This is a genomic window from Paraburkholderia sp. J94, from assembly GCF_905220285.1.
GTDB classification, from domain to species: Bacteria; Pseudomonadota; Gammaproteobacteria; order Burkholderiales; family Burkholderiaceae; genus Paraburkholderia; species Paraburkholderia tropica_A.
This window is the reverse complement of record NZ_CAJMZH010000003.1, coordinates 57,409-115,079: the sequence shown is the minus strand read 5'-3', so window position 1 is coordinate 115,079 and position 57,671 is coordinate 57,409. Positions and strand designations below refer to the sequence as shown.

47 protein-coding genes and 3 pseudogenes (2 of these 50 only partly in view) are annotated in these 57,671 nt (G+C 66.4%); 37 read left to right on the top strand and 13 right to left on the bottom strand.

Going from position 1 to position 57,671, the window contains the following annotated elements; translation table 11 throughout:
* The 4 genes in view from U4Y88_RS06750 to U4Y88_RS06735 are tightly spaced (at most 11 nt apart) and all read left to right on the top strand, a layout consistent with a single transcriptional unit that may run on beyond the window.
* On the top strand, positions 1-452 hold the 3' portion of the coding sequence (locus tag U4Y88_RS06750; protein ID WP_321783080.1) for a cellulose synthase. Its footprint begins 1,870 nt before the window's first position; 452 of the gene's 2,322 nt are visible here — the last part of the coding sequence; its start codon lies off the left edge, out of view; the stop codon is at positions 450-452.
* Between the two features lie 2 nt (positions 453-454).
* Positions 455-2,632, top strand: a complete 2,178-nt coding sequence (locus tag U4Y88_RS06745; protein ID WP_415774406.1) for a glycosyl transferase family protein — start codon at positions 455-457, stop codon at positions 2,630-2,632.
* Complete coding sequence (locus U4Y88_RS06740) at positions 2,629-5,208, top strand: NfrA family protein (protein WP_321783078.1); 2,580 nt, start codon at positions 2,629-2,631, stop codon at positions 5,206-5,208. Before U4Y88_RS06745 ends, U4Y88_RS06740 begins: the two co-directional genes overlap by 4 nt.
* Positions 5,209-5,219: 11 nt before the next feature.
* Positions 5,220-6,131 carry a hypothetical protein gene (locus U4Y88_RS06735; RefSeq protein WP_321783076.1) on the top strand — a complete coding sequence of 304 codons (912 nt, stop codon included), beginning with the start codon at positions 5,220-5,222 and terminating at the stop codon, positions 6,129-6,131.
* A gap of 45 nt (positions 6,132-6,176) precedes the next feature.
* On the opposite strand, the gene U4Y88_RS06730 is transcribed toward U4Y88_RS06735, so the two are convergent.
* Positions 6,177-6,794 (bottom strand): LysE/ArgO family amino acid transporter, encoded by a 618-nt coding sequence (locus tag U4Y88_RS06730; RefSeq protein ID WP_310631695.1) that lies wholly within the window; start codon positions 6,792-6,794, stop codon positions 6,177-6,179.
* 126 nt (positions 6,795-6,920) lie between these two features.
* On the opposite strand from U4Y88_RS06730, the gene U4Y88_RS06725 reads away from it, so the two are divergent.
* The gene (locus U4Y88_RS06725; RefSeq protein WP_224012453.1) at positions 6,921-7,826 is read left to right on the top strand and encodes a LysR family transcriptional regulator ArgP; all 906 of its coding nucleotides are present in this window, start codon (positions 6,921-6,923) and stop codon (positions 7,824-7,826) included.
* A gap of 822 nt (positions 7,827-8,648) precedes the next feature.
* Positions 8,649-9,122 carry a DUF3331 domain-containing protein gene (locus U4Y88_RS06720; protein ID WP_224012454.1) on the top strand — a complete coding sequence of 158 codons (474 nt, stop codon included), beginning with the start codon at positions 8,649-8,651 and terminating at the stop codon, positions 9,120-9,122.
* A 375-nt stretch (positions 9,123-9,497) separates the two neighbouring features.
* Here U4Y88_RS06720 and U4Y88_RS06715 read toward each other — a convergent pair whose 3' ends face one another.
* Both U4Y88_RS06715 and U4Y88_RS06710 read right to left on the bottom strand, forming a co-directional pair.
* Entirely contained in the window at positions 9,498-10,766 is a 1,269-nt protein-coding gene (locus U4Y88_RS06715) for an MFS transporter (RefSeq protein ID WP_321783075.1), read from the bottom strand.
* Positions 10,763-11,716: a PRC-barrel domain-containing protein gene (locus U4Y88_RS06710; RefSeq protein WP_224012456.1), complete on the bottom strand. Its 954-nt coding sequence runs from the start codon at positions 11,714-11,716 to the stop codon at positions 10,763-10,765. The genes U4Y88_RS06715 and U4Y88_RS06710 overlap by 4 nt, the downstream gene beginning before the upstream one ends.
* A 729-nt stretch (positions 11,717-12,445) precedes the next feature.
* Between U4Y88_RS06710 and U4Y88_RS06705 the strand changes: the two are divergent.
* From U4Y88_RS06705 to U4Y88_RS06690, 4 genes and pseudogenes are all read left to right on the top strand, one after another.
* A pseudogene (locus U4Y88_RS06705) lies at positions 12,446-13,762 on the top strand (NCS2 family permease); the annotation flags it as partial.
* A 357-nt stretch (positions 13,763-14,119) separates the two neighbouring features.
* Positions 14,120-14,617: a metalloregulator ArsR/SmtB family transcription factor gene (locus U4Y88_RS06700; protein ID WP_321783073.1), complete on the top strand. Its 498-nt coding sequence runs from the start codon at positions 14,120-14,122 to the stop codon at positions 14,615-14,617.
* A complete protein-coding gene (locus tag U4Y88_RS06695) occupies positions 14,617-14,955 on the top strand; it encodes an SRPBCC domain-containing protein (protein WP_321783071.1) in 339 nt (112 codons plus the stop codon). Before U4Y88_RS06700 ends, U4Y88_RS06695 begins: the two co-directional genes overlap by 1 nt.
* Positions 14,956-14,987: 32 nt before the next feature.
* A complete protein-coding gene (locus U4Y88_RS06690) occupies positions 14,988-15,734 on the top strand; it encodes a thioredoxin family protein (protein WP_310634286.1) in 747 nt (248 codons plus the stop codon).
* A gap of 112 nt (positions 15,735-15,846) precedes the next feature.
* On the opposite strand, the gene U4Y88_RS06685 is transcribed toward U4Y88_RS06690, so the two are convergent.
* On the bottom strand, positions 15,847-16,029 hold the full coding sequence (locus tag U4Y88_RS06685; RefSeq protein ID WP_027821027.1) for a hypothetical protein: 183 nt from the start codon (positions 16,027-16,029) through the stop codon (positions 15,847-15,849).
* A gap of 125 nt (positions 16,030-16,154) precedes the next feature.
* Positions 16,155-17,072 (bottom strand): NAD-dependent epimerase/dehydratase family protein, encoded by a 918-nt coding sequence (locus tag U4Y88_RS06680; RefSeq protein ID WP_321783069.1) that lies wholly within the window; start codon positions 17,070-17,072, stop codon positions 16,155-16,157.
* Between the two features lie 141 nt (positions 17,073-17,213).
* Here U4Y88_RS06680 and U4Y88_RS06675 point away from each other — a divergent pair, with 141 nt between their 5' ends.
* The 4 genes from U4Y88_RS06675 to U4Y88_RS06660 all read left to right on the top strand — a co-directional run bounded on the left by U4Y88_RS06675 (position 17,214) and on the right by U4Y88_RS06660 (position 21,471).
* The gene (locus tag U4Y88_RS06675) at positions 17,214-18,164 is read left to right on the top strand and encodes a LysR family transcriptional regulator (RefSeq protein WP_224012460.1); all 951 of its coding nucleotides are present in this window, start codon (positions 17,214-17,216) and stop codon (positions 18,162-18,164) included.
* A 122-nt stretch (positions 18,165-18,286) separates the two neighbouring features.
* The gene (hutH, locus tag U4Y88_RS06670) at positions 18,287-19,810 is read left to right on the top strand and encodes a histidine ammonia-lyase (protein ID WP_224012461.1); all 1,524 of its coding nucleotides are present in this window, start codon (positions 18,287-18,289) and stop codon (positions 19,808-19,810) included.
* Between the two features lie 35 nt (positions 19,811-19,845).
* Complete coding sequence (gene hutC / locus U4Y88_RS06665) at positions 19,846-20,541, top strand: histidine utilization repressor (RefSeq protein ID WP_224012462.1); 696 nt, start codon at positions 19,846-19,848, stop codon at positions 20,539-20,541.
* 279 nt (positions 20,542-20,820) lie between these two features.
* The gene (locus tag U4Y88_RS06660) at positions 20,821-21,471 is read left to right on the top strand and encodes a hypothetical protein (protein ID WP_224012463.1); all 651 of its coding nucleotides are present in this window, start codon (positions 20,821-20,823) and stop codon (positions 21,469-21,471) included.
* An 81-nt stretch (positions 21,472-21,552) separates the two neighbouring features.
* On the opposite strand, the gene U4Y88_RS06655 is transcribed toward U4Y88_RS06660, so the two are convergent.
* Positions 21,553-22,440, bottom strand: coding sequence for a LysR substrate-binding domain-containing protein (locus tag U4Y88_RS06655; protein WP_290371115.1), 888 nt, complete (start codon positions 22,438-22,440; stop codon positions 21,553-21,555).
* A gap of 152 nt (positions 22,441-22,592) precedes the next feature.
* On the opposite strand from U4Y88_RS06655, the gene U4Y88_RS06650 reads away from it, so the two are divergent.
* The gene (locus U4Y88_RS06650) at positions 22,593-23,873 is read left to right on the top strand and encodes an aminotransferase class I/II-fold pyridoxal phosphate-dependent enzyme (protein WP_321783067.1); all 1,281 of its coding nucleotides are present in this window, start codon (positions 22,593-22,595) and stop codon (positions 23,871-23,873) included.
* 201 nt (positions 23,874-24,074) lie between these two features.
* Entirely contained in the window at positions 24,075-25,997 is a 1,923-nt protein-coding gene (locus U4Y88_RS06645) for a DUF3857 domain-containing transglutaminase family protein (RefSeq protein WP_415774405.1), read from the top strand.
* A 72-nt stretch (positions 25,998-26,069) separates the two neighbouring features.
* On the opposite strand, the gene U4Y88_RS06640 is transcribed toward U4Y88_RS06645, so the two are convergent.
* The 6 genes from U4Y88_RS06640 to U4Y88_RS06615 all read right to left on the bottom strand — a co-directional run bounded on the left by U4Y88_RS06640 (position 26,070) and on the right by U4Y88_RS06615 (position 33,272).
* Positions 26,070-27,290 (bottom strand): branched-chain amino acid ABC transporter substrate-binding protein, encoded by a 1,221-nt coding sequence (locus U4Y88_RS06640; RefSeq protein ID WP_321783064.1) that lies wholly within the window; start codon positions 27,288-27,290, stop codon positions 26,070-26,072.
* Positions 27,291-27,501: 211 nt separating this feature from the next.
* Positions 27,502-27,963, bottom strand: a complete 462-nt coding sequence (locus U4Y88_RS06635; RefSeq protein WP_321783062.1) for a hypothetical protein — start codon at positions 27,961-27,963, stop codon at positions 27,502-27,504.
* Positions 27,964-28,141: 178 nt separating this feature from the next.
* On the bottom strand, positions 28,142-29,017 hold the full coding sequence (gene pdxY / locus U4Y88_RS06630; RefSeq protein WP_321783060.1) for a pyridoxal kinase PdxY: 876 nt from the start codon (positions 29,015-29,017) through the stop codon (positions 28,142-28,144).
* A gap of 368 nt (positions 29,018-29,385) precedes the next feature.
* Complete coding sequence (glgA, locus tag U4Y88_RS06625; RefSeq protein ID WP_321783058.1) at positions 29,386-30,864, bottom strand: glycogen synthase GlgA; 1,479 nt, start codon at positions 30,862-30,864, stop codon at positions 29,386-29,388.
* Positions 30,865-31,076: 212 nt separating this feature from the next.
* Positions 31,077-32,348: a glucose-1-phosphate adenylyltransferase gene (gene glgC, locus U4Y88_RS06620; RefSeq protein ID WP_224012017.1), complete on the bottom strand. Its 1,272-nt coding sequence runs from the start codon at positions 32,346-32,348 to the stop codon at positions 31,077-31,079.
* Between the two features lie 198 nt (positions 32,349-32,546).
* On the bottom strand, positions 32,547-33,272 hold the full coding sequence (locus U4Y88_RS06615; protein ID WP_321783057.1) for a hypothetical protein: 726 nt from the start codon (positions 33,270-33,272) through the stop codon (positions 32,547-32,549).
* 311 nt (positions 33,273-33,583) lie between these two features.
* On the opposite strand from U4Y88_RS06615, the pseudogene U4Y88_RS06610 reads away from it, so the two are divergent.
* The 5 genes and pseudogenes from U4Y88_RS06610 to U4Y88_RS06590 form a co-directional block, all read left to right on the top strand.
* Positions 33,584-34,076: pseudogene (locus U4Y88_RS06610) on the top strand (alpha/beta fold hydrolase); the annotation flags it as partial.
* Positions 34,077-34,308: 232 nt separating this feature from the next.
* Positions 34,309-35,349: a ParA family protein gene (locus tag U4Y88_RS06605; RefSeq protein WP_321783055.1), complete on the top strand. Its 1,041-nt coding sequence runs from the start codon at positions 34,309-34,311 to the stop codon at positions 35,347-35,349.
* Positions 35,346-35,975 carry a HEPN domain-containing protein gene (locus tag U4Y88_RS06600; protein WP_321783053.1) on the top strand — a complete coding sequence of 210 codons (630 nt, stop codon included), beginning with the start codon at positions 35,346-35,348 and terminating at the stop codon, positions 35,973-35,975. Before U4Y88_RS06605 ends, U4Y88_RS06600 begins: the two co-directional genes overlap by 4 nt.
* Positions 35,976-36,028: 53 nt before the next feature.
* Positions 36,029-37,636: a hypothetical protein gene (locus tag U4Y88_RS06595; RefSeq protein WP_321783051.1), complete on the top strand. Its 1,608-nt coding sequence runs from the start codon at positions 36,029-36,031 to the stop codon at positions 37,634-37,636.
* 406 nt (positions 37,637-38,042) lie between these two features.
* Positions 38,043-38,153: pseudogene (locus U4Y88_RS06590) on the top strand (alpha/beta hydrolase); the annotation flags it as partial.
* A 122-nt stretch (positions 38,154-38,275) separates the two neighbouring features.
* Here the strand turns inward: U4Y88_RS06590 and U4Y88_RS06585 are convergent.
* Positions 38,276-39,268: an LLM class flavin-dependent oxidoreductase gene (locus U4Y88_RS06585; protein WP_321783049.1), complete on the bottom strand. Its 993-nt coding sequence runs from the start codon at positions 39,266-39,268 to the stop codon at positions 38,276-38,278.
* Between the two features lie 696 nt (positions 39,269-39,964).
* Here U4Y88_RS06585 and hpnI point away from each other — a divergent pair.
* From hpnI to astE, 16 genes are all read left to right on the top strand, one after another.
* Complete coding sequence (gene hpnI, locus U4Y88_RS06580; RefSeq protein WP_321783047.1) at positions 39,965-41,320, top strand: bacteriohopanetetrol glucosamine biosynthesis glycosyltransferase HpnI; 1,356 nt, start codon at positions 39,965-39,967, stop codon at positions 41,318-41,320.
* Between the two features lie 151 nt (positions 41,321-41,471).
* Positions 41,472-42,893 carry a hopanoid biosynthesis associated radical SAM protein HpnJ gene (gene hpnJ / locus U4Y88_RS06575; protein ID WP_321783045.1) on the top strand — a complete coding sequence of 474 codons (1,422 nt, stop codon included), beginning with the start codon at positions 41,472-41,474 and terminating at the stop codon, positions 42,891-42,893.
* Positions 42,890-43,822 carry a hopanoid biosynthesis-associated protein HpnK gene (hpnK, locus tag U4Y88_RS06570; protein WP_321783043.1) on the top strand — a complete coding sequence of 311 codons (933 nt, stop codon included), beginning with the start codon at positions 42,890-42,892 and terminating at the stop codon, positions 43,820-43,822. The genes hpnJ and hpnK overlap by 4 nt, the downstream gene beginning before the upstream one ends.
* Positions 43,819-44,919 (top strand): lysylphosphatidylglycerol synthase domain-containing protein, encoded by a 1,101-nt coding sequence (locus U4Y88_RS06565; RefSeq protein ID WP_415774404.1) that lies wholly within the window; start codon positions 43,819-43,821, stop codon positions 44,917-44,919. The genes hpnK and U4Y88_RS06565 overlap by 4 nt, the downstream gene beginning before the upstream one ends.
* 80 nt (positions 44,920-44,999) lie before the next feature.
* Complete coding sequence (locus U4Y88_RS06560) at positions 45,000-45,581, top strand: hypothetical protein (RefSeq protein ID WP_310633552.1); 582 nt, start codon at positions 45,000-45,002, stop codon at positions 45,579-45,581.
* A 110-nt stretch (positions 45,582-45,691) separates the two neighbouring features.
* A complete protein-coding gene (locus U4Y88_RS06555) occupies positions 45,692-46,750 on the top strand; it encodes a patatin-like phospholipase family protein (RefSeq protein ID WP_321783400.1) in 1,059 nt (352 codons plus the stop codon).
* A 340-nt stretch (positions 46,751-47,090) separates the two neighbouring features.
* On the top strand, positions 47,091-47,780 hold the full coding sequence (locus U4Y88_RS06550; protein WP_065061188.1) for an ABC transporter permease: 690 nt from the start codon (positions 47,091-47,093) through the stop codon (positions 47,778-47,780).
* Between the two features lie 19 nt (positions 47,781-47,799).
* Positions 47,800-48,513, top strand: coding sequence for an ABC transporter permease (locus U4Y88_RS06545; protein ID WP_310633551.1), 714 nt, complete (start codon positions 47,800-47,802; stop codon positions 48,511-48,513).
* Between the two features lie 51 nt (positions 48,514-48,564).
* A complete protein-coding gene (locus U4Y88_RS06540) occupies positions 48,565-49,353 on the top strand; it encodes an ABC transporter ATP-binding protein (protein ID WP_321783398.1) in 789 nt (262 codons plus the stop codon).
* A gap of 151 nt (positions 49,354-49,504) precedes the next feature.
* Positions 49,505-50,476: a GlxA family transcriptional regulator gene (locus tag U4Y88_RS06535; protein WP_224012061.1), complete on the top strand. Its 972-nt coding sequence runs from the start codon at positions 49,505-49,507 to the stop codon at positions 50,474-50,476.
* Positions 50,477-50,765: 289 nt separating this feature from the next.
* Positions 50,766-51,983 carry an aspartate aminotransferase family protein gene (locus U4Y88_RS06530; RefSeq protein WP_224012028.1) on the top strand — a complete coding sequence of 406 codons (1,218 nt, stop codon included), beginning with the start codon at positions 50,766-50,768 and terminating at the stop codon, positions 51,981-51,983.
* A 64-nt stretch (positions 51,984-52,047) separates the two neighbouring features.
* A complete protein-coding gene (gene aruF, locus U4Y88_RS06525; RefSeq protein ID WP_321783039.1) occupies positions 52,048-53,160 on the top strand; it encodes an arginine/ornithine succinyltransferase subunit alpha in 1,113 nt (370 codons plus the stop codon).
* Positions 53,157-54,179 carry an arginine N-succinyltransferase gene (gene astA / locus U4Y88_RS06520; protein ID WP_310633549.1) on the top strand — a complete coding sequence of 341 codons (1,023 nt, stop codon included), beginning with the start codon at positions 53,157-53,159 and terminating at the stop codon, positions 54,177-54,179. Before aruF ends, astA begins: the two co-directional genes overlap by 4 nt.
* Positions 54,180-54,267: 88 nt before the next feature.
* Positions 54,268-55,731, top strand: coding sequence for a succinylglutamate-semialdehyde dehydrogenase (astD, locus tag U4Y88_RS06515; protein ID WP_321783037.1), 1,464 nt, complete (start codon positions 54,268-54,270; stop codon positions 55,729-55,731).
* Positions 55,732-55,739: 8 nt separating this feature from the next.
* Positions 55,740-57,104, top strand: coding sequence for an N-succinylarginine dihydrolase (gene astB / locus U4Y88_RS06510; RefSeq protein ID WP_321783035.1), 1,365 nt, complete (start codon positions 55,740-55,742; stop codon positions 57,102-57,104).
* A protein-coding gene (astE, locus tag U4Y88_RS06505) for a succinylglutamate desuccinylase (protein ID WP_321783033.1) crosses the window boundary here: on the top strand, positions 57,088-57,671 show its 5' portion. Its footprint extends 487 nt past the window's final position; 584 of the gene's 1,071 nt are visible here — the first part of the coding sequence; its start codon is at positions 57,088-57,090; its stop codon lies off the right edge, out of view. The genes astB and astE overlap by 17 nt, the downstream gene beginning before the upstream one ends.

Here is a 57,671-nt window from a genome sequence, read left to right as displayed (position 1 = left end):
GCGGCTCGACGCTCGTCGATATGTCGGGGCTCGCGCAGCTTGGCGTGATCGAAGTGGCGCGCGCGGGCAGTACGCCGGGCGTGCTGTATCGGAGCGTGGGCGCGCCGCCCGTGTTGCCCGCGAGCCTGCAACTGCTGCAGGGCGACGTGGCGATCGTCGACGGTTCGGGCGTGGTCAAGCAGTTCGATACGCAGTACGCGGGCGGTGTGCCGCCGGCCGACGATCAGCGCGGGTGGTTTACGCGTCACTGGACGGCCTGGGGCGTGCCGACCCTCGCCATCGCGCTGCTGCTGTTGCTGCTGATCGGCGCGGGCTGGGCGCGCAGCCGCGCACGCAAGCGCACGGCGGCCGCCGCGGCGGCGCAGGCCGAGAGTTCGAGCGCGCACGCGGGCAGCGGTCCCGACGACGGAGGGCCGGGCGCGGCCGGTGGCGGTGCGAATCCGCAGGGCTGAGCGTGAACTGGACCTCAATCGACTGGTGGCTGAACTACGTCGCCGGCCGCTATTACCAGGGCATGGAGTACCTGGCGGCGGCCGTGGCGGTCATCATCCTGCTGTCCAGCGTCGACGACCTCTTTATCGACGCGTGGTACTGGGTGCGCCGCACGATCCGCCACTTCACGGTCGAGCGCCGCTTTCAGCCCTTGCGCGCCGAGCAGCTTTACGACCGCGAGCAGCAGTGGCTCGCGATCATGGTGCCCGCGTGGCGCGAGGAGGACGTGATCGCGGCGATGGTCGAGAACGCCGTGAAGGTGCTCGATTACCGCAACTATGTGATCTTTGTCGGCACCTATCAGAACGATGCGGCGACCATCGGCGAAGTCGAGCGCATGCGGCGGCGCTACAAGCAACTGCATCGCGTGGAGGTGCCGCACGACGGGCCGACCTGCAAGGCCGATTGCCTGAACTGGATCGTGCAGGCGATCTTTCGCATGGAAGGCGAGGCGGGCATCGAGTTCGCGGGCGTGATCCTGCACGACAGCGAGGACGTGCTGCATCCGCTCGAACTGCGCTTCTTCAACTATCTCTTGCCGCGCAAGGACATGATCCAGTTGCCGGTGGCGTCGCTCGAACGCGAGTGGTACGAACTCGTGGCGGGTACCTATATGGACGAGTTCGCCGAGTGGCACGCGAAGGATCTGGTGGTGCGCGAGAGCCTCGCGGGCGCGGTGCCGTCGGCGGGCGTGGGCACCTGTTTTTCGCGCCGCGCGCTCGCGGGTCTCGCGGCGGAAACGAATAATCAGCCCTTCAATACCGAAACGCTCACCGAGGACTACGATGTGGGCGAGCGGCTCGGCCGCATGGGCATGCAGTCGATCTTCGCGCGCTTTCCCGTGCAGTTCGCCACGCGCCGCAAGTCGTGGTTCGGGCTCGGGCCGGTGCGCGAATTCACGCTCACGATGCCGCTGTGCGTGCGCGAGTATTTCCCCGATACGTTTCGGACCGCTTATCGTCAACGCGCGCGCTGGACGCTCGGCATCGGCCTGCAAGGCTGGGAGCAGACCGGCTGGGTCGGCTCGTTCGCGAACCGCTATCTGCTTGCGCGCGACCGCAAGGGCATTCTCACGGCGTTTGTCGGCATCGTCGCGTATGTGCTGCTGGTGCAGTTCCTGTTGTTCACGTTCGCCGATCTGCTCGGCTTGCGGCCCGATCTGATCGCGTCGCCGTTTTCCAATTCGCCGTTTCTCACCATCGTGCTCTGGGCCAACGGCGTCGCGCTGCTGATGCGCGTGGTGCAGCGCGTGTATTTCGTCTCGCGGCTCTATGGTTGGGAGCACGGGCTGTTGTCGGTGCCGCGCATGGTGATCGGTAATTTCGTGAACTTCATGGCTGTGTCGCGCGCGTGGAAGATGTATCTGAACTATCTGGTGACGGGCAAGCGTCTCGTATGGGACAAGACGATGCACGACTTTCCGTCGTCGGATGGCTTCAAGGACCGGCGTCAGCGGCTCGGCGAACTGCTGGTGTCGTGGCAGGCCATCGCGCCGGAGGAACTCGACAAGGCGCTCGCCGAGGAGCACGCGCAGGAGGCGCCGCTCGGCCGCGTGCTGATGGCGCACGGATGGCTCGACGAGGAAACGCTCGCGGAGGCGATTGCGTTTCAGGCCGACCTGCCGCGCGCGGCGCTCGACCGCGCGAAACTCATGCTGCATGCGCGGGACGTGCCGATCGAACTCGCGGTGCGTTATCGCGTGCTGCCGCAGGGCGACGACGGCGCAGGGCACCTGATCGTGCTCTGCGCGAGTCCGCTGACGAGCGAGGCGCTGGCCGCCTTGCGCGCGAAGACGGGGCGGCCGGTCGTGCAGCGTATCGCGCGCGAAGGCGAGATCGCGGATGGTTTGCGGCTGCTGCGCGGCGTGCCCATCGCGCAATCGGAAGAGGGCGATGCGGAGTCGGGTCGCGCGTTGCCATCCGGGAAAGCGCCCGCTGTACCGTTGCTCGGCGATCTGCTGATCGAACGCGGCGCGGTGAAACGCGCGGATTTCGAGGCCGCGCTGCAACGTTATCGTCCGGCGGAGCATGGGCGTATCGGCGACTATATGGTGGAGCAGGGCGTGATTTCGCGCGAGTCGCTGACGCAGGCCATCGCGGAGCAGGAGCGCATGCGTGACGCGGCGCAGGCGGCATCATGAGAAGGAATTCGAATCAATCGAATGTCGGCTCGATGAGGCCGGTGCCGCGCGCGCTGGCACTGGCCGCCGTGTGGCTGAGCCTCGGCGCGAGTGCGCCGGTGTGGGCGCAGGCGTCGCCGTCCGCGCCGACGGGCGGCGCGGCGCTGCCGCTCTCGGGCGCGGCTTATCGCGTCGCGCAACAGGGCTACGAGGCGTTCGGGCGGCACGATTACGCCGCCGCGCAGCGCTACGCGCGCGAGGCGATTCGGCAAAGGCCCGATGTGGCTTCGCTGCGTCTGCTGCTCGCCAATGCCGAGGCCGCGCAAGGCGATTGGCGCGCGGGCAGCCGCACGCTCTCGGAGGCCATCGCGCAACTCGGGCCGGAGCCTTCTCTGGTCGCGCGGCGTCAGGCGTTCGATGCGCAGATCGCGGCGCAGGCGCGACCGTCCGCGTCGCGGGGGACGCAAGCGGCGCAAGCGGCTCAAGCGGCTCAAGCAGGGAAACGCGCGCGTCCCGCGCAACCGGGACAAGGCTCGCCCGACAATCTCACGGGTCGCGCCTTCGTGCTCGCGCAGGACGCTTATCGCGCCTATGACGCGAAGGACTACGCGCGCGCATCGCGCGAGGCGAACGAGGCGATCGCGCTGCGGCCCGACGTGCTGCGTCTGCGCTTGCTCGCGATCGATGCGGCGCTCGCGCAAGGACAGGACGAGGCCGCGTGGCAACTCGCGCAGGATGCCGCGCCGCGCTTCGGTAACAGCGCGGAACTGCGCGCGCGCCGTTTGCAGGCAGGCGCGCGGCTCGCGCCGAAGTTCGCCGCCGCCGCGCAGGCGGCGCAGCAGCACGGCGATTTCGACGACGCCGCCACGCAGGCGCGCAAGGCGATTGCGTATGCGCCGGACCGGATCGGCTACCGGTTTCAACTGTTCGGCATCCTGATCGATAAAAAAGACATGCCCGCGCTCGACGCCGCCGCAAGCGATGCACTGAACGCGAATATCCAACCCCCGCTGATGCTCCGCGTGATGCGCGGCTACGCACGCGCGGCGCAAGGGCAAGCAGCGCAGGCCGACGCCGATTTCGCGCAGGCGCTGCAAGCCGAAGACGGCACGCCGCGCGAGCGGCGCGTGGCGCGCGTGATCGTCGCCGATGTTTGGACCGCGCAAGGCGAGCCGCAGCGCGCGCTCGACCTGCTCGCTCCGCTCGGCACGCAAGGCGACGACACCGATGTGTGGATCGCGGCGCGCCGCTATACGGCGCGTCAGGCGCTGGCGCACTCGCAACCGGATAACGTCACGCAAGGTGCGTCTCAGGTCGCGCACGATGCACGCCCGGTGCTCGACTGCGCGGTGGACGCGAGCGGCGCGGCCTGCGATATCTATGCCGCCGATGCGGGCTTCGCGGCGCGGCGCGCGTCGATTCTCGCGGCGCAGCGCGGCGACAAGGACGCGGCGGTGCAATACGCGCGCGCCGCAGTCGAGGCCGCGCCGCGCAATCCGCAGCATCGCGTCGAACTGATCGACGCGCTGGTCGCGCAAGGCGATCTGGATGGCGCGCGCCGCGAAGCGCGCGCGGCGCTCGATGCCGGTTTGCTCGACGCGATGCCGCCGCTCTCTGCCGCGTATCTCGCGCAGCGCGCGGGCGCCGACCGTCGCGCCTTCGAATATTTCTCGGAGGCCGACACAGCGGGACAGCTGCCGCCGCAAGCCGCCGGCGACGCGGGCTACAGCGCCTATCGCGCGTGGTTCGACCAGGCCGCCGCGCGCTATTTCGAACGCGCGATCGACTACGGCACGGCGCCGCCCGATGGCGTCGCGCCCGCCACCCTGCTGCAATTGCAGGACCTGCGCAACGCGCACGCCGACGTCACGCGCGACTGGGGGTTCATCGCGTCGATCAACTATCGCGGCGCGGGCTTGCAGCCTGGCGTGACGACCGGCTCGGTGCCGGGCTCGTACAACAACTGGCAGATGGGCGCCGAAGCTTACTGGCGTCCGTTCGGCTCGCTCGGCGACCGCAATTTCGAGGTCTATGCGCGCGTCTATCAGGACTTCGGCGCGAAGGGCGACGCGCCCAGCGGCGTCTCCACGGCGCTCGGCGCGATCGGCATGCGCGCGAAGCCGTTCGAATCGATCAACGCGGTGATCGCCTTCGAACGCCTGATCGCGATCGGCTCGCGCGCGCCCTCGGACTGGCTCGTGCGGCTCGCGTATTCGGGCGGCTTCGGCACCGAGCGCCGCCTCGATGTGCCGTCGTGGTGGACCGTGCAGGACTACGCCGAAGTCGGTCACTACCTGAGCAACGGCTGGAACTACGCGACCGGCTATTTCGAAGCGGGCCGCACGTGGCGGCTCGACGGCATCAGCCCAAAACTCACCGTGTTTCCCTATGGCGTGATCGGCATGGACTACGATTCGAGCATCAATCACAGCGTGCCCGTCGGCATGGGCGTGGGCGTGTCCGCGCGCTACTGGTTCCGCGATACCTTCTACGACGCGCCGCGCTCATATGTCGATGTCTCGGTGCAATACCGCTGGCGACTCACGGGCGACGACCGCGCGGGCGGCGTGTTCTTCGGCGCCGTGCTGTCTTACTGAGGGAGGGCGACATGGTGAGGCGCATCACGCAGGGTGGCGCGACGCTTGACGCGCGCGCGCCGGGTCTCGCGCGCCGCGGTGCGCGCGTGGCCGTGGCCGCGCTCTGTGCGCTCGCGGCGGCGGGCTGCACGCTGCAAGTGCCCGCGCACGCCGACGCGCTCGCGCAAGGCGTGGTCTGGCAGCCCGACAACGATCATCTCGATCTGCACGGCAACTGGGACAAGCTCGGCGTCAACGAACTGCTGGTGCAGTGGATCGCCGTCGACGAGGTCGCCTATATGGCGGGCGCGGGACTGCCCGCGCCGCGCGTGCCCGACTGGGTGCGAATCTCCAATGAGCCGTGGGCGCGCGGTGTGATCGTGGGCCTCGCGGGTTATGCGGACGAGAAGAAGGCGCGCGCGAACATGGAGGAACTCGTCGAGCGTTCGCTGCGGCTCGCGAAGGTGCGTCCGCCCGTGCATATCACCGGCTGGTATTTTCCGGTCGAAGCCGATCCCACCTGGGCCGACGCCGCGCGCATGGGCCCGCTGCTCGAACGCTTGCCGAAGCCGCTGTGGATCAGCGTGTACGACACCAGCAACATCGGCGGCGAGGCGTTCGCGAAGTGGCTCGACGGCTGGCTGCCGCGCGATGTCGGCGTGCTGTTGCAGGACGGTTGCGGCGTCTATGCGCGCGGCCCGGCGGCGGCGCGCGAATACGCGGATGCGCTCGCGGCGCATCTGGGCAAGAAGCGCGTGAGGATCATCGCGGAGGCGTTCAGGCCGAAGCAGGGCGGCGGCTTTCGCGCGGCCACCGCCGCCGAGCTGGCGCCGCAACTGGAGGCGTATCGCGGCTATCGCGTCTATGTGTTCGACGGGCCGCATTATCTGTCGCCGGAACTCGTCGACGGGTTGCTTGCGATACGTAAAGGCGCGGCGCGTTAGGCGGCGCGTTTTGAATCGCGCGCAGCGAAAAACGCAGCGCAAAAATCAACGCAACTGCGCAAACGCGATCAGCAGCACCATCGACCCGATCGCGCCATCGAGCACACGCCACGCGCTCGCGCGGCGGAACAGCGGCGCCATCGCTCGCGCGCCATAACCGAGTCCGACGAACCACACCGCGCTCACGGCCATTGCGCCGATCGCGAAGGCCAGCCGCGCACCTTGCGGCTCGCGCGCGCCCGCCGTGCCGATCAGCAGGAAGGTGTCGAGATAGACGTGCGGATTGAGCCACGTGAACGCGAGCGTCATTAGCATGATGGGCAGCGCGCGCTGCTCCGGCGCGTTCGCCTGGGTCTCGGCGTCGAGCACGGCGTGCGTGGGCTTCACCGCGCGCCGCAGCGCGCCGATGCCGAACCACACTAGCCACGCGAGCCCCGCATAGAGCACGAGATGCACGAAGGTCGGATAGCGCTCGACGAGCGCGGACGCGCCGCCCACCCCCGCGCCGATCAGGATGAAATCGGACAGCGTGCAGAGGATCACGATCTTGCCGATATGCGAGCGCAGGATGCCCTGGCGCAGCACGAATGCGTTCTGCGCGCCAATGGTGACGATGAGCGACGCGCACAGCGCCGCGCCATGAGAAAAAGCGAGCCAGTTCATGATGATGGGAAACGATGCGGCCGTGCCGGGCGGCGCGACGTGGACAGGAGCTGCGAATGGCGTTAGTCTGCGGCCGGAGGCGACTTAAGCAAAGCTGATTTTGTTAATCCCGATTAAGGAACGCTAATGCTCGATTATGCGCTGCTCGATGCGCTCGCCGCCGTGGTGCGCCACGGCTCGTTCGACCGCGCGGCCGGCGCGCTCAACATCACGCCCTCGGCGGTTTCGCAGCGCGTGAAGCTGCTGGAGGAACGCGTCGGCGCGGTGCTCGTCAAGCGCGGCCAGCCCTGCGTGGCGACGGCGGCGGGCGCGCTGCTGTGCCGCCACACCGAACGCGTGCAATTGCTCGAAGCGGAACTGGGCGGCGGCATGCCCACGGTCGCGGGTGCGATCGACGCCGCGCGGCCGACCTTGCGCGTGGCCGTCAACGACGACAGCGTGGGCACCTGGTTCATCGACGCCGTAGCGGCCTTTTGCGTAGAGCGCGGCATCCTGCTCGATCTGGTGATCGACGATCAGGACCACACGGCGCAGCGTATGCGCGACGGCAGCGTGCAGGGCGCCGTCACCACGCAGGCCGAGCCCGTGCAGGGCTGCCGTTCGACGCGTCTCGGGCGCATGCGCTATCTCGCGGTCTGTTCGCCCGAATTCTTCGCGCGCTATTTTGCCGATGGCGTGGGGCGCGAGTCGCTGCGCCGCGCGCCGTGCGTCGAATTCAATCCGAAGGACCAACTGCAAAAGCGCTTCGTGCGCCGGATCACGCGCGCGCAGGTGGACGCGCCGCTGCATTGGATTCCGCACGTCGCGGGCTTTTTGCGCTGCTGCGTGAGCGGCCTTGGCTGGGGCATGTGTCCCGAACGTATGATCGCGCCGCATCTCGAACGCGGCGAACTCGTTGAGCTCACCCCGGGCCGCGCGCTCGACGTCGAACTCTATTGGCAGAGCTGGCGTCTCTCGATCGGCTGGCTCGACGATTTCGGCGCGATGCTGCGCCGCCAGGCGGCGGTCTATCTCGATCAGGGCCGCGCTTGAGCAGCGGGTTCGGCAACGCTGCGCAGGCAGCGCGTGCATCGCTTCACGACGGCGGCATGCGTGATTCACGGTATCCGCCTTTCACCCGCTATTAGCCGCCATTTGAATTGTTGTTATCCGTGCGGGGAATCGCCGTGACTATTGGATGACGCGCGCCGCGCCCAATTGGTGCAATCGCGTGGGAATGCCGTGGCAATGGGCTTGAAATCCCTCATGACAAAACGGCTAAAGCGCAATTCATTTTTCATTAATGCCGCGCGGAATAGAGGCGTGTCTCACAATTCAGATCTGTAAGGCGCGCGGCGGCGCGTGCGACAATTCGCGGCGCTGCGGCGCGACTATCCGCACGCGAAATCCCACTGCGCATCGGTCTTAAGACGGCCATGCGTTTCATTGATCGGTCAACGGCGGCCAATCTGCGCGCATGCGCGTTGCTATGCGGCATGGATTCAGGCCGTTTCCTGCTCAGGCCCGCCACATAAGGCGCTGCGGCTGCTGCGCGGCGAATGTGTTGAATAGCTTAATAGTATTGCTAATAGGCAAATTTGCTCGTCTTAGTACTTGCCGTCCGGTTACTTTTTCCTGGTGGCAATGTTAAAAATCAACAAATTCACGAAAAAAGTTCCGAATGTAAAGAAACCATCATTGCGCTCAGATAGTCAGACTTGAAAAATCGACGTCTCGTATTTCGTGATTCAGAATTATCGTGTGAAAATTCAGTTTTTTCTGTGGACGGCGAGAATCGCGCGCTATAATCCCGGCGTGGCAGAGTGCTTATTCGACCGGCATATTTGAATCGTTTCCGCGTGCACGAGGTGCATTATGACGAAATTAGATACCGGCAGCGCATGGCAACAAACCATTGATCTTCTGACAGCCGCTTCGGAGCCTATCAGTCCCGACGGCGAGCCCATGGGCTTCAGAAGCTGCAAACCGGTACCCATCACACGCAGCGCATCGGAGGCGGCCAACCGGCGCCGCGCCACGGTGCGGTCGTGGGATGCGCAGGGCATTACCTTGATCCGGCGTCACGATCCGGACAGCATCACCGTATGCTGGAGCGACGCCACTTACGGGCGCTACTCCGACCAGTTGTGGCGGGTGTGCACCGCGCGTCGCAGTGCAGTGTGCGCGTTGACCGGCGAGAAGATCCGCCGGGGCGACGCGGTGTTCCGTCCGAGCCCGAATCGCCGTCATCGTCCGGCCAACGCCGACGCGATGATCCTCGCGAGCAAGCTCGACGCGTTTCCGAATGGCGTCGTCGCCGCGCGTCTCGACGAGGCGCTCGCGGCCTGAAGCGGTGCAACCGGGCCTCGGGCCCGCGCGCTGGCTGAAGGGTGGAGCGGGTGCAGGCAGCAGCAGGCGCATCCGCAGCAGTAGCCTCGCGGTGGCTCATTCGTGCTACGTGCTTTTTCTTCAAGACAGGCCGGTTCGTCCGGCCTGTCTTGTCTCGTCTTTACTCATCCGTACTCATCCGTACTCATCCGTACTCATCCGTACTCCTTCGCACCGGGTTGCACGTCTGCTGGCGCGTTGATGGCGGCGGTAGCGCCGATATCGTCGCTATGACGTCGCGCATGTGACAAGCCCCCGCCGCATCGCTGCGACGGGGGCTTGTTTTTTGCTGCTCGCCTTGCGTTCGACGATTCCGTCTGACGATTTCCGCGAGGCTTAAGCCGGCGCGTCTCGCGGCGTTTCTTCTTCAATCGTCTCGCGCGTTTCGGGCATCACGAGCCACACCAGCACGACCGCCGCAGCACCCGCGGCCGCGAGGCCAAGGAAGCTCACGGTATTGCCGAAATGGTCGGCGATAAAGCCCGCGAGCGCCGTCGAGAGCGTGGCGCCGATGCCCGCCGACAACCCGAACAGCCCGATACAGAGGTTGTAACGGCCTTTGCCGCCCGCCACGTCGGCGGCGATCAGCGGCAGCATCACGCCGAACACGGCGGCCGAGAGACCGTCGAGCATCTGCACCGGCACGAGGAAGTACGGGTTGCCGACGGCGGCGAACAGCAGCGCGCGTATCGGCAGGGCGCTGAAGCCGAGGATCAGCACGGGACGGCGTCCCCAGAGCTGCGAGGTGCGCCCGACCCACGGCGACATCATCGCGACGATCGCCTGCGGCACGATGATGCAAGCCGCAATCACGAGCTGCACGTTGTCGCCCATGCCGGCCGTCACTTCGCCCGCCGCGAGGTTCAGCATCGCCGCGTTCGAGAGGTGGAACAGCACGACGCAGGCCGCGAACGTGAGCATGCGCTTGTCACGCAGCAGGTCGAGAATGGTCTCGCGTGCCTCGCCATCCGCAGCGGTCTCGCCGTTGCCGGGCGTGGCGGACTTGAGCGGTTTCGGCGCGTTCGCGTGCTTGTCGTATTCGATCATCGCGAGCGCGACGAGCGCCGGCAGCGCCAGCGCGGCCGTCAGCCAGAACACCGCGCGTGGCGAGATGTACTCGCCGCACAGCCCCATCAGCCCGGCGGCGACGGCGCTGCCGATGGACGCCCAGCGCGCATTGCGCCCGAGCCGGTCGCCGAGATTCTGGCGGCCCACCAGCGCGAGCGCGAGCGCGGCCATCGCGGGCACCAGCATGCAGCTCGCGAAGCCGTGGAACACCTCGGCGGCCATCACGGGAACCACGGTCGGACTGGACGCCAGCAGCACCGCCGAGGCGATGATCGCGATGATCGCCCAGGCCGCGGCGGCCTTCTTGTTCTTGAGGGCGTCGACGGCCGCGCCGCCCGGCACCTGGCTCACCATCGCGCTGATCGTGCCGACCGAGAGCGCGAGGCCGATCTCGCCCTGCGTCCACTTGTGCGAAGCCAGATACGAAGCGATGAACGGCCCGAAGCCCGTCTGCACGTTCGCGACGAAGAAGTTCAGCCAGTCGAGCGCGCGCACGCTGCGGAGACTGGGGGTGAGTTGCGTGGTCTTCCCGATCATTGGGCACCGCGCGCGGGAGCGGCCGGGGCCGGATTCGGGCTGACGGCGCGCACCGGCTGATCGTTCGCATAGGGCGGCGAGGCGTCCACCTGCTGGTCGCTCATCTCGATCTGCGCTTCGAGCGCGTTGTTCTTCGTGACGAAGTGCAGCGCCGACCAGTCGGCCGCGATCGTGTGGCGCTTCTCCAGCGTGCCGCTCACGTCGAGCACGACCGCGAGCGGATCGGCGCCGCCGTCGAGCAATACGTCGACCACGCGGCCCACCTTGGCGCCGTTGGCGCGCTCCACCGTCGCGTCGATCAGCGGCAGGCGCGTCGGGCTGGCCTCGCCGACGCCGGGCTGCGCGCCGCCGGACTTGGGCCGGTCGGTCAGCTGCAACTGCGCGGGCGTGAGCGCGAGCGTGATGGCCGGCGTCTTCGGCTGCGGATTCACGCGCACGGCGCTCCACGGGAAGCTCGCCTTGCGGTCGCCGATGCCCATGAAGCCTTGCAGATTGACGACGACCTCCTGCGGCTTGCCGCCGGGGCCCGCGACCATGTCGACGGCGCGGCCGACTACCTTGCCGTCGGTTTTTTGCACTTCGCTGTCGAGCAGCGTGCGGAAGGTGCCGCGCTCGATCACGTGGCTCTGCACGAGCGGCGGCGGCGGCGGCGCGACCGGCGCGCTGGCCGGCGCGGGCGGCGGCGGCGCGGGGCGCTTGCGGCGCACCGGCGCGGGACGCGGCTTGCGCGGCGCGGGCCTGGCTTCGGGCGTTTCGGTTTCGCTGGCGGCTTCGGGCGCGGAGGCGGCCTCGGGCTCGCTCGCGATATCCGGCTCGCTCGCGGCCACGGGCGCCTCCGGCTCGGGCGGCGGCGGCGAGCGGAACAGGCTGCATCCCGACAGCACGGCTGCGACGAGCAGAGCGGAAAGGGTCGGAAGATTTACAACAGGACGTGCGAAACCGCCTCTCATCAACAGGAACTCCTTGGAGCGCCAGCGCGGGCTTGCGCACAGGCGCGCCGCGCGGCGGGGTCAAACCGGGTCGTGAGAGTTTAACCCGCGCGACGGCGCAATCCGCTTAAAACGGCCCTTTTTGCGTCTTTCCAGCCCTTTTATCCCGCGATTTCGACGACAAAAGTGCGTCGAAGCGGTGAAAGCCGCGATTTTCCCGCAGCGCGGGCGGAGCACGCCGGTTTCGCATCCGGCCGGTTCGGCTGGCGGGGTCGCGCAAGATGCGGACCCGCCGCGCGGGCATTCGATTCGTCCATCGGCCCGCTGCCCGCAGGTCGCCGCGCGCCGCCCGAAGCGCCGGGGTAAACGCGGGGGCGGCCCGCCCGCTGGGCCTTGTTCACGGCGATATAAGCCTCGCGGCATGTCCTCAATGCGATTTACGCGATGGGAGCGCATGACGCGTTCGCCTAACCTTCGATCCAGCATAAAAACATGTCCACCGATAGAGACAGCGCCTCCGAAGGCGCGCCCGGCTGGCGTCGACACGACAACTCAACAGACGAGACGAACCTGATGACGGGACCGCGCGCATCGACGCCGGTCCGTTTCAGCATGCTGATAAAGGAGGCACTCATGCTCGACCCCCACGCCCGGCCATTGGCCGACGCCGCCGAACTGACCGCTGACCTCGCCGTGGTCCGCGACGGCGATCCCCGCGACACCCTCGACGCCGCCCGCGCGACGAGCCTGCTCGAACGCTATTTCGACATCGCCGCGCGCGGCAGCTCGGTGCGCCAGGAGGGCATCGCCGGCGTCACGACCTTCCTCGCGATGGTCTATTCCGTGTTCGTCGTGCCGGGCATGCTCGGCAAGGCGGGCTTCGACACCAGCGCGGTCTTCGTGGCCGTCTGCCTGACCACCGCGTTCGGCTCGCTGCTGATGGGCCTGTGGGCGCGCCTGCCGATCGCCATCGGCTGCGCCATTTCGCTGACGGCGTTCACCGCGTTCGGCCTCGTGCTCGGCAAGGGCCTCAAGCCCGAAGTCGCGCTCGGCGCCGTGTTCCTGATGGGCCTCGTATTCACGGGGATTTCCGTCACGGGCGTGCGCTCGTGGATCCTGCGCAACCTGCCGCACGGCATCGCGCATGGCACGGGCATCGGCATCGGGCTGTTCCTGCTGCTGATCGCCGCCAATGACGTGGGCCTCGTCGTCAAGAATCCGGGCGCGGGCCTGCCTGTCTCGCTCGGCCACATCACCTCGCTGCCGGTCATCCTGTCGGTGGTCGGGCTCGCGGCGATCTTCGGCCTCGTGCGCCGCCGCGTGCCGGGCTCGATCCTGATCGTGATCGTGGCGATCTCCGCGCTCGGGCTCGCGCTCGATCCGGCCGTGACGTTTCATGGCGTGTTCGCGTGGCCGTCGCTGTCGGCGCCCGGTCATGCCTCGCTGATCGGCGCGATGGACATCAAGGGCGCGCTCTCGCTGACGGTGCTGCCGAGCGTGCTCGCGCTCGTGATGACGGCCGTGTTCGACGCCACCGGCACGATCCGCGCGGTGGCCGGGCAGGCGGGCCAGCTCGACGCCGACGGCCGCATCGTCAACGGCGGCCGCGCGCTGACGGCCGACTCGGTCAGCTCGATCTTCTCGGGCTTCTTCGGCGGCGCGCCGGCGGCGGCCTACATCGAATCGACGGTGGGCGTGGCGGCGGGCGCGAAGACCGGCATGGCCGCCGCCGTGGTGGGCGTGCTGTTCCTCGCGGTGATGTTCTTCGCGCCGCTCGCGGGCCTCGTGCCGTCGTACGCCACCGCGCCCGCACTCATGTACGTGGGCCTGATGATGCTCTCGAGCGTCGCGCGCCTCGACATGAGCGACATGGTCGATTCGATGGCGGGCCTCGTCTGCGCCGTGTTCATCGTGCTGACCGCCAACATCGTCACGGGCATCATGCTCGGCTTCTCCACGCTGGTGATCGGCCGCGTGGTGAGCGGCGAGATCAAGAAACTCAACGTCGGCACGGTCATCATCGCCGTGGTGCTCGCGGCGTTCTACCTGGGCGGCTGGGCCATCTGACGCGTGTTGCGCTCAGACGGTCCGGTCTTCGGCGGGACGCCGCTACGGCGGTCCGTCCGGCCGGCTTCACGGCTCGCGTTCGCCTGGCGGCGGCGCGGGCCGTGCGGCATTTTATGGGCGCGCGAAGCGTGGATTCATTAGTGCTCGCCGCCGCATCGATTGTGCGATGCCGCGTGATTTACCGCGCGAACCGCGTGATTAACGCGTATTCGACCCCGTCATTCAGCGGCCGATTTACTGGGCGATTTGCCGCCGGATTTGGCCGGTTGAGCACGTGTTTTACTGGCCGATTTATTGCCGGAACCGGCAAAAATCGCGCGCCTTGACTTCCGCGTCTCGCGTCCTATGCTAAACCGCATGGTTAAGTATGAAGACGACGCGTTGAACCGCACCTTCGCCGCGCTCGCGGACCCCACGCGGCGCGCGCTGCTCGCGCGGCTCGCCCAGCAGGACGCGCTCTCGGTGAGCGCGCTCGCGCAGCCGTTCGCGATGTCCTTGCCCGCCGTGATTAAGCATCTCGACGTGCTCGCCGAGGCGGGCCTCGTCACCCGCGAGAAAACCGGACGCACAGTCGCGTGCCGCCTCGCGGCCGCGCCGATGGAGGACGCGATGCAGTGGCTCGCGCACTATCAGCGCTTCTGGAACGACGCACTCGATCGTCTCGCCGCTTTCGTGGAGGAAGACGCATGTCCAGCCGACCCGAACATTTCGCCGCTACAGGCGGCGCCAGCGCTGCAAGCGACGCAGCCCGTGCAGCCGACGCCGCCCGAGGCGTCCCCGTTCTCATTCTCCGCCGCCGACTCGACGCGAACGCCTGCAAGGTCTACGCGGCATGGACGCAAGCGGCGCAACTGATGCGCTGGATGCATCCGCTCGACACGACCTGTCTGCACGCCGAAGCCGACGTGCGCGTGGGTGGACGCTTTCGCGTGATCATGCGCTCGCCCGACGGCGAGGAGCACGACGTGAGCGGCACGTATCTCGAGATCGTGCCCGAGCAGAAACTGGTGTTCACGTGGGCGTGGCGCAGCACGCCCGAGCGCGAATCGCGCGTGAGCGTCGTGCTGCGCGCAGAAGGCGAAACCACCGAACTCACGCTGCGCCACGAACGTCTTTTCGACGAAGAGACGCGCGACGCGCATCGCGATGGCTGGTCGAGTGCGTTCGACCGGCTGGTGGAATTGTTCGAGTAAGCATCGACGATCAACCGAAGGAGGAAGACATGATGGAGCCGCACAAGATTGTTTCGGAGGCCGAATGGTTGAAGGCGCGCGAGGCGCTGCTCGAAGACGAGCATGCATTCACGCATGCGCGCGACGCGCTGGTCGCCAAACGCCAGGCGCTGCCGTGGGTCAAGGTCGAGAAAACCTATACCTTCGAGACGCCGCACGGTCCGCGCACGCTCGCCGAACTGTTCGGTTCGCGCAGCCAGTTGCTGACCTATCACTTCATGCTCGGCCCGGACTGGGAAGAGGGCTGCCCAGGCTGCTCATTTCTCTCCGATCACGTCGACGGCATGCTGCCGCATCTGGAGCATCACGACGTGACCTATGTGGCCGTCTCGCGCGCGCCGCTCGCGAAAATCGCAGCGTTCAAGGAGCGTATGGGCTGGCGGTTTCCGTGGGTGTCGTCGTTTGGCAACGCGTTCAACTTCGACTTCAACGTGTCGTTTTCCGAGGCCGACAAGGCACGCGGCAAGGCGCGCTACAACTATCGCGAACAGGACTACGTGAGCGACGAATTGCCGGGTATCAGCGCGTTCTATCGCGACGAGGCGGGGCAGGTTTATCACACGTATTCGGCGTATGCGCGCGGCGTCGAGTTGCCGATCGCGACTTACGCGATGCTCGAATTCACCGCGAAAGGCCGCAACGAAACGCACGATATGAACGAGTGGATGCGCCACCACGACCGCTACGACGACAGCCCGCAGACGCACGCGTGTTGCGCGCACGACAAGTCGGAACATTGAGCGGATGAATCTCGCCGTCAGGCGGCGAAGGCGCGCGGAAAGTGCTGCGAAACGTGAATGAAAGCACCAGGGGCGAGCGCCGCACTGCGGCGTCGCGAACGCGAGAGTCGGCTTAGAGCGACATCTCGAACGCGGGGCGCAGCAGCACTTCGATCGCCATCACGATCAGACCCATGGCAGCGGCGGCGAGGGTCAGCGTGCCGTATTCGTCGTAGCGCGCATCGTAGAGACAAGCGACGACGAACAGAATGGCGAGCAGGTTAGTCAGCCAGTCGAAGTTCAGCGCGAGGAGCATCGGCATATCCGGGTGCCGATCCGAAGAAAACGGGCCGGCGGGTAGTGCAAACCGGCGCGATTCTAGCGGATGGACCTTACGGATACGCAACAATACCGCCCACTACACAGGTATTTTTGCAGCGCTCATCCACCGCGGACCGACACCGGCACCGCCATCTCATCACGAATCCATTCCGTGACCGAGCTACGTTTCGGCTGCCACCCGAGCAGCTTGCGCGCGCGTTCGCCGCGCACGCGGCTGTTCGAGCCGAGTCCATACGACGCCATCTCATAACCCCATTCCCCGATCGCGTCTTTCAGCGGCCAATCTTGCGGCGCGCCCAGCCCCATTTTCTGCGCGAGCGCCTCGGTCATCGAGACGAAGTTCGCTTCGCCGCTGTCGACGAAATAGAACGTGCCCGCAGGGGTTTTCTCGATCGCGAGCCGATAAAGCTCCGCCACATCGTCGACATGCACATTCGACCAGATATTCAGCCCACGCCCCACATGACGCATGACGCCGCTCTTTTGCGCCTGGCGAATCAGCCGCGGCAACTGCACGCTCGCTGCGCCCGGCACCGCGCCCACGCCGTAGATCAGCGTGTTGCAGAGCACGGCGCTGCGGATGCCGCGCTGCGCGCCCGCGAGCACGAGATCGTCGATGGCCACGCGCGGCGCCTTGTCGGGCGTCGGCGCGGGCAGGGCGTCTTCGTAAAAGATCTTGTCGGTCGGCTCGCCGCCCGAGGCGTCGCCGACGATGCTCGATCCGCTCGTGTGCAGCAGCGGCTTGCCCGAACCCTCGAGCGCGTCGAGCAGCGCTTCGACCGCGCCGCGATGGTCGCTGTCGGCGGCGTTGATCACCGCGTCGGCGGCGCGCGCCTCGCGCATCAGCAGATCGCGGTCGTCGAGACCGCCGCGCACCGGCGCGATCTTCAGCGCGTCGAGATCGGCGAATTGCTCGGGGCGGCGCACGAGCCCGCGCACCTCGTGGCCCGCGCGCGAGAGATACGCCGCGATCGTGCCGCCGATAAAGCCGCCTGCGCCCGTCACGAATACTTTCATGGAACTCTCCTGGTTGCGCCCGGCGCCGCGAACGGCGGCGGGGCGAATGGTCGTGTCAAGTGATCTCGCAATCAGTATCGCGGCATTCGCGCTTTGCAAAAACCGTGTTAGTCTCAAATGAATCTTGACTGCGGATCAATAATGAAAACATCGACCGACGAATTGCTCGTATTCGTCACCGTGATCGATGCGGGGTCGATCACCGCCGCCGCCGAAAAACTCCAGCAGACCGTGTCCGGTGTGAGCCGGGCGCTCACGCGGCTCGAAAAGCAGCTCGGCGTGGCGCTGATTCTGCGCACCACGCGGCGTCTGCAACTGACCGAGGAGGGCGAGCTGTTTCTCGAACGCGCCCGCGCGATCCTCGGCGCGATGGAGGACGCCGAAGAGGCCGTCACGCGCCATCGCGAACAGCCTTCGGGACGGTTGCGCGTCGACGCGGCCACGCCGTTCATGCTGCACTGTATCGTTCCGCACGTGAGCGCATTCGCGGCGCGCTATCCCGAGATCCAGCTCGAACTCACGAGCAACGAGCGCATCGTCGATCTGCTGGAGCAGCGTGTGGATATCGCGATCCGCATCGGCGCGTTGCAGGATTCGACGCTGCACGCGCGCTCGCTCGGCGTGAGCCGCCGCCGCGTGGTGGCGAGCCCCGCGTATCTCGCGGAGCACGGCACGCCGCGCTCGCTGGCGGCGTTGCGCGAGCAGCGGCTGATCGGCTTCACGGCGCCCGTGCAGTTGAATCGCTGGCCGCTGCGCGAAGTGGAGCCCGCAAGCGGCGACGCCGACGCCGAAGGCGGAAATCAGGCGCCTCTGTTCGACGAAACCGCCGAGCCGGGCATCGCGATCCAGCCGACGCTGTCCGCGTCGAGCGGCGAGACCATCCGGCAACTCGCGCTCGCGGGCGCGGGCATCGCCTGTCTATCCGATTTCATGACCGCCGACGACCGCGCGGCGGGCCGCCTCGTCACGCTGCTCGACGACGCGCTGCTCGTCGAGCGTCAGCCGATCCACGCCGTCTATTACCGCAGCGCCGCGCTGGCCGCGCGCGTGCAGTGCTTTCTCGCGTTTATGGGGGGCAGGCTGGAGCTGTAAGCCCGGCGCGGTTTCGCGCCGCGCTCATGGATAGTCCCAGGGTGGCCAAGCGGTTTTGAGAGTTGTCTATACAGGCGCACCAGGCTAGACTGCGCATCAACTTGTATAGACAGGATTCGATCATGCTTCTCACGCCCGGCCATCTGACCCTGCCCCAACTGCGCCAGATCGCGCGCGAATCGGTGAAACTCGAACTCGATCCGGCCAGCTACGCCGGCATCGACGCGGGCGCACGCGCCGTCGCCGAGATCACCGCGAAGGGCGAGCCCGCCTACGGCATCAACACGGGTTTCGGCCGTCTCGCGAGCACGCATATCCCCACCGACCAGCTCGAACTGCTGCAACGCAACCTCGTGCTCTCGCACGCGGTGGGCGTGGGCGAGCCGATGTCGCGTCCGGTCGTGCGTCTCTTGATGGCGCTGAAGCTGTCGAGCATGGGCCGCGGCCACTCGGGCATCCGTCGCGAAGTGATGGACGCGCTGATCACGCTGTTCAACGCCGACGTGCTGCCGCTGATTCCCGTGAAGGGTTCGGTCGGCGCCTCGGGCGACCTCGCGCCGCTCGCGCATATGTCGGCGGTGCTGCTCGGCATCGGCGAAGTGTTCATTCGCGGCGAGCGCGCCAGTGCCGAAGCGGGTCTGGCCATCGCTGGCCTCAAGCCGCTCACGCTGCAAGCCAAGGAGGGCCTCGCGCTGCTCAACGGCACGCAGGCGTCCACGGCGCTCGCGCTCTACAACATGTTCGCGATCGAAGACCTGTACCGTACGGCGCTCGTCTCGGGCGCGCTCTGCGTGGACGCGGCGGCGGGCTCGGTCAAGCCGTTCGACGCGCGCATTCACGAACTGCGCGGCCATCGCGGCCAGATCGAGGCGGCGGCTTCGTATCGCGACCTGCTCGAAGGCTCGGCGATCAACCTCTCGCACCGCGATTGCGGCAAGGTGCAGGACCCGTATTCGCTGCGCTGCCAGCCGCAGGTGATGGGCGCGTGTCTCGACCAGATGCGTCACGCGGCGCAGGTGCTGCTGATCGAGGCGAACGCCGTCTCCGACAATCCGCTGATCTTCCCGGAAACGCTCGAAGTGCTCTCGGGCGGCAACTTCCACGCCGAGCCGGTCGCTTTCGCCGCCGACAATCTCGCGCTCGCGGCCGCCGAAATCGGCGCGCTGGCCGAGCGCCGCATCGCGCTGCTGATCGACGCGACGCTTTCGGGCCTGCCGCCTTTCCTCGTCAAGGACGGCGGCGTGAACTCGGGCTTCATGATCGCGCACGTGACGGCGGCGGCGCTGGCCTCGGAGAACAAGACGCTCGCGCATCCGGCGTCGGTGGACTCGCTGCCGACTTCGGCGAACCAGGAAGACCACGTGTCGATGGCGACCTTCGGCGCGCGCAAGCTCGCCGATATCGCCGACAACACGGCCAACATTCTCTCGATCGAACTGCTCGCGGCGGCGCAAGGCGTCGATCTGCGTGCGCCGCACCAGACCAGCCCGGCGCTGCAGCGCGTCATGCATTCGGTGCGCGCCGAAGTTCCGCACTACGATCTCGACCGCTACTTCGCACCCGATATCGCGGCCGTCACGCGTCTCGTGCAGGCCGGCGTGATCGCGGCGCACAGCCCGTTCGCGTTCGAATCGCAGGCGAGCTGAGTGTCGTTGAGCGCCGCTAGCCTCGCCCGTCCCGCATGAACGCGCCCGCGTATCAAGGCATCAAGGATTTCATCCTTGCCCGCATCGACGCGGGCGAGTGGGGCGAGGGCGACCAGGTGCCGTCGGAGAACGAGCTGGCGCGCGAGTTCAAGGTCGCGCGCATGACCGTGAACCGCGCGCTGCGCGAGCTGACCGCCGAACAGGTGCTCACGCGCGTGCAGGGCGCGGGCACCTTCGTCGCGCGGCCGAAGTACGAATCGACGCTCGTGGCGATCCGCAGCATTTCCGATGAGATCGTCGCGCGCGGCCACCGTTATCGCGCCGAGGTCCTCGAACTCGGACCGCTGGCCGCCGACGAGGCGCTCGCGCTCGAAATGGGCTTGCGTCCGCATGACACCGTGTTCCGCTCGCGCGTGCTGCACTTCGAAAACGACGAGCCCGTGCAACTGGAAGAACGCTGGGTGAATCCCGCGCTTGCGCCCGATTACGCCGAGCAGGATTTCACGCAGACCACGCCGAACCAGTATCTCGTGCGCGTCGCGCCGTTGCAGCGCGTCGAGTACCGCATCGAGGCGCTCGCGCCCGAAGGCGACACGCGCGCGCATCTCGCGATGGGCGAGGCCGAGCCGTGTCTCGTGCTGCATCGGCGCACGTGGTCGCGCGCGCTGGTGGCGTCGGTGGCGAATCTCTGGCATCCGGGTAGCCGGTATCGGTTCACCGGGCATTTCTAGGCGCGTTCAGGCGCGCCTCACGCGTTCTCTTTCTGTTTTCTCTCTTGCCTTCCGCCGCTTGTTTGAATTCATTGGCGGTCCGAAGTAATTCCATTTCCTTTCGATTCGCCGATCAACATGCCGACGCGGACGCGTCTAGCGGGTTACGACCCCGCTAGAGCGTTGCGGCGACGCGGCACACGTCTTGCGGCGGGTTGCATCGCACCGCGCGATGCGGCAACCTTCAGGCATCGGCCAGGCGCATCGATGCTGATGCGGCCTTCGAGGAGGACCTCCGCAATGGAAGATTCCGGGGCAACGCTCATGCCCATGTGGCGCGCGAACCTCGCGCTGCTGACCCGCGAGGTGGGCGCGATCACGCGGCTCGCACGCATGATGACGTTTTCCGCCAGTCATATGAAGCTGATCGTCACGGGACAGCGCGACTTCAGCGCGGAGTTCGTGCGCGGCGTGGAAGCCGTCACGGGCTTGCGCGAAGGCTGGATGGACGAGCCGCACGACGCATCCGACGTGCCCGACGAAGCGCGCGAGGCCATCGCCGGCGAATCGCCGCGCGCGCGTTTTCGCGGCACCGCGCATCCGGTGCGCAAGGCGCCGGTGCTGCGCTCCGAACCCATCTTCGGGCAGGCGGGCGCGCGCCGCGATGCGCCGCAGGACGCTCAGGCGCAGCGGCGTCTGGCCGGCACGCGCAAGATCCGCGAACTGGCCGCGCAGGACGTGCGCAAGCTCGAACGCCATCTGAGCATGCTGCCGGTCGATCCCGAGGCGCTGCGCTCTCGCATCGAGGACGTGATCGGTTACGCGGAACCCGACGAGCGCGTACGCGCCGATCTCGAAGGGCGGCTCGAACAGATCGAAAAGCATCGCGAACTGCTGCTGCGCCACATTTCGCGTCTGCACGCGCTGCTGGTGCGTCTGGGCGAGGAGTGAGGGCGAGGTTCACATCGCACGCGCATCTGGGATCGACTTGAACCCCGCCACCTTTAAGCTCGCTGCCTTAAACCCGCCGCTTTAAACCCGCAGTTCGGCCAGAATCTGCTCGGCGAGAAAATCGCACGGCGGGCGGTTCGAACTCGCGCTGCGCGCGAGCACCACTTCGAGTTCGGGCAGGTCGGGCAGGCCGTGCGGGCGTCCGAGCGTGGCGAAAGTCTCGGGCACGGCGCAGCGCGCAAGCGGCGCGACGGCGAGGCCCGCCGCCACCATGCTGCACAGCCCCATCAGGCTCGGGCTTTCATACGACGTGCGATAGGTGATGCGCGCGCGCTCCAGCGCCTGGATCGCGTTCGCGCGCGCGACGCTGCCCGCGCTGAAGAGGGCGATGGGCAGCGGCCGCTCGCGCCAGACCTCGCGGCCGATCGCGGCCGTGGCGGCGGCGGGCGGCCCGGCCCAGACCATCGGCTCGAAGCGGATGAATTCGCCGGACAGGCCGCGCGCGCTCGTGGTGCCGGTCGTGCCGGTGATACACGCCAGGTCGATCTTGTTTTCGCGCACCAGCGGCGCGAGCGCGCTGCTCGGCAGCCCGACCACCTGAATCTCCACCTTCGGCCAGTTCGCCGAGAACTTGCGCAGCACGGGCGGCAGCAGCGACGACGCGTAGTCGTCGGGCATGCCGATCGACACGCGCCCCGTCACCTCGGGATGCGCGAGCGTCGCCCAGGCTTCGTCGCGCAGCGCCAGCATGCGCCGCGCGTAGGCGATCAGCGTGTGGCCGTCCGGCGTGGGCGTGACGTTGCGCGGCGCGCGGATGAAAAGCGGCTTGCCGAGGGTGTCTTCGAGCGCGCGGATCTGCATGCTCAGCGCGGCCTGCGAGCGGTGCACGAGCGCCGCGCCGCGCACGAAGCTGCCGGCGTCGGCGACGGCCACCACCATGGCGAGCACGTCCAGATCGAGGGTCTTCATCGGTATAAGAAAAACTGATCGAAAACTTCAATATAACGCGTTTGTCTGAAGGCCGCGACGTCCGTATTCTGGGGACCGAGCTGTCCGCCTTACCCCTTGTCGTTTTCAACTGGTTTTCCGCCATTTAGCCGCCGCCTCAACCGAGATCCGCAATGTCGATGATTCCGCCTGTTGATTTGAACTACGAACGATTCCGCGCGCTGGGACTGCGCCTCGACATGTCGCGCGGCAAGCCCGCGCCCGAGCAGCTCGATCTCTCGCAGGCGCTGTTCGACGTAGCGGCGTCGACGGATTTCCGCGCGCGCGACGGTTTCGACTGCCGCAACTACGGGCTCGGTGCGGGCTTGCCCGAGGCGCGCGAACTGGGCGCGGAACTGCTCGGCGTGAGCGCCGCGCAGGTGGTCGCCGCGGGCAATTCGAGCCTCGAACTGATGCACGACGCGTTCGTGTTCGCGCTGCTGCACGGCGTGCCGTCGGGCGAGGAGGGCGCGAAGGGTGCAAAGGGTGCCGAAGGCACGCCATGGCGCGCCCAGGGCGAGATCGCGTTCCTGTGTCCCGCGCCGGGCTACGACCGTCACTTCGCGATCTGCGAGGCGCTGGGCGTGCGCATGATCGCCGTGCCGATGAACGACGACGGCCCGGACATCGACGCGATCGAAGCGCTCGTGCGCGACGACGCCTCGATCAAGGGCATGTGGTGCGTGCCGCATTACAGCAACCCGACAGGCGCGACGTATGCCGACGACATCGTGCGCCGCCTCGCGGCCATGCCCGCCGCCGCGCCCGATTTCCGCCTCTTCTGGGACGACGCCTATCGCTTCCATCATCTGACCGATACGGCGCGCGCGCCGCACGACATGATCGCGGCCTGCGCGGCGGCGGGTCACGCGGACCGCGTACTGATGTTCGCGTCGCTCTCGAAGGTGACCTACGCGGGCGGCGGGCTTGCGTGGCTGGCGGCGTCGCCGCGCAACGTGGCGTGGTGGCTGCGCCATACGGGCGTGCGCTCGATCGGCCCGGACAAGCTGAACCAGTTGCGCCACGTGCGTTTCGTGCGCGACCGCGCGACGCTCGACGCGCTGATGGCCCGCCATCGCGCCCTGCTCGCGCCGAAGTTCGACGCCGTCGATGCGGTGTTCCGCGCGCGCCTCGCGGGCGTGCCCGAGGTCAGCTGGAACGCACCGCAGGGCGGCTATTTCATCAGCCTGTATGCGCCGCCGGGTTGCGCGCGGCGCACGGTGGAACTCGCGGCCGAGGCCGGGCTCGTGCTGACGCCCGCGGGCGCGGCATTTCCCTACGGCGTCGATCCGCAGGACCGGCATTTGCGGATTGCGCCGTCGTTTCCGTCGCTCGACGAGGTGCGGCTCGCGGCCCACGGCATCGCGCTGTCGCTGCTGCGCGCGATCGAGGAGCAGGGCAGGCGCGCTGCTTGAGCCGATTGAGCCGCCTGAGCCGCTTGAGCCGCGCGCGGCGGCGGGGGCACGGTCGGGCGCCGCGCGGCGCGACAGGCGATGTGCTACAACGAAAGGCGAGGGCCTTCGTTCTGGTGAGGTTGCCGTGGCTGCTGCGCGTTTTGCCCGTTCCGCCGATGCCGCCGCGCGTGGCGCGTGCGGGTGGAGGGCTGGGTGTTGAGCGTGGCGCGCCGCCGAGTCGGTGTTGCGCTCGCGTCGATACTCGCTCTCTGCGCGGCGTGGCCTCTCAGCGCAGACGCACAACAAGCCCCCGCGCCGCCGCCGTCGCTCGATAGCGCCACCGACGATCAACCCCCGGCGACACTGGAGCGCGACGTCCACGTATTCATCGTGCAAAAGGACGGCTCGGTCGAGGAGCACGACGATTCGACCTTGCGCGCGAACACCGGCGCGGGCGTCGATGCCATCGCCCAGCGCTACGTCTGGTTCAATAAGGATATCGAAACAATCACAGGACTCACGGCGCAGACCATCGACCCGGATGGCACCACGCACACGGTCGGTCCCGCGAATATCCGCGACGTGCAGGAACCGCGTTCGGCGGGCGCGCCGACCTTCGAGGACGGCGTGCTGCGCACGGTGATCTTTCCGGGCGTGCAGCCGGGCTCGCGCGTGCGTCTCGCGTTTTCGAAGCGGCGCACGAAGCCCTTGCAGGCGGGCACGTTCTCGTACTTCGCGGTGCCGGAAGATCAGCCGACGCAGTTTCAGCGCCTCGTTTTCGACCTGCCCGCCGATGTGCCGCTCTACGCCGACGCGCGCGGCTACACCGCGCAAGCGCCCGTGACGGAAAACGGCCGCACGCGCTATGCGTTCGACCACGAGCACGGCCCGTATCCCCCGCAGGAGGCAGGCGCGGTCGCGCGCGTGAACTGGGGCGCGCGGCTCATGGTGACGACGGTGCCGGGTTTCGCGGCTTTCGCGGCGCGCTATCGCGAGTCGGCGGCCGATCCGTCGGCGACGAGTCCGGCCATCGCGGCGTTCGCGCAATCGCTGACGGCGGGCGCGAGCGATCCGCGCGAGAAGGCCGCGCGCCTCTACGACTGGATGCGCCTGAACATTCGCTACGTCGCGCTGTTTCTGGGCGAGACAGAGGCCGCGCCGCATCGCGCGACGGATATCCTGCGCGACCGCTACGGCGACTGCAAGGATCACGTTGCGCTGTTCACGGCGCTGCTCGCGGCGATTGGCGTGCGCGCCGAAGCCGCGCTCATCAATCTCGGGCCGGTCTATTCGCTGCCCGGCGTGCCGGGTTACGGCGCGGAGGCGATCAACCACGTCATCGCGTATCTGCCCGATCTCGGCGTGTTCGCCGATACCTCGTCGGGCGGCGTGGCGTTCGGTTTTCTGCCTGCGGGCGTGATGGATCGCCCGGCCTTGCTCGTCGACGACGGCGTGCTCGCGCGCACGCCCGCCACGCAGCCGCGCGCGCGTTCGGCGCGGCTCGACATCGATGTGAACGCCGACGGCAACGCCGCGTACCGCTATCACGTGGACGACGCGGGCGCGAGCGCCGAACCCGAGCGCAACACGTTCCGCCGCGCCACGCATCAGGTCGCGCAGCAGATCGCCGCGCAACGTGTACGTCTGACCGGCCTCGCGGGCACGGCGCATATTTCCACTAGCGCGCTCGACGCTACCTCGGGATCATTCGGTACGAGCATCGACGGCACGCTCGATCACTTCGTCTGGCGCGACGGCACCACGGCGCTGCCCGCCCTGAGCAGCCTCTCGGGCGGCGTCGCCACGCAGATCGACACGTGGCTCGCGGTGCCGCGCCGCACGCAGCCGTGGGCCTGCGTGGGCGGCGATTACGAGGAGGACGCGCAGATCGTGCTGCCCGCGTTCGCGCGCGTGACGGACCTGCCGCGCGACGCCAACGTGAGCGTGCAGGCCGACGCGGCTCGCCTCGTCTACAGCGCGCGTTACGTGTTCGATCCGCTCACGCGCACGGTGCAGATCGCGCGGCGATTGTCGGCGCAATTCGGGCAGCAGGTGTGTTCGACGCAGCAGTTCGAGCAGATGCGCGACGCGCTCGTGCGCATCCAGCGCGATACGCATGCGCAGATCGTCGTGCGCGCGCGCTGAGTCAAGCCGAGTCGATCAGGATGACTGATTAATGAAGGCGAGGCCGGAAAGCCGGCGCTCGAAGCGCGTGGCTCAACCGCCGCGCGTCGTGATCGGCACCCACGCGCCTTGCTTGACCTGATAGAGCGTGGACGCGCCGCTCTTGAGCGCGCCATGTTCGTCGAAGGCGATACGGCCGGTCACGCCGTCGAAGGCGAGTGCGCCGAGCACGGGACGGTAGACGTCGGGTTTCGCCGACTTCGCGGCCACCATCGCGTGGATCGCGGCCCAGGCGGCGTCGTAGCCGAAGGGCGCGTAGGCGAGCACGTCGGCGCCGAAGCGGCTGCGGTACTTCTGTGCGAAGCGCGGGCCGTCGGGCAGTTGTGCGAGCGGGCGGCCGTATTCCCACGCCATCGCGCCTTCGCCGGCCGCGCCCGCGAATTCCAGGAAGTCGGGGTTGGCCACGCCGCCGCCGCCCACGAACTGCGTCTTCATGCTGCGCGCCTTCATCTGCTTGACGAGCGACGCCGCCTGGTGCGCGAGGCCGCCGAAGTAGAGCAGGTCGGCGTCGGCGGCCTTGATCTTCGAGAGCTGCGGGCCGAAGTCGTCGGACTCCGTGACGGCGAACTCGCGCGCGACCACATTGCCGCCGTGCTCCTTCACGGTGCGCTCGAACACGTCGGCCTCGCCCTGGCCGAAGGCGCTGCGGTCGTCGATGATCGCCACGCGTTTGGCCTTCATCACGTCGATGGCCCACGCGCCCGCGATGCCCGCGTTCTGCGCGTCGTTCGAAATCACGGTGAAGGTGTTCGCGAAGCCCTGCGCGGTGATGACGGGATTGGTCGCGGCGGGATCGATCATCGGAATGCCCGCGCTTTCGTAGATGCGCGAGGCGGGAATCGCCGTGCCCGAGTTGAAGTGGCCGATCACGGCCGCCACGCCCTGATTCGTGAGCTGCGCGGCCGACTGCACGCCGACGCGCGGATCGGCGCGGTCGTCGAGCGCGACGAGTTCGAAATGCGCGGTCTGGTCGCCGATCTTGAGGCCCTGGACGTTGGCCTCGTCGAGCGCGAGCTGCACGCCGTTCTGCAAGTCGCGGCCATAGTTCGCGTAGTCGCCCGAGAGCGGCGCGACGAAGCCGATGCGCACGGTCAGCGGACCCGCCGCCCAGGCCGCGCTGTCCGGCAGGGCGAGCAGCGCGCCGCCCGAGGCGACGGCGAACGCACCGGCGCAGGCGAGCCGCGCGAGCGTGCGCAGGGCGGCGCGGCGCGGTCGTGGGACGGCGGCGGGGCGGGGCGTGTGGCGCGGGCTCATCGTGACTCCTGGCGCCGTGCGGCGCGGCAGTGTGCTTTCTTGTACGTTGCGCTCGTGTCGCGCGCGGGCCGTGGACGGCCCGGCGGACTCCCTCGGGTGCGCCGTCGCGCGGCGGCCGACGGGTTTTTGCAAGCAATATAACAGGCCGCTTTCGGTGGCCTGGGTTCGGCGGCCGGGGTTCGACGGCCGCGCCTGGCAGCCGGTCAGGCGCTCAATACTCCGCCTGCAGCGCGAGCAGCGATTCGCGCAGACGCACGAGCGGCGCCATGGTGTCGTCGTTGGCCCAGCCTTCGAGGTCGTCGAGCGCGCGGTTGCAGCCGTCGAGCACCACGTCGAGGTCGACGGGCACGCCGTTGGCGAGCGCGAAGCGGATCACCGACTCGAAGCGCTGGCAGTCGTCGTCGCCATAGGCGATGTCGAGGTTGTCGGCGATGGTCTGCGCGATGTCGCTGCGCGCGCGATCTTCTTCGTCGACGAAGTCGATGATGCCGCGCGCCACGTCGGGCGCGTGGTAGAGCGCGATATCGAGCCACTGGGCGGCGTCGAAACCGGCTTCGTGGCTCTGCTCCTCGAAGTATTCGATCGCTTCCTGCTCGTGCGTTTCGCCGGCATCGACGGCGAGGCACAGCTGCTCGAAATACTCTTCCTGTTCACTGCGGATGGGGTCGGACATCGGTCAATCTCTTCAAACGGTGGGCGCGGCGGGCCGCGCACGTGCGGCCCGCATTATATGCCCGATGACTGATGCCCGACGCTCGCGCCGTCTTTCCGTGGCCGTTGCCCGCCGCTTGTGCGTGCCTGTGCCTGCTTGTGTTCGCCGGCGCGCGTGGCGAGAGGAGGCGCGAGGCGGCTCACGCCGGTTCGACCGTCCACGCGTCGAACCACTCGCGCGGGCGCGCGATCTGGTCCTGCGCGGCGACGATTTCCAGCTCGTAGCGCCCCGCGTCGTAGGTCGTGCGCACGACCGCGTTGACGGCGGCGAGCGTGTGCTCGAAGGCGCGGCGCAGCGAGTCGCCGAGCATCAGGCGCGCCACGAAAATCGCGCTCGTGATGTCGCCGACGCCGACCGGCTGACGCGCGAACGGATAGAGCGGCCGCTGCGCGAGCCACGCCTCGCGCTCGCTGACCACCAGCATGTTGAAGGTGTCGGCGGGGCTGTTGCGGTCGAGCAGATGCTTCACGAGGATCAGCTTCGGGCCGCGCGCGATCAGCTCGCGGCAGGCGGCGACGGCTTCCTCGGCGGTCTCCAGCTCGCGGCCGACGAGGCGCTGCAGCTCGCTGTGATTGGGCATCATCGCGTCGGCTACGCCCGGCATGTGCGTGACGAGGAATTCCTGGATGCCGGGCTCGACCTTGCAGCCGGTGCCGGCGGCGTTGAGCGTGCCCATCACCGGATCGCAGAAGTAGCGCGCCTGCGGATTGGCCGCCTTCACGGCCCGCACCACGTCGATCACGGCCTGCGCCTGCTCGGGCGCGCCGAGGTAGCCGGAGAGCACGGCGTCGCAGCGCGGCAGCATGCCGATCGCGCCGATGCCTTCGACGAGATCGACCATCTGTTCGGCGTCGATGGCGCTGCCGGTCCAGTGGCCGTACTGCGTGTGATTCGAGAACTGCACGGTGTTGAGCGGCCACACGTTGACGCCGAGCCGGCGCATGGGGAATACCGCCGCGCTGTTGCCCGCGTGGCCGAACACGACATGCGACTGGATGCTCAGGACATTTTTCATGGCCGGTCCGGTGGGTTTCGGTCGGTTGCTGCGGTCGTGTGTGTCGGTCATAACGTGGCGGTTGGTCGGTGCGCGCCGTCGCGGGTTCGCGCGCGCCGTGCGGTTCGGAAGGGGCGTGCATGGCTGTCGCGCATGATGGCGTGCTCGACAGTCGTGCTTTGCGGCAATGCCCAACGGCGTGCAGGGATCGCGCGAGGCGCGAGCGCGCCGGGCGGCGCGGGCGTGCGATGCACGCAGTGCAGCAACGATAACCGAATTCGCCGCGCGAGGTCGATCACCGCGCGTGGGCGGTGTTGCGTGTGTCCGTCGACAGGGTTGCCGATGGGGTTGTCGATGGGGTTGCCGCCAGGGCGTCGATGCCGCCGTCGTCAGGCGGCTTCCACGAGCTCGCGGTAAAGCGCCATGTAGCGTTGCGCCGACGCGGCCCAGCCGAAGTCCTGCTGCATGCCGCGCGCGCGCGTCTCGCGCCAGTCGCGGCTGCGGGCGTAAAGCGCGAAGGCGCGGCGGATCGCGGCGCTGAGCGCATCCGGCTCGAAGCGCTCGAACACGAAGCCGGTGGCGAGGCCATCGGCGAGATTTTCGAGCGAGGTGTCGACCACGGTATCGGCGAGTCCGCCCACGCGATGCACGAGCGGCAGCGCGCCATAGGCGAGCGCGTAGAGCTGCGTGAGCCCGCACGGTTCGAAGCGCGACGGCACCATCATGACGTCGGCGCCCGCGACGATCTCGTGCGCGAGCGTTTCGTCGAAGCCGAGTTCGACCGCCACCGATTCGGGATGCTGACGCGCCGCGCGCGCGAAGCCCTGTTCGAGACTCGCGTCGCCGGTGCCGAGCACGACGAGCTGGCCGCCGCGCGAGACGATGTCGGGCAGCGCCGCGAGCAGCAGGTCGAGGCCTTTCTGCTCGGTCAGGCGGCTCACGACGCCGAACACGGGCGCATCGTGCTTCGACGCAAGCCCGAAGCGCTGCTGCAGCGCCGACTTGCAGCGCAGCTTGCCGCTCATGCGCGTGGCCGAGTAGCGCGCGGCGAGGGCGGCGTCGCTGGCCGGATTCCAGACCGCGTAATCGACGCCGTTCAGGATGCCGACGAGATCGTGCGCGCGGCCCTTGAGCAGCGCTTCGAGGCCGCCACCCTGCGCCACGGTCTGGATCTCGCGCGCATAGCTCGGGCTCACGGTCGTGATCTTGTCGGCGTAATAGAGACCGGCCTTGAGAAACGACAGCTGACCGTAGAACTCGATGCCGTGCATGTCGAAGAAGTCGGCGGGCAGGCCCAGCGTACCGAATTGCTGGGCCGGAAAAATGCCTTGATAGGCGAGGTTGTGGATCGTGAAAACGCTGCGCGCGGGCGGCCGCGCGGCGAGACCGCGCTCGCGGGCGGCGGCGCGCAGATACGCACCCGCGAGGCCCGCGTGCCAGTCGTGCGCGTGCACGATGTGGGGCGTCCAGGCCGGGTCGAGATGCAGCGCGAGTTGCGCCGCGGCCCAGCCGAGCAGCGCGAAACGCTCGGCGTTGTCGCCGTAGGGCACATGCTGGGCGTCGAGATAGGGATTGCCGGGGCGCGCATAGAAGGCATCGGCGCGAATCATGTAGACCGGCACGTCGCTGCCCGGCAGACGTCCGAGTTCGAGCGAGGCCTCGGGCGCGCCGAAACTGCGTTCGAGCCGCGCGACGGGACGCAGGTCCGCGAGATCGGCGGCCACGCCCGGGAAGCCTGGCAGCAGCACGCGCGCATCGGCGCCTTGTTCGATCAGCGCGGCGGGCAGGGCGGCGGTCACGTCGGCGAGGCCGCCGGTTTTCAGGAGCGGATAGAGTTCGCTGGCGGCATGCAGAACACGGATCGTCATCGGGCTGGGGTCCTGGGTTGGGCCTCGGTTTGGCTTTGCTTTGGCGTTGCTGCGGCTTCGGTTCGTGCCGCCTGTGCGGGTGTTGCGCGGCGCGTTTGTCGCTCGCTTGCCGCGCGTTTGTCGCTCGTTCGCAGACTGGGGCGGCGTTCGACGCCGCATGTTCGCGAACGTTGCGTGCGGGTGTGTGCGTGCCGCCGCGCGCGGCTCGCTCGCTAACCGCCCGCGCCCAGCTTGGCGAGCGCCTCGCGCGTGACCAGCACGATGCCGTTTTCAGTGCGATAAAAGCGCTCGCCGTCGCGCACGGGGTCCTCGCCGATCACCAGACCGTCGGGAATCACGCAGCCGCGGTCCACCACGACCTTGCGCAACCGGCAGCTCGCGCCCACTTCGACCTGCGGTAACAAGACTGCCTCGGCAATGTTGCAGAACGACTTCACGACCACATTCGACGAGAGCACCGAGCGCGAAATCTGCGAGCCGGAGATCACGCTGCCGCCGCATACGATGAGATTCGTGCCCGAGCCTTGCAGCCCGTTCAGGTCGCGCACGAACTTGGCGGGCGGCAACTGCTCCTGATACGTCCAGATCGGCCAGTTGCGGTCGTAGAGGTCGAGCGCCGGAATGGTCGAGGCGAGATCGAGATTGGCCGACCAGTACGCATCGACGGTGCCGACGTCGCGCCAGTACGGCTCCGCGCTCGGGTCCGACGAGACGCACGACATGCTGAACGGATGCGCGATGGCGACGCCGTCGCTGACTACACGCGGAATGATGTCCTTGCCGAAGTCGTGATCTGTCGCGCTCGCCGAGATGTTTTCCTCGAGCAGCTTGAACAGATAGGCCGTGTCGAACACATAGATGCCCATGCTCGCGAGCGCGATGTCGGGGCGGCCGGGCATCGCGGGCGGGTCGTCGGGCTTTTCGACGAAGCCGGTGACGCGGCGCTGCTCGTCGACGGCCATCACGCCGAAGGCGCGCGCGTCGAGGCGCGGCACCTCGATGCAGCCGACCGTGCAGTCTGCGCCGTTCGCGGCGTGGTCGGCGATCATGCGCGTGTAATCCATCTTGTAGATGTGATCGCCGGCCAGCACGACGACATATTTCGGCGAGATCGAGCGGATGATGTCGAGATTCTGGTAGACGGCGTCGGCGGTGCCGCGATACCAGTGCGCGCCTTCGACGCGCTGCTGCGCGGGCCACAGGTCGAGGAACTCGTTGAATTCGCCGCGCAGGAAACCCCAGCCGCGCTGGAGATGGCGCAGCAGCGAATGCGCCTTGTATTGCGTGACCACGGCGATGCGGCGGATGCCCGAATTCAGGCAGTTCGACAGCGCGAAATCGATGATGCGGTACTTGCCGCCGAAGTAGACGGCGGGCTTCACGCGCTTGTTGGTGAGCGGGCCGAGGCGCGTGCCGCGTCCGCCCGCGAGCACGATGGCGAGCGTGCTGCGTTGCAGATCGTTGAGGCTTGCCGGAGTTTCCATGGACGTCTCCTTGTTGTGCCCCCGATTTCGCTTTGTCGCGTTTTTTTGCGTCGCTTATGCGTCGTTCCTGGCGCTGCGGCGATGGCTGCCCGTGTCCGCGATGTCGGTTTTATGACCGCGCCTAGAATGTTCTAGCACCGAAAAGCGTGTTGCGCGAATTGCATGTGCTCGCGCTGTGTGCGGGCGGCCTCTGATGCATCAGTAAGCCGGTAGCAAGCCGCTTGCCCGGCGCACTGGCGGGCCGGGCGGACGCCGCGCAGCTTGAGTCGCTGGCGGCGCGTTGCGCACAATTCCCGACATCGCAGGCTCCATGACCTGGCGAGAAAGAAAGGGGACAAAAACAGAGTTGTCGACGCCCTGGTCCATGTCCGCCGCGAGCATGACGGGTTTGCCGGAACGCAACAGGCCCACAATCTTTTTGGCGCTGGTCGCGCGCTCGATCATCTCTGCCCCGAACCGGCCGCGTTGCCGCTTGGCCAGCGCGCATAGCGCCGTGCTCGACATCCGTGTGTACAGCGAGGCAACCGGGAGGCGCGTCGAGTAGAGCATGCAACCGACCTCAATGCCCACGAAGTGAAACCCCATGAAGATGGTGGGCGGGGCCGCGTCGTCGTCGAGATCAATTTTGCTTTCGATCTGGACGATATCCCGGATCGACTGCGCACTGCCGAACCACTGGATGCCTCGTTCGAGATAACTGCGAACAACGTGGCGGAAGTGCTCTCTTGCGAGCGTCTGAAGTTCGCTGCTGGTCTTCTCGGGGAAGCAAAGACGCAAGTTCACGAGGACGATATGCTTGCGGCGGCTGGGAACGGCATACAACGCAGTGCCGACTACCATGCCGAGCCTTGCGACGAATGGGTAAGGAAGTACGGAAAGCGTGCGTAGCAACGCCACGATGAACACAAAACCGAGGCGTTTCAAGGATTGTCCCCTCTGGATTGTAATGTTTGGAAATCGCCGCCGAACGCCATGCAGGCGAACCTTCCGCTCGTCGCCGCGTCATGGAAATTTTTAAGCGCAAGCTACGGACTACGGACTGAATAGCCGAAGTTGCGATCATTGGATTACGAGGACGACTTGCGAGTTACGCAGTGTAGCAGGCGGCCCAGGTGCCACTCACTTCGACAATTCTGGTCGTGACTCGACGACACCGGCGACGACTCGCTTCCACCATTCAAATTGAGTTCGTGTTGGCATTGGCGGGCATCGGTGGGCATCGCGCGCGCGACGGTGTGATCGGCCATTCGACGGGCGGCATGCTCGCGCTGTGCTATGGCTTGATGTATCCGCGCCAAGCTGAACAACGGGTGCTATTGAATCCGATCGGGATCGAGGACTGGACGGCGAAGGGCGGGCCATTCGCCGCTACGAGCAGAACAGCAATTACGCGGGTACGTGGGACGCGCGCTGCCAGCTTGGGTGCAGGCGGCGTGGGGTTCGGCGTTGCTTGACGACATGATCGACACGCAGCCGGTGAACCGCGAATGCGGGCAGTTGCAGATGCCGACGCTGCTGCTGATCGGCGATAAAGATACGACGGCCATCGGCAAGGACGCCGCGCGGTCCGGCCACTATCCGGTGCTGGCGAAGACCGCGCGACGAGCGATGCCGCACGCGACCCTCGTTGAGTTCGCGGGGCTGGGGCACACGCCGCAGATTCAGGATCCACAGGAATTTCATAAAGCGCTGTTGGACTGGCTGGCGACTGCGTCGGCAAACCATTGAGCGATTAAGGGGTTTCTGTCTCGCAGCCATAATCGTGCGTCGCTAGCCGCTGCGCGAGCTTCCTCAAGGCAATTTTGCGGAGCATCGCGGGTTTCCGGAGAGTCAGCTTGCGGACAGGTAGGGACGATTGGATAATCGGGGCATGTAGGGAAAGTTTAATTCTTAAGCCGCGCTCGTGATTTATAGACGTCGTGAGAGCGGTCGGCCCGCAGTCAAAACTGGGATAGTCGATATGGCAAAGATCATCACCTTATTCAACCACAAGGGTGGCGTAAGCAAAACCACGACAACGTTCAATTTGGGTTGGATGCTTGCTTCGCTCGGAAAGCGCGTTTTGCTCGCCGACTTCGATCCTCAGTGCAATCTGACAGGCATGGTACTGGGATTCAAGGGGATAGAGGACCTCGAAGAAACATATCGGGCAGATCCGCCGAACAACGTTAAGGATGGTCTTGCGCCAGCATTTGAATCCAAGCCGCGCCAGATTGTCGGTGCGGAATGCGTGCAAGTGCCGGGTAATGACGGTCTGTTTTTGCTGCCCGGTCATATTGGTCTCGCAGAATACGAAACGACTCTGGGTGTTGCACAAGAGCTCAGCGGCTCACTTTTGGCACTGAGGAACCTGCCTGGCTCGCTGCGTTTCCTGCTGGATGCCACCGCTGAGAAATACGGAATCGACTACGTACTTGTCGATTTGAGCCCAAGTCTCGGACCGATGAACCAGAATCTACTGATGGTTTGCGACTACTTCATTGTCCCGCTCCATCCCGACTATTTTTCATCAATGGCCTTGAGCTCGTTGTCGAAATCGTTGCCACGTTGGGCCGCGTGGGCACGCACGGCTTATGGCATTGCCGCTCTGAGGGACGCTGACTACCCATTTCCTCAGCCAAAGGCCAAATTTATTGGCGCTGTGGTTCAAAAATATCGCCCTCGAAATGGGCAACCCAGCGCTGCGTTTCAACGTTGGGTCGACCAACTTGCGCTTGGCCTACGCGGAGAACTTATCCCGAGTTTAGAAGCGGCGGGACTACTCGATGTTGCCGAATTTCAAAAGAAGGCGGGATTCGAGCCTTCGGATCCTTTGCTTAACGTCGCTGATTTCAATAGTTTGATCGCGCAGTCTCAGGAGCATTTGGTCCCTGTGTATGCACTAACAGCTGCGATGCTTCAGCAGGCAGGTGCAGTTTGGGACAGCACAAAAGAAAGCATGGAAAAATTCGAGACGGCATTCCGTGACTGCGCCAACAAGGTAATCGAGCTAACTGCATGACGCCTCTGGATCACTTCAACTCAATATGGTCCCGGTGTGAAGAGTTGGCGGCAATGCATGCGTATCTCGCACGACAGCTCACGGTTGCGTTGCGACCCGATGAGCTCTTGCGGGCGGAATGGGTCACCCGCGTCAGCGCACTCGACCTCTACGTGCATGAACTTGTTACTCAAAAGATGCTTGAGACATTCGAGGGACATCGGCTTCCTTCGAATGGTTACTTGCGTTTCCAAGTTGCCAACGACACGTTGATGAGAATAAGAGCGGCGCCGACGCCATACGACGCACGCCAAGCATTTGACCTGGAATTGCGGACGCGGCTCGGCTACTCCACATTTCAGGATCCCGACAAAATCGCGGATGGGATACGTTTGTGCTCGGACGTAGAACTTTGGAATGAAGTTGCATTAAGGCAGGGGGCAACGCAAGCGACAAAGATCGCTGCAGCGAAGGGCCTTAAGCGAGAATTGTCACTGATTGTCGAGCGGCGAAACAAGATTGCACACGAGGGTGATCTGCAGCCGATTGCTCCACGTGTTCCTTGGACTATCGACCGAGCTGACGTACAGCGGGTAGCCAACTTTATAGAAGGAATAGTGCATGCAATTGATGAGATCGTTGAGTGACCGGGGGGCTGCCTATTCATCGAAAACGACAGGTGAAATTTCAGCAAAATCATATGTCCAATCTCGCATCAATTGAAAGCGTGCGCGTGTTGCTTGCTCACCGTGATCTTTACGGCACGGCACGCAGCATAGATGACATACTCGATCGCCCAATCTCGGTAGACCTGCTTTGCCTGCTCTCGATATTAGCTTTCGAGAGCAACGAAGAAAAGCGTTTCCGGCACTGGTCCGCGTCCAGCCTAGCCGTCTTCGCTCACCAACACGCGGACGAAGCAAACATAATGCGCGCGCGTCCAGTCTTCGGCCGCATCCAGATATTCGAGTGCTGGAAGCAGTTACTGGCACGATCAGGCACACCAGAAGTCAGCAAGCAGAATCGTGTCGAGCTTGCCGGTACACTGCATGAATTGTTCGCGCGTATCAACGATTGCGAAGTCAACGGAGATCTGCATCAGTATTGGATAAAGGGGGGAATCCATTTCGCTCGGGAAGATTATCTACTCAAGGTTTATCGCTCACAGAAGATCTTCCTTGACGGACAGCACCTCGTACCTTATGTCGAGGCGTTCGAGCAGCAGCACGGCTTCGAACTTGAAATCTACCTCGGAGTAATCTTCGCAATCGTCATGCGGTGCCATGCAGTACGGCGGGTGGTACGCTTCGATCCGCTCGAACTTGATGGCTGGTGCGTCGACCTGGATGATTTGCACCGGGATTTGGGAATCGAACTCGACCTGCTGAAGTCGATTATGAACGCGATTGCCTTCACGCTTGATGAGGGTATCGCATCCGCGAGAGGCGACGTCAACGATGCCGCCAGCTTTGAACTGTTCAGGAGTCGCCCGTTCCTTAAACTGTCCGAGACGTGTTTCCTACCGATCGAAGGCAAGCTCGTTGAAGAGTTACTGTTTGACAACCTTATGCATCGGCTGCACTTCGCGTCCGGCCGCGATATCCAGTTCTACACCGAGCTTGGGCATGACTTCGAGCGGTACACACAAAGTCTGATCGAGGATTTCTGCGCGTCGAACACCGCGATTGTGTACGAGTACATTCCCGAGTTCACTCATGGGAAATCTAACGTTCGGTCGCCCGACGCCATGGTACGCTGCGAGCACGATCAGACTTTACTTGCTTTCGAGGTGAAATCGGCCCGCTATCTCGACAGCATTCTCACTAGCGACAACGCGCCGGAGGCTGTCGCGGAGAGCTTCAATAAGCTCAGATACAAGCCTTGGAAGCAGGTGCATGAAGCAATCGAACGGATTGTCAGCAACAATCAACACGCCAAATTGACTGAGGGTCTCAGTTATCTGTTCGTCGCCATCACGATGAATGAAATTCCGCATTCGCTAGAGGATTACCAGATCCTAGTACACGGACGTGACGTAAGCTATTGTTTTCATTCGTTCGGGATTCACACGCTTGAACTACTATTGGCCGCGGCGAGCCTCTCTAGTGAATATACGCTTTATGACATTCTTCGCAACGCTTATGCCGCACGACATCGAATCTCTACTCGCACGACCGTCCTGAGGTTTTGCCGGGCACACATTCGATCCAGCCCGTTTTTCACGATGATCAGGGATGCCGCCATTCAAAGGTTTCGAGCCTCGCTCGATCGATACCCCAACGAATCTGGAGGTCGCGCAGAAGCTTAAACCGATTGGTCAGCACGGACAGTTGACATCAAGTTCGGGATCGGACCAGATCTTCACAACAAGCCCTCGGCCTTCGCATCATGTGCAGATTGACGACGCCATACGCGACAATCGCGGGCACGACGAATGCATTCCGCACATTGCGCGCGTCGTTGTTCTCCGAGACAAAGTGAGAGGCCTTATGGCATTACTGCCCGCGCTAGCGGATTGTTAACACACGATTTTGAGCGTAAAGAAGGCGGACTGCGACAGTAGGATCGCGGCGAAGGATGGGCAAGCGCCGTTCCAAAGAGTTCCGCGAAATTCCTATTTAACTGCCCTCGGTTCACACATCTACTTCGCTCAAACCCGTACCGGATAAGGATGGGGGCATCGGCGAAAAATTTTTAGTGTCGCCTCTTGTCCGCAGCCGGTGAACCACGAACGCGCGCAGTTGCAGATGCCGACGCTGCTGCTGATCGGCGATAAAGATACGACGGCCATCGGCAAGGACGCCGCGCCGCCCGAGGTGCGCGCGCCGCGCGAGCCTTGAACTTCAGCGTGCGAAGCGTGCAGGCCAGCATGAAAAACGGGCGCATCGAGCGCCCGTTTTTTCTTCCAGCGGCCAGGCGACGAACAAACCGCCGCTCAAACCGCCACTCAAACCGCCGCCATCTCCGCGCGCAGTTCGGCGGCGATCTCGAACGATCGCAAACGCTTCGCGTGATCGTAGATCTGCGCGGTGACGATCAGCTCGTCGGCCTGGGTCTGCTCGATCACCGATTCGAGCCCCGCGCGCACCGTCTCGCGGTCGCCGATCACCGAGCACGCCAGCGAATGCGCGACGCCGGCCAGTTCGAAGTCGTTGGCGGCGATCTGCTCGACGGGCGGCGGCAACTGGCCCGGCGTGCCGCGCCGCAGATTCACGAACTGCTGCTGCAGCGAGGTGAACAACAGACCGGCCTCGTCGTTGCTTTCGGCGGCGATCACGTTGACGCCGACCATCGCATGCGGCTTCGCGAGCGTGGCCGAAGGGCGGAACTGCGAACGATAGAGACGCAGCGCCGTGAGCAGATGATCGGGCGCGAAGTGCGAGGCGAACGCGAAGGGCAGACCCATCGCGGCGGCGAGCTGCGCGCCGAACAGGCTGGAGCCGAGGATATAGAGCGGCACGTGCAGGCCCGCGCCGGGCACCGCGCGCACGCGCTGGCCGTCGACGGGCTCGCTGAACAGGCGCTGCAATTCGGCGACGTCGTCGGGGAACGCTTCGGCGCTCGCTTGCAGATCGCGGCGCAGCGCGCGCGCCGTGGTCTGGTCGGTGCCGGGCGCGCGTCCGAGGCCGAGGTCGATGCGGCCGGGGTAGAGCGCTTCGAGCGTGCCGAACTGCTCGGCGATCAGGAGCGGCGCGTGGTTGGGCAGCATGATGCCGCCCGAGCCCACGCGGATGGTCTTCGTGCCGCCCGCCACATAGCCGATCACGACCGAAGTGGCCGCGCTGGCGATGCCCGTCATGTTGTGATGTTCGGCGAGCCAGTAGCGGTGGTAGCCCCAGCGCTCGGCGTGCTGGGCGAGATCGAGCGTGTTGCGCAACGCGGCGCCGGCGTTCGAACCGGCGGGCACCGGCGAGAGGTCGAGGACGGAGAAGGGAATCATGGGGATCGTGGCGCTCCGGAAATCATGGGGCGCGGCTGCAAGGCAGACGCAAGGTGCGGCCATTGTGCCAAAGCGTCCTGGATCCTGCTGGCGCCCGCCGGGAACCCATGCGGGCGGCGTGGGTTCAAGCGATCTCCACATGTTCTTAATTGAATCGGAATAATTCTTGTTTATTCTGACTTTACAGTCTGCAATTCAATTCTGTTAAAGATGCATTGCGATATGCTTTCCGAATTTTTTCATTTTTAAAAATATTGGCGGGTAAGAAGATTCAAATGAGAAATAATCGCAGTCTTCTCCGACCTTTGCGGATTTGAGAAGGATTTTTGCGAGGACTGCAAGGCAGTTAGAAGACGATACTGCTACAATTTTTGCGCCGGATCAGGGGCTCAACGGTGCCTGGGCACGGTCTGGGTAATCTAAGTGCGCGGGAATGCGCATCAGGTTTTATGGCACCGTTTAATCAAATCATCATTTGAATTTGCGCTGAGTCACTAAAAATGGTGTCGCCTGTTACGTTGCTGGCGATGAATATGCTGCGCAGATACGATGCGCGTTTGTTTTATTGATGAACTTCGGGGTAGGGCAAATGGTTCCAGTCAAGACACTTGATCTGGACGGTGCGGTATGCCGGGCCGTCGTGTGCGCACTCGCGCCCTGCGGCGTCCGCCTGATTGACGGGCGAGGCGCGGCGGGATGACGGGGTCGCTTTTTTCCGCGTGGCCGCTCGCGTGGTGGTTGCTGGCGGCGCTGTGCTGCGCCGCCACGCTGTACGCGATCAGTGCCGCCTTGACGATGCCGCGCTTCGGCTCCGCCGCGCAGGTGCGCGTGGCCGCGCGTCTCGCGCGCGCTCGCGCGGCCACGCCGGTCAGCGTGCTCAAGCCCCTGTGCGGCGCCGAACCGCGTCTCTACGAGAACCTCGCCACGTTCTGCGAGCAGCGCCATCCGCGTTATCAGCTGATCTTCGGCGTGTCGTCGCCGAACGATGCGGCCATCGCCGTGGTGCGGCGGCTGCAGGCCGCGTATCCGGGCCATGACATCGTGCTCGTGATCGACGCGAGCGTGCACGGCAGCAATCTCAAGGTCAGCAACCTGATCAACATGGCGGCGCACGCGCGTCACGACCTGCTGATCGTGGCCGACAGCGACATCGCGGTCGAGCCGGACTATCTCGACATCGTCACCGCGCCGCTCGCCGATCCGGGCGTCGGCGTGGTCACCTGTCTGTATCGCGCGCGCAGCGTCGGCGGCTTCTGGCCGCGCATCGGCGCACTCTTCATCAACGAATGGTTCGCGCCCTCGGTGCGCGTCGCGCATTCGACGGGCTCGCGCGCATTCGGCTTCGGCGCCACGCTGGCGCTGTCGCGCACGACGCTCGAACGCATCGGCGGCTTCACGGCGCTCAAGGACTGTCTCGCCGACGACTATCTGCTGGCGCGTTTCGCGCGCGACCACGGCCTGGCCACGGTGCTCGCGCCCGTGCTGGTCGCGACCGACGTGATCGAGCCGAATTTCCGCACGCTGTGGCTGCGCGAGACGCGCTGGCTGCGCACGATCCGCTCGGTGAATCCGGCGGGCTTCGCGTCGCTGTTCATCACGTTCACGTTTCCGTGGCTCGTCGCGGGCGCGCTCGGTTATGCGCTGCTCGAAGGCCTGCTGCCGGTTGTTGCCGGTGGCGCGGGTGGTGGCAGCGTCGGCGCACTATGCGCGGGCGGCAGGGCGGCGACGGCCGTGCTGGCGACCAGCACGGTCGGCGGTATCATCGCGCGGATAGCGTTGCATGCGCGCAGCAGCGGTGGCTGGCGCGCGTTCTGGCGCGATTTGCCGCTCGTGCCGCTGCGCGACACCTTGCTGCTGCTGCAGTGGCTCGCGGCCGCGTTCGGCTCGCATGTGATGTGGCGCGGCGTGCGCGTGCCGGTGGCCAATCCCGAAACGGGCGAGGCGGTGGGCGCGGGACACACGGGTGTCACGCAGACCGTGTCCACTGCGCGCGAGCCGCGTGTGAGCGCGGCGCCTCGGCGCGCGGCCGTGGAGGTCACGGATGGCCGCTGAGGGTTGCCGATGGCGGCAGACGGTGCCTGATGGCCGCTGAACCGCAGACGTGCCGGAACATTTCATCGCGCGTGACGCCGGCCGGAGCCGACGCCCGCGCGCTTACGCTTTCAAGCTCAATTGACTCAAGGATTGCCGGAGCACTCATCTCATGAAAACGCTGTTTTTGCAGGCCCCGTCGTATGACGGCTTCGATGGCGGCGCGGGTTCGCGCTATCAGGCGAAGCGCGAGATCCGCTCGTTCTGGTATCCGACCTGGCTCGCGCAACCCGCGGCGCTGGTGCCGGAGAGCCGCGTGCTCGACGCGCCCGCCGACGGCATCGGCGTGGAAGAGACGCTCAAGATCGCGATGGACTACGACCTCGTGATCATCCACACGAGCACGCCGTCGTTTCCGACCGACGCGCTGTTCGCGGAAGACCTGAAAAAGCGCAAGCCGTCGCTGCTGGTCGGCATGGTCGGCGCAAAGGTGATGGTCGATCCGCACAACTCGCTGACGGCGTCGGACGCGATCGACTTCGTCTGCCGCGAGGAGTTCGACTACACCTGCAAGGAAATCGCCGAAGGCAAGCCCTTCCCCGAGATCAAGGGCTTGAGCTGGCGCGCGAAGGACGGCTCGATCGAGCACAACGAAGCGCGTCCGATCCTCGAAAACATGGACGAGCTGCCGTTCGTCGCGCCCATCTACAAGCGCGACCTGAAGATCGACAACTACTTCATCGGCTATCTGAACTACCCGTACGTGTCGATCTACACGGGCCGCGGCTGCAAGTCGCGCTGCACGTTCTGCCTGTGGCCGCAGACGGTCAGCGGCCATCGCTACCGCACGCGCTCGGTCGAGAACGTGATCGCCGAAGCGAAGTGGATTCGCGACAACATGCCCGAAGTGAAGGAGCTGATGTTCGACGACGACACCTTCACCGACGACCTGCCGCGCGCCGAAGCCATCGCCATCGGTCTGGGCAAGCTCGGCATGACGTGGTCGTGCAACGCGAAGGCCAACGTGCCGTTCAAGACGCTCAAGGTCATGAAGGAAAACGGCCTGCGTCTGCTGCTCGTGGGCTTCGAATCGGGCGACGACCAGATCCTCGTGAACATCAAGAAGGGCGTGCGCACCGACTTCGCGCGCCGCTTCAGCGCGGATTGCAAGAACCTCGGCATCAAGATCCACGGCACCTTCATTCTGGGTCTGCCGGGCGAGACGCAGGAGACCATTAAGAAGACCATCGAGTACGCGAAGGAAATCAATCCGCACACGATCCAGGTCTCGCTCGCCGCGCCGTATCCGGGCACGACGCTCTACAAGCAGGCCGTCGAAAACGGCTGGATGGAAGAGAACAAGACCATCAATCTGGTGAGCAAGGAAGGCGTGCAGCTTGCGGCGATCGGCTACGCGCATTTGTCGCGCGAAGAGATCTATCACCATCTCGAGCAGTTCTATCGCCAGTTCTATTTCCGTCCGTCGAAGATCTGGGAAATCGTGCGCGAGATGCTGACGAGCTGGGACATGATGAAGCGCCGTCTGCGCGAAGGTGTGGAGTTCTTCCGCTTCCTGCGCGCGCACGAGGCATGATGCAGCCGCGCGAACGCGCGCTGATTTTCACCGCCGACGATTTCGGCCTGCACGAGCGGGTCAACGCGGCGGTGGAGCGCGCGCATCGCGACGGCGTGCTGAATGCCGCGAGCCTGATGGTGGCCGCGCCCGCCGCCGCCGACGCGGTGGCGCGCGCGCAACGCTTGCCGAAGCTGCGCGTGGGCCTGCATCTCGTGCTCGCCGACGGCGCGTCGAGGCTGCCGCGCGAGCGCATTCCCGCGCTCGTCGACGCGCAAGGCCGTTTCGGCGACAACATGGTGCGCGACGGCTTTCGCTTCTTCTTTCTGCCGCATGTGCGCGCGCAGCTTGCGCTGGAAATCCGCGCGCAGTTCGAGGCGTTCGCGGCGACGGGCCTCGCGCTCGATCACGTGAACACGCACAAGCATTTTCATCTGCATCCCACGGTGCTCTCGCTGATTATGTCGATCGGGCGCGAGTTCGGTTTGCGTGCCGTGCGTCTGCCGCTGGAGGCGGGTGCGCCTGCCGCGCTCAAGCCGTGGCTCGCGCTGGTGCGCTCGCGTCTCGCGCGCGCGGGCATCGCGCATAACGATTACGTGGTCGGCATCGCGAATACCGGCGCGATGGACGAAGCGGTGCTGCTCGACGCCATCGCGCGTCTGCCCGCGCAGGGCGTCGGCGAAATCTACTGCCATCCGGCCGAAGCGCCGGCGGCGGACGAGGGGCCGATCACGTCGTCGATGCACAGCTATCGCCACGCCGACGAACTCGCCGCGCTGGTTTCGCCGCGCGTGGCCGCCGCGCTCGCGCGTGCGGGCGTGCGCCACGGCGGATTCACCGATGTGTTTTTCGACGGCCGCGAAGTGGACCGCGACGGCCACGGCGGCCGCGGCGGCAACGCGGCAGCGCCGCTCAAGGCAGGGCTGGCGGAGGGTCGGGCGTCATCATGAAGTGGCTTCAATGGCTGGGCCTGCCGGTCGGGATCGCGATCCTGATCGGCCTCGTCGTCCACGACGGCGCGCATGACGTGATGCGCGTGATCGGCGCGGCGGGTCCGGTGCTCCTCTGGCTCGTGCCGTTCCACGCGCTGCCGCTGCTGCTCGACGCGCACGCGTGGCGTCTGCTGCTCGACCGGCGCGCGCCGCTTGCCTTTCTCTGGTGGGTCGCCACGGTGCGCGAAGCCGTCAACCGGTTGCTGCCTGTGGTGGGCGTCGGCGGCGAACTGGTCGGCATCCGCCTCGCGCGCTGGACGCTGCGCGAGCCGCGTCAGGTGAGCGAGGTCACGGCGTCGGTGATCGTCGAGGTATTCGTGACGATCGCCGTGCAATACGCGTTTTCGGCGCTCGGCGTGGTGCTGATCGTCGCGGCGACCGGCGACGGCGGCTCGCTGCGCACCATCGTCACGATCGCGCTGGCGCTCGTGCTGACCGCGCCGCTGCCCGTGCTCGCGGTCCTGCTGCTGCGGCGCGGCGGCGTGTTTCATGCGATCGAGCGCTGGGCCGCGCGGCTGTTCGGCGAGGAAACCTGGCAGAAGCTCGGCATCGACGGCCGGCAGCTCGACGCCGATCTCGACGCACTGATGTCGCGCACCGGCCTGATGTTCCGCGTGTTCTTCTGGCAGCTCGGCGGCTACATGCTGGGCGCGTTCGAAACCTGGTGGGCGCTCTCGCTGCTCGGCCATCCGGTCTCGGTCGGCGACGCGCTCGCCATCGAGGCCATCACCCAGGCCGTGCGCCACGCGGCCTTCATGGTGCCTGCGGGCCTCGGCGTGCAGGAAGTCGCCGTGGTGCTGCTCGCGCAACTGTTCGGCGTGAGCCAGGAGGTGGCGTTCTCGCTCGCGCTCGTCAAGCGCATGCGCGAAGTGGTGTTCGGCGTGATCGCGCTGATTTCCTGGCAGGCCGCCGAGATCGCGCGCACGCGCCGCGCGCTGCGCGGCGGCTCGCCGGAGCGCGTGGGGCTGCGCGCCGGTTTGCACGATATTGCGCGCGTTTCCGAACGTATGGCCGAAGCTTCGAAGCGGCCCTCGAACCACGACCGGCGTCATTGACGGTACATTGTGGCTATTAAGCGTGCGCCGGGCCTCGGGTCCGGCGCATGCGCAAGCCCATGTTGATGCCGCACCCGGACATGCCTTCTCCATTCAGATCCACGCGGACGCTGGCCGCCGCGTGCGCCGCGCTGGCGGCGTTCACGCTCGCCGGCTGCGACGACCGCCAGTTCGACGCCATGCTCGATTCGTTCCGCCAGAGCTTCAAGGCCTTCTTCGATTCCGTGAAGCCCGACGTGCTGCTGCTCAAGGGCCTCACGCCCGGCGTCTCCACGCTCGACCAGGTGCGCGAGCAGATGGGCAAGCCCGAGACCGAGCGCGTCTTCGACGACGGCTCGCGCCGCCTCGAATATCCGCGCGGCCCGCAAGGGCTCAAGACCTATATGGTCGACATCGGCCCGAACGGTCGGCTCGTCGCCATTACGCAGGCGCTCACGGCGGAGAACTTCGCGAAGGTGCGCATCGGCATGAGTCAGGACGACGTGCGCGCGCTGCTCGGCAAGCCGGGGCAGGTGGCCGCCTACCGGCTCAAGCAGGAAACCGTCTGGAGCTGGAAATGGTACGAGGGCGGCGTGACGCCCGAGGCGTATTTCAACGTGCATTTCGGCCCCGACGGCCACGTCTCGACGACCTCGCGCTCGGACGTGATACGCGGACATTGAGCGAATCGCAGCAACAAGCAGACGAAACGCAGCAACAAGCAGACGAAACGCAGACGAAACACCATGACTCAGAAACAAGGCAGGCAACGCAGAAGCAGGGGGCGCGCATGGTGACGCAACGGCGGCGCGCGCGCCGCGTGGGGCTCGTGCTGGGCGGCGGCGCGGCGCGCGGCTGGGCGCATATCGGCGCGATCCGCGCGCTGGAGGAAGCGGGCATCAAGCCCGATGTGGTCTGCGGCACCTCGATCGGCGCGCTGGTGGGCGCGGTCTACGCCAACGGCGATCTGGACTGGCTCGAGGACTGGGTCGGCAAGCTCACGTGGCAGACGGTCGTGCGGCTGCTCGATCTGCGTTTTTCGGGCGGACTGCTGGGCGGGCGCAAGGTCATCGATTTATTCGCGAAGCAGTTCAACGGCCGTGCGATCGACGATCTGAAGATGCCGTTCGCGGCGGTCGCGACCGAACTCGACACGGGCCGCGAGGTCTGGCTGCGCGAAGGCGGCGTGGTCGACGCGGTGCGCGCTTCGATCGCGATTCCGGGCATTTTCACGCCGATCTGGCACGACGGCGTGTGGCTCGTGGACGGCGGTCTCAGCAATCCGGTGCCGGTGTCCGCCGCGCGCGCGATGCGCGCCGACACGGTGATCGCCATCGACCTCAATCACGACATTCTCAACGGCCGCGATCTGGGCGGCGCGATCGACACGGTGCCGCGCGAGGCGCCGGGAGCCGCGCGCCGCGCCGTGACCGACGGCGTGCTGCCCGAAGCGGGCGAGCCGCTCGCGGGCCTCGACGATGTGAGCGGCGCGAATGGGATGAACGGCGCGGCGGAGTCCGCGCCCTTGCTGCGCAAGAACGGCAAGCGCTTTCCGGGCTGGCTGCAACCGTCGGGCGCGGGCGTGAGCGGCGGGCCGGACGTGCGCGTGGCGCCGCCGCCGAGCGCGCGGGTGCCGTCGATGCTCAGCTCGATCGCGCAGAGCATCGACATCATGCAGGTCCGCATCACGCGCAGCCGTCTCGCGGGCGAACCCGCCGACGTGCTGATCCAGCCGCGCCTGGGCGGCATGGGGATCTTCGACTTCCATCGCGCCGGACCGGCCATCGCCGAGGGCCGCGCGGCCGTCCAGTACATGCTGCCCGCGATCCTCGCGCAGTTGGGGATGGAGTAAGCGCCTAATCGCCGAGGCACTGCGCGGGTCCGCGCCGTCTATCGAAAAAGCGACCCGAAACTTGTCAAAACGCCCCGCGGGCTTGCGCCTGGCGGGGCGTTGTCTTTGCGGCTTTCAAAAGCATCGCGCCTGACGGATCGGGGCAAACGCCGCCGCGCCGGGCCCGACAGCCGTCATCGTCGGGAATTGTTGCGATGCAGCATGCGCGCCGCGCCCGTTTGAGCAAACAATTTGGCGCTGCGACGATCCGCGCCACTTCCCGGGTTTTTTGCGTGCCCGGCGCGCCGCGCCGAATCGCGAATCGCCCGGGATCCCGACAACGATTTCCTCGGAGACGCGCGTGATGCTCTACGGCTTTGGCCCGGTGCTGCTCGCCGGCACGATCCAGACGATCGAACTCTCGCTGCTGTCGCTGGGCGTGGCCGTGCTGCTCGGCCTCGCGGGCGCGGCGGCCAAGCTCTCGTTCAACCGGCCGCTCGCGGCCTGCGCGACGGCCTATACCACGCTGATCCGCTCGGTGCCCGATCTGGTGCTGATGCTGCTGCTGTTCTACAGCATCCAGATCGGCGTGAACGAGGCCACCGACGCGCTCGGCATGGCGCAGATCGACATCGATCCGTTCGTGGCGGGCGTGCTCACGCTCGGCTTCATCTACGGCGCGTATTTCACCGAGACGTTCCGCGGCGCGTTCCTCGCCGTGCCGCGCGGCCAGCTCGAAGCAGGCTACGCCTACGGCATGAGCGGCGCGCGCGTGTTTGCGCGCATCCTGTTTCCGCAGATGATGCGTTTCGCGCTGCCCGGCATCGGCAACAACTGGCAGGTGCTCGTGAAGGCGACGGCGCTGGTCTCGATCATCGGTCTCGCCGATGTCGTGAAGGCCGCGCAGGACGCGGGCCGCAGCACCTTCAATCTGTTCTTCTTCCTGCTGATCGCCGCGCTCATCTATCTCGCGATCACGACGATTTCGAACTTCGCGCTGATCTGGCTCGAACGCCGCTACTCGGCGGGCGTGCGCCACGCGCAACTCTGACACCGCAAGGGCACAAGCGATGAACGAAATCCTCCAGCAATTCGGCCGCGCGTTTCTTTACTGGGACGGCGAGCATGTTTCCGGCCTCGCCATGACGCTCTGGCTGCTCGTGGTGTCCGTGGCGTTCGGCTTCGTGTGCGCGGTGCCGCTCGCGGTCGCGCGCGTCTCGCGGCGGCGCTGGGTCTCGATGCCGGTGCGCTTCTACACCTACGTGTTTCGCGGCACGCCGCTCTATGTGCAGCTTCTGCTGATCTACACGGGCGTGTACAGTCTCGCCTTCGTGCGCAGCGAGCCGCTGCTCGACGCGTTCTTCCGCAGCGGTCTGAACTGCGCGATCCTCGCGTTCGCGCTCAACACCTGCGCGTACACCACCGAGATCTTCGCGGGCGCAATCCGCGCGACCTCGCACGGCGAAGTGGAAGCGGCGCGCGCCTACGGCATGAGCCCGTTCACGATGTACTGGCGCATCGTTCTGCCTTCGGCGCTGCGCCGCGCGCTGCCGCTGTACAGTAACGAAGTGATCCTGATGCTGCACGCCACCACGGTCGCCTTCACGGCCACGGTGCCTGACCTGCTCAAGGTGGCGCGCGACGCCAACTCGGCCACGTACCGTTCGTTCGAGTCGTTCGGCCTCGCGGCGCTGATCTACTGTGCGGTATCGTTCGTGCTGGTGGCCGCGTTCCGCCGCGCGGAGAAGCGCTGGCTCGGCCACCTGGCCGTGCGCACGCGCTGAATCGCCTTGCACTGACGCGACATTTTTTTGGAGACCATCTTGGCTCAGACGATGCAAACGACGCCGGCAGGCGAGAGCAAGCTGATCGCGCGCGATATCCACAAGCGTTACGGCGATAACGAAGTGCTCAAAGGCGTCTCGCTCGACGCGAAGAAGGGCGACGTGATCAGCATCATCGGCGCGAGCGGCTCGGGCAAGAGCACGTTCCTGCGCTGCATCAATTTTCTGGAGAAGCCGAACGCGGGCGAGATCGTCGTCGATGGCGAGACCGTGCGCACCAAGGCGGGCCGCAACGGCGACCTCGACGTGGCCGATCACAAGCAGCTCCAGCGCATCCGCACCAAGCTCGCGATGGTGTTCCAGCACTTCAATCTCTGGTCGCACATGAACGTGATCGAGAACGTGATGGAAGCGCCTCTGCACGTGCTCGGCGTGCCGCGCAAGGAAGCCGAGGAGCGCGCGCGCGAGTATCTGGAGAAAGTGGGCCTCGCGCCGCGCGTGGAAAAACAGTATCCGTCGCATCTGTCGGGCGGGCAGCAGCAGCGCGTGGCGATCGCGCGCGCACTCGCCATGCACCCGGACGTGATGCTGTTCGACGAGCCGACGTCGGCGCTCGATCCCGAACTCGTCGGCGAAGTGCTCAAGGTGATGCAGAAGCTCGCCGAGGAAGGCCGCACGATGATCGTCGTGACGCACGAAATGGGTTTCGCGCGCAACGTGTCGAATCACGTGATGTTTCTGCATCAGGGCCGCACGGAAGAACAGGGCGCGCCCGGCGAGGTGCTCGGCGCGCCGAAAAGCGAGCGCCTGCGCCAGTTCCTGTCGGGCAGCCTGAAATAAGCCTCGCACGCTGTATTCGCGCATGAACCAGGAAGGCAACGCATCCATCTCCAGGGCGGCCGCGGCCACGCAAGCCGCGCCAGTCGCGCAGGCCACCGCGCGCGCGAACCGCACGACCCAGGTGGCGATCGTCGCGCTGCCGCCGGTGTCGATGTCGGGCGTCGGCCCGATCGTCGACGCGCTCAATCTCGCCAACGAGATCGACGGCCGCGCGCTCTACCGCTGGCAGATGGTGTCGTGGAACGGGCGGCCCGTGCCGCTCGCAGGCGGCGCGCAGTGGCCCGCCGACGCCGCCTTCGGCGACGCGCTCGCGTGCGACTGGCTGATCGTCGTGACCGAGCGCTATCAGCAGTTCGCCGACTACCGCCTGTTCCTCGCGAGCCTCGCGCGCGTGGGACAGCGCACGCCGCTCGTCACCGGCATTCATCACGGCGTCTGGTGGCTCGCGATGGCGGGGCAGTTGCAGGGCTATCGCGTGGCCGTGAACTGGGAGATGTACCAGCAGTTCGCCGAGCAGTTCGAACGCACCATCGTCACGCAGCATCTCTACGAGATCGACCGCGATCGCGCGACCTGCGCGGGCGGCCAGGCGACGCTCGATTTCATGCTGGCGATGATCGGCCGCGAGCACGGCCCCGAACTCGTGGACCGTATCGCCGACGCGATGGGCGCGAGTACGCTGCGCAGCGGCGACGAGCGTCAGCGCATTCCGTTCGTGACCGCGCCCGGCGAGCGCCATCCGCGCCTGAACGACGCGCTCATGCTGATGGAAGCGAACATCGAGGACCCGCTGACGACCGACGAGATCGCCGGTCACGTGGGCGTCTCGCGCCGTCAGCTCGAACGCTTGTTCAAGCAGTATCTGAACGCGATGCCGTCGAAGTATTACCTCGGCCTGCGCCTCGCGAAAGCGCGCTCGCAGTTGCAGCGCACCAGCAAGTCGGTGGTGCAGATCAGCCTCGCGTGCGGGTTTTCGTCGGCGGCGCATTTTTCGAATGCGTATCGCGAACGTTTCGGCGTGACGCCGCGCGAGGATCGCCGCAACTGGATCGAGCGCCAGCACGGCGGCGCCAACCCCGAGCCGCGCGCCGGGGCGCTGGTCGAGCCGCCCGAGCGGGATTGAGCATGCCGCGGGCGCGATGGAGCATGACGCGGCGCACGGAACGTGCTCGCCTTGCATCGGGAACGCCCGCCGCGCCCGCGCTGACGAAAAAACGCGTCGCGCCTGCGCAAGACGTTTGCCGCGCGGTTGCCTACACTGCAACCGATATCACCGACATTCAGCCCGTTGGCCCTGGCCCGATTGCATCCGGTTCGTACCCTAAACGCATTTGCGGCGGCACGAACCTGAATCGAGACGCTGCTTCAAGACCCTGATTCAAGACCCTGATTCGAGAACCCGAGGATTCGCCATGAACGACCAGACTGTGAGCCGCCAGACTTTCGACGAAGTGATGGTGCCGTGCTTCTCGCCCGCGCCGTTCGTGCCCGAGCGCGGCGAAGGCTCGCGCGTGTGGGACACCGCCGGGCGCGATTACATCGACTTCGCCTGCGGCATCGCCGTGACCTCGCTCGGCCACGCGCACCCGGAACTGCTCAAGGTGCTGCACGATCAGGGCGGCAAGCTCTGGCACATCGGCAACGGCTACACCAACGAGCCGGTGCTGCGCCTCGCGAAGAAGCTCGAATCGCTGACCTTCGCCGACCGCGCATTCTTCGCCAACTCGGGCGCCGAAGCGAACGAAGCCGCGCTCAAGCTCGCGCGCCGCGTCGCCTTCGACCGCCACGGCGAGCAGAAGGCCGAGATCGTGTCGTTCACGCAGTCGTTCCACGGCCGCACCTTCTTCACGGTCAGCGTGGGCGGCCAGCCGAAGTATTCGGAAGGCTTCGGCCCGATCCCGCAGGGCATCATCCATCTGCCGTACAACGACATCGAAGCCGCGAAGCGCGCGATCGGCCCGCAGACCTGCGCCGTGATCGTCGAGCCGGTGCAGGGCGAGGGCGGCGTGATCCCCGCCGATCCGGCCTTCCTGAAAGCGCTGCGCGAAGCCTGCGATGCGCACAACGCGCTGCTGATTTTCGACGAAGTGCAGACCGGCGTGGGCCGCACGGGCACCTTCTACGCCTATGAGCAGACGGGCGTGACGCCCGACATCCTGACCACGGCGAAGGCGCTCGGCAACGGCTTTCCGATCGGCGCGATGCTCACGACCGAAGCCATCGCGGCGCACTTCAAGGTGGGCGTGCACGGCACGACCTACGGCGGCAATCCGCTCGGCGCGGCGATCGCGCACAAGGTGGTCGAGCTGATCAGCGACCCGAAGGTGCTGGCGGGCGTGCGCGAGCGCGGCGAGACGATCCGCGCGAAGCTCGCGCAGCTGAACGCGCGTTTCGACGTGATCAAGGAAGTGCGCGGCCAGGGCCTGCTGATCGGCGCCGAACTGAACGCGCGCTTCGCGGGCCGTGCGAAGGACTTCAACGCGGCGGCCGCGAATCGCGGCGTGATGATGCTGATCGCGGGCCCGGACGTGCTGCGTTTCGCGCCGTCGCTGATCATGCCGCAAGCCGATCTGGACGAGGGCTTCGCGCGCCTCGAACAGGCGTTCGAAGACGTGGTCGGCGCGCGCTGATCCGCGTTCATTCTCGATAACCGATCGATAACCGATCGATAACCGATCGACAACAGGACCGACGATGCTATTCGTTCGCCCCGCCAGGCTCGCCGATCTCGACGCGATCGCGCACATGGCCCGCACCGCGCAGCCCGTGCTGCACTCGCTGCCGCACGATCGCGCGGCGCTGGAAGCGCGCATTGCGCTGTCCGAAGACTCGTTTCGCGCGGACGTCGATTTTCCGGGCGAGGAGTTCTATCTCTTCGTGCTCGAAGATTCGACGACGGGCCAGCTCGTCGGCACCTCCAGCCTGATCGCGGCGGCGGGCTACTCGGAGCCGTTCTACGCGTTCCGCAACGACGCGCTGATCCACGCTTCGCGCGAACTGCACGTGAACCGCAAGATTCACGCGCTCACGATGTCGCACGAACTCACGGGCAAGAGCCGCCTCGCGGGCTTCTATATCGACCCGTCGCTGCGCGGCGACGCGGCGGCGCATCTGATGTCGCGCGCGCGCATGATGTACGTGGCGATGAACCGCCGACGCTTCACGCCCGAAGTGTTCTCGCTGCTGCTCGGCGTGACCGACGACGCGGGCGTCTCGCCGTTCTGGGAAGCGGTGGGCCGCAAGTTCTTCGGGCGCGATTTCAAGGACATCGAAATGGCCTCGGGCGGCAGAAGCCGCACCTTCATCGCCGAAGTGATGCCCGCGTATCCGCTTTATGTGCCGCTGTTGCCGGAAGCGGCGCAGCGTGTGCTCGGCGAGCCCGATCCGCGCGCGCTGCTCGCTTACGAGATTCATCTCGAAGAGGGTTTCGAGCCGGACCGTTACGTCGATATCTTCGATGCGGGCCCGGTGCTCACGGCGCAGGTGGACCGCACGGCCTCGGTTGCGGGCAACGCGACGCGCGTGGTGCGTGAAAGTGCGCCCGCCAACGATCAGGAAACCGAAACGTATCTGGTCGCAAGCGAACAGGGCGGCGAGTTCCGCTGCGTGCTCGCTACGCTGCCGGTGCAGGAAAACGCGGCGCGCGCGCTGCACGCAGCACACGCGGTACACGGACCCGTCGCCGACGCGCCGCTCGACGCCGCCACGCGCGCGGCGCTGAACGTGCAGGACGGCGCGCGCGTGCGTTGCGCGCCGCTCTATCGCGAAACGCCCGACAACGACAATTCGATGGGAGAAGCGCAATGATCGTGGTACGCGTCGTGCAGACGGGCGATGTGGACGCGCTCGTCGCGTTGGCCCAGGAAACCGGCCCCGGCCTCACGACCTTCAAGCCGGACCGCGAGGCGCTGGCCGCGCGCATCGAGCGCACGCGGCGCACGCTCGCGGGCGAGGCCGCGCCGGCCGAAGCGGGCTACTTCTTCGTGATGGAAGACACCGCAAGCGGCGACGTGGCGGGCGTCTGCGGCATCGAAACGGCGGTCGGCCTCACGCAGCCGTTCTACAACTATCGCGTGAGCACGGTGGTGCACGCGAGCCAGGATCTCGGCATCTGGACGCGCATGCGCGCGCTCAACATCTCGCACGACCTCACCGGTTACGCGGAAGTGTGCTCGCTGTTCCTCTCGCCGCGCCATCGCACGGGTGGCATGGGCGGACTGCTGTCGCGCTCGCGCTTCATGTTTATCGCACAGTTCCGCGAGCGCTTTCCCGAGCGCATCTGCGCCGAACTGCGCGGCCATTTCGACGACGAAGGCACCTCGCCGTTCTGGAGAGCGGTCGGCTCGCACTTCTATCAGATCGATTTCAATGCCGCCGATTATCTGAGTTCGCATGGCCGCAAGGCGTTTCTCGCCGAGCTGATGCCGCGTTATCCGGTGTACGTCGAGCTGCTGCCCGACGAGGCGCAGGCCTGCGTGGGTCTCACGCACGCCGACACGGTGCCCGCGCGCCGCATGCTCGAAGGCGAGGGCCTGCGCTACGAGAATCACGTCGATATCTTCGATGCGGGCCCCGTGCTCGAATGCCATATCGCCGACTTGCGCACGGTGCGCGAGAGCGTGGTGGTGCCGGTGCGCATCGGCGCGCAGACGGCGGAAGAGGGCGTGCGCTCGCTGGTTTCGAACACCTCGCTCGCGGATTTCCGTGTGGGCTTCGCGCCGGGTGGGGTCAGCGACGGCGCGTTCACGCTGAGCGCGCAGGAAGCGGCCGCGCTCGGCGTCGCGGAAGGCGAGCCGGTGCGCGTGCTGAGCGCCGCGCGGCGCTGATCGTCGCTGATCGGCACAACGCATCGGCACAACGCATCGGCGCAACGAATACGCGAAAGCACGCGCAAGCAAAACAACAGGAAGAGTCATGAACGAGCTTTTCATCGATGGGCAATGGTGCGCGGCCTCGGGCCCCGCGTTCGCGTCGCGCAATCCGGGCACGGGCGCGACGGTCTGGAGCGGCAGCGCCGCCAACGAGCAGGACGTCGACCGCGCCGTGAGCGCCGCGCGCCGCGCGTTCCCGGCGTGGTCGAATCTGCCGTTCGACGCGCGCTGCGAGATCGTCAAGCGCTTCGCGGCGCTCGTCAGCGAACGCAAGGAGCAGCTCGCGCAGGCCATCGGCCGCGAGACCGGCAAGCCGCTCTGGGAAGCGCGCACCGAAGCGGCGTCGATGGCGGCGAAGGTCGCGATCTCGATCACCGCGTACAACGAGCGCACCGGCGAAAAGCGCAGCGACATGGCCGACGGCGTGGCCGTGCTGCGTCATCGTCCGCATGGCGTAGTGGCCGTGTTCGGGCCGTACAACTTTCCGGGCCATCTGCCCAACGGCCACATCGTGCCCGCGCTGATCGCGGGCAACACGGTCGTGTTCAAGCCCTCGGAACTCGCGCCCGACGTCGCGCGCGTGACGGTCGAGATCTGGCGTGACGCCGGTCTGCCCGCGGGCGTGATCAACCTCGTGCAGGGCGAACGCGACACCGGCGTAGCGCTCGCGAATCATCGCCAGATCGACGGGCTGTTCTTCACGGGCAGTTCGAACACGGGCACGCATCTGCATCGCCAGTTCGGCGGGCGTCCCGAGATCGTGCTCGCGCTGGAGATGGGCGGCAACAATCCGCTCGTCGTCGCGCCCGTGGACGATCTCGATGCCGCCGTGCATCACGCGATCCAGTCGGCGTTTCTCTCGGCGGGGCAGCGCTGCACCTGCGCGCGCCGCATTCTGGTGCCGTCCGATGCGTTTGGCGAGCGCTTTCTTGCGCGCTTCGTCGAGGTGTCGTCGCGCATCGCCGTGGGCGAGTACGACGCCGATCCGCAACCGTTCATGGGCGCGGTGATCTCGGCGCGCGCGGCGGGCAAGCTGATGGAAGCGCAGGCCATGCTGCTCGAACGCGGCGCGAAGGCGCTGCTGCCGATGACGCAGCGCGACCCGGCGCTCGGCTTCGTCACGCCCGGCATTCTCGACGTGACCGGCGTGGCCGATCTGCCCGACGAGGAGCACTTCGGCCCGCTCGCGCAGATCGTGCGCTACGCCGGTTTCGACGACGCCATCGCCCAGGCCAACAATACCGCCTACGGTCTGTCGGCGGGCCTGCTCGCCGACGATGCCGCGCTCTGGCAGCGCTTCTCGCGCGAGATCCGCGCGGGCATCGTCAACTGGAACCGGCCCACCAATGGCGCGTCGAGCGGCGCGCCGTTCGGCGGTCCGGGCCGCTCGGGCAATCACCGTCCGAGCGCGTTTTACGCCGCCGACTATTGCGCGTGGCCGATGGCCTCGGTGGAAAGCGCACAACTGCTGATGCCCGCGAGCGTTTCGCCGGGCCTTCAATTCTGAGGATCGAGATGAGCCATTCCGCAACCGGGTCCAAGGCCACCCTGGAGGCCAATTTCGACGGACTCGTCGGCCCCACGCACAACTACGCGGGGCTGTCGTTCGGCAACGTCGCGTCGCAGAACAACGAGAAGTCGGTCGCGAATCCGCGTGCCGCCGCGCAGCAAGGTCTGCGCAAGATGAAGCGGCTCGCCGATCTCGGCTTCGCGCAGGGCGTGCTGCCGCCGCAGGAGCGGCCGTCGATCCGTCTGCTGCGCGAGCTGGGTTTCAGCGGTAAGGAAACCGAAGCAATCGCGCGCGCCGCGAAGGACGCGCCCGAACTGCTCGCGGCGGCCAGCTCGGCTTCGGCGATGTGGACCGCGAACGCGGCCACCGTGAGCCCGTCGGCCGACACGCCCGACCAGCGCGTGCATTTCACGCCCGCGAACCTGTGCAGCAAGCTGCATCGCGCGATCGAGCACGAGTACACGCGCCGCACGCTCGGCGCGATTTTCGCGGACCCGTCGCATTTCGTGGTGCACGAGGCGCTGCCCGGCACGCCCGCGCTCGGCGATGAAGGCGCGGCCAATCACACGCGTTTTTGCTCGCAGTACGGCGAGCGCGGCGTGGAGTTCTTCGTTTATGGCCGCAGCGAATATCGTCGTGGACCGGAGCCGAAGCGCTTTCCGGCGCGTCAGACCTTCGAGGCGAGCCGCGCAATCGCGCAACGTCACGGTCTGACCGATGAGACCGCCGTGTTCGCGCAGCAGAATCCCGAGGTGATCGACGCGGGCGTATTCCATAACGACGTGATCGCCGTGGGCAACCGCAGCACGCTGTTCTGCCACGAACGCGCGTTCGTCGAGCAGGGCAAGGTCTACGACGAACTGCGCGCGAAGCTCGCGGCGCAGGGCGCGCCGTTCGACGTGATCGAAGTGCCGGACGCGCAAGTGAGCGTGGCCGATGCGGTCACGTCGTATCTGTTCAACAGCCAGTTGCTCAGCGGCGCGGATGGCAAGCAGGTGCTCGTCGTGCCGCAGGAATGCCGCGAGAATCCGCGTGTGGCGATCTACCTGGAAGAACTGGTCGCGAAGCACGGTCCGATCGACGACGTGCTCGTGTTCGACCTGCGCGAGAGCATGAAGAACGGCGGCGGTCCGGCGTGCCTGCGTCTGCGCGTGGTGCTCAGCGAAGCGGAGCGCGCCGCCGTCGCGCCCGGCGTGTGGATGAACGACGCGCTGTTCGCGCGCCTCGACGCGTGGATCGAAAAGCACTATCGCGATCGCCTCGCGCCGCAGGATCTCACCGATCCGGCGCTGCTCGTGGAGTCGCGCACGGCGCTCGACGACCTCACGCAGATTCTCGGCCTCGGCTCGCTCTATGACTTCCAGCGCTGATATCGACGTGCTCGCCGATTTTCTCGGCGCGACGCTGGCGGGCTGGCGTCCCGCGAGCGATAACGCCAAAGCGGGCGCGTGCGCGAACGGCGCGGTGCGCTGGCAGTGGCAGGACGAAGGCGTGCTGTTGCTCGAACCGGCGCACGCCGATGTCGATGTCGATGCCGATGTGGATGTCGCCGCGCGCAGCGTGCTGATCTCGGCGGGCGTGCATGGCGACGAAACCGCGCCCATCGAACTGCTTTCGCAGATGGTCGCGGACATCGCGGCGGCGCGTCTGCCGCTCGCGTGCCGTCTGCTCGTGGTGCTCGGCAACGCGGCCGCGATGCGCGCCGCCACGCGCTACGAAGACGACGATCTGAACCGTCTGTTCGGCGGCCGTCATGCGCGCGTGCCGCAGAGCCGCGAAGCGCCGCGCGCGCTCGCGCTCGAACAGGCGGCGCAGCGCTTCTTCGACGCCGCGCCCGACGATGCGCTCGCGCGCTGGCACCTCGACCTGCACACGGCGATCCGCGCCTCGGCGTTCGAGCAGTTCGCGCTCTTGCCGTACACGGGCGGCGCGCCCAC

Bases quoted from the DNA above. Each gene is read 5' to 3' on its own strand.
- U4Y88_RS06725 (WP_224012453.1), top strand. From the start codon at position 6,921: ATGCTCGATTATGCGCTGCTCGATGCGCTCGCCGCCGTGGTGCGCCAC.
- U4Y88_RS06740 (WP_321783078.1), top strand. From the start codon at position 2,629: ATGAGAAGGAATTCGAATCAATCGAATGTCGGCTCGATGAGGCCGGTG.
- U4Y88_RS06545 (WP_310633551.1), top strand. From the start codon at position 47,800: ATGAACGAAATCCTCCAGCAATTCGGCCGCGCGTTTCTTTACTGGGAC.
- U4Y88_RS06720 (WP_224012454.1), top strand. From the start codon at position 8,649: ATGACGAAATTAGATACCGGCAGCGCATGGCAACAAACCATTGATCTT.
- U4Y88_RS06735 (WP_321783076.1), top strand. From the start codon at position 5,220: ATGGTGAGGCGCATCACGCAGGGTGGCGCGACGCTTGACGCGCGCGCG.
- hutH (WP_224012461.1), top strand. From the start codon at position 18,287: ATGCTTCTCACGCCCGGCCATCTGACCCTGCCCCAACTGCGCCAGATC.
- U4Y88_RS06530 (WP_224012028.1), top strand. From the start codon at position 50,766: ATGAACGACCAGACTGTGAGCCGCCAGACTTTCGACGAAGTGATGGTG.
- U4Y88_RS06715 (WP_321783075.1), bottom strand. From the start codon at position 10,766: ATGATCGGGAAGACCACGCAACTCACCCCCAGTCTCCGCAGCGTGCGC.
- U4Y88_RS06685 (WP_027821027.1), bottom strand. From the start codon at position 16,029: ATGCTCCTCGCGCTGAACTTCGACTGGCTGACTAACCTGCTCGCCATT.
- hpnK (WP_321783043.1), top strand. From the start codon at position 42,890: ATGATGCAGCCGCGCGAACGCGCGCTGATTTTCACCGCCGACGATTTC.
- glgA (WP_321783058.1), bottom strand. From the start codon at position 30,864: ATGACGATCCGTGTTCTGCATGCCGCCAGCGAACTCTATCCGCTCCTG.
- U4Y88_RS06600 (WP_321783053.1), top strand. From the start codon at position 35,346: ATGACGCCTCTGGATCACTTCAACTCAATATGGTCCCGGTGTGAAGAG.
- U4Y88_RS06700 (WP_321783073.1), top strand. From the start codon at position 14,120: ATGGTTAAGTATGAAGACGACGCGTTGAACCGCACCTTCGCCGCGCTC.
- astB (WP_321783035.1), top strand. From the start codon at position 55,740: ATGAGCCATTCCGCAACCGGGTCCAAGGCCACCCTGGAGGCCAATTTC.
- U4Y88_RS06655 (WP_290371115.1), bottom strand. From the start codon at position 22,440: ATGAAGACCCTCGATCTGGACGTGCTCGCCATGGTGGTGGCCGTCGCC.
- U4Y88_RS06675 (WP_224012460.1), top strand. From the start codon at position 17,214: ATGAAAACATCGACCGACGAATTGCTCGTATTCGTCACCGTGATCGAT.
- U4Y88_RS06660 (WP_224012463.1), top strand. From the start codon at position 20,821: ATGGAAGATTCCGGGGCAACGCTCATGCCCATGTGGCGCGCGAACCTC.
- U4Y88_RS06680 (WP_321783069.1), bottom strand. From the start codon at position 17,072: ATGAAAGTATTCGTGACGGGCGCAGGCGGCTTTATCGGCGGCACGATC.
- astA (WP_310633549.1), top strand. From the start codon at position 53,157: ATGATCGTGGTACGCGTCGTGCAGACGGGCGATGTGGACGCGCTCGTC.
- U4Y88_RS06650 (WP_321783067.1), top strand. From the start codon at position 22,593: ATGTCGATGATTCCGCCTGTTGATTTGAACTACGAACGATTCCGCGCG.
- hpnI (WP_321783047.1), top strand. From the start codon at position 39,965: ATGACGGGGTCGCTTTTTTCCGCGTGGCCGCTCGCGTGGTGGTTGCTG.
- U4Y88_RS06640 (WP_321783064.1), bottom strand. From the start codon at position 27,290: ATGAGCCCGCGCCACACGCCCCGCCCCGCCGCCGTCCCACGACCGCGC.
- U4Y88_RS06595 (WP_321783051.1), top strand. From the start codon at position 36,029: ATGTCCAATCTCGCATCAATTGAAAGCGTGCGCGTGTTGCTTGCTCAC.
- U4Y88_RS06690 (WP_310634286.1), top strand. From the start codon at position 14,988: ATGGAGCCGCACAAGATTGTTTCGGAGGCCGAATGGTTGAAGGCGCGC.
- pdxY (WP_321783060.1), bottom strand. From the start codon at position 29,017: ATGAAAAATGTCCTGAGCATCCAGTCGCATGTCGTGTTCGGCCACGCG.
- aruF (WP_321783039.1), top strand. From the start codon at position 52,048: ATGCTATTCGTTCGCCCCGCCAGGCTCGCCGATCTCGACGCGATCGCG.
- U4Y88_RS06605 (WP_321783055.1), top strand. From the start codon at position 34,309: ATGGCAAAGATCATCACCTTATTCAACCACAAGGGTGGCGTAAGCAAA.
- U4Y88_RS06710 (WP_224012456.1), bottom strand. From the start codon at position 11,716: ATGAGAGGCGGTTTCGCACGTCCTGTTGTAAATCTTCCGACCCTTTCC.
- U4Y88_RS06560 (WP_310633552.1), top strand. From the start codon at position 45,000: ATGCCTTCTCCATTCAGATCCACGCGGACGCTGGCCGCCGCGTGCGCC.
- hutC (WP_224012462.1), top strand. From the start codon at position 19,846: ATGAACGCGCCCGCGTATCAAGGCATCAAGGATTTCATCCTTGCCCGC.
- U4Y88_RS06585 (WP_321783049.1), bottom strand. From the start codon at position 39,268: ATGATTCCCTTCTCCGTCCTCGACCTCTCGCCGGTGCCCGCCGGTTCG.
- astD (WP_321783037.1), top strand. From the start codon at position 54,268: ATGAACGAGCTTTTCATCGATGGGCAATGGTGCGCGGCCTCGGGCCCC.
- U4Y88_RS06535 (WP_224012061.1), top strand. From the start codon at position 49,505: ATGTCGGGCGTCGGCCCGATCGTCGACGCGCTCAATCTCGCCAACGAG.
- U4Y88_RS06635 (WP_321783062.1), bottom strand. From the start codon at position 27,963: ATGTCCGACCCCATCCGCAGTGAACAGGAAGAGTATTTCGAGCAGCTG.
- glgC (WP_224012017.1), bottom strand. From the start codon at position 32,348: ATGGAAACTCCGGCAAGCCTCAACGATCTGCAACGCAGCACGCTCGCC.
- U4Y88_RS06565 (WP_415774404.1), top strand. From the start codon at position 43,819: ATGAAGTGGCTTCAATGGCTGGGCCTGCCGGTCGGGATCGCGATCCTG.
- U4Y88_RS06730 (WP_310631695.1), bottom strand. From the start codon at position 6,794: ATGAACTGGCTCGCTTTTTCTCATGGCGCGGCGCTGTGCGCGTCGCTC.
- U4Y88_RS06540 (WP_321783398.1), top strand. From the start codon at position 48,565: ATGCAAACGACGCCGGCAGGCGAGAGCAAGCTGATCGCGCGCGATATC.
- U4Y88_RS06695 (WP_321783071.1), top strand. From the start codon at position 14,617: ATGCGCTGGATGCATCCGCTCGACACGACCTGTCTGCACGCCGAAGCC.
- hpnJ (WP_321783045.1), top strand. From the start codon at position 41,472: ATGAAAACGCTGTTTTTGCAGGCCCCGTCGTATGACGGCTTCGATGGC.